Below are 57,671 nucleotides of genomic sequence, written 5' to 3' on the forward strand. Positions count from 1 at the left end.
GCCCGCGTCCGCTGGCGCTTCACTATAGACAGCGCCCGCACCAAGCTCGGGCGAGCATACCCCCAGGCCCAAGCAGCAGTGGCCGCTGCGGCCTGAACCCTTCAAAACCTCTGTGCCGAGGTACTAGCCGACGTACTCTCGGACCCCGAGGCAGGCATGCCGCGAGGCGCACGCAGGAGCTGTTGACGTCCGAGCGGCAGGCGGCCCGCTCCTCTGGACAGGACCGCGCCCGCATCATCCGTTAGTGCCTTCTGAGCCCCGGGGCCTGTCGCGTGTGCAACTTCCCCTGGGAAGTCGTCGAGGGGTCGTGATGCTGGAGCTGGCCGGCTATCAGGACGTGCGAAGAATCTACCGGGGGCACCGCTACGACGTGTTCCGCGCCTGGACGCCCGAGGGCGCCGCGCGGGTGCTCAAGGTCGTCCGCGAAGGGCCGCTGGCGGAGAGCAGCGCCGGCCTGCTGCGTCACGAGCACGCGATGCTCAGCGAGCTTCGAGACCTCACCGGAGTCGCCCGCGTGGTGGCGCTGGAGGTGGTGGCGGGCCAGCCTGCGCTCGCCATCGAGGACGCAGGACCCCATGACTTGCGGGAATGGCTGCGCCGGGGCCCCATCGAGGTAGACCTCTTCCTGGAACTGGCGTGTGACCTCGCCAGCTCGCTGGGCGCGCTGCATCGCCAGCATGTCATCCACCGCGACCTCAACCCCGCCAACCTCGTCGTGGCGCCCGGAGGACGCGGGCTGGTGATGATCGACTTCGACCTGTCCACGCGCGTGCAAGGGCTCGTGCACATGGCGGGAGTCCCCGGTGGCTTCGAGGGCACGCTGCGCTACATCGCCCCCGAGCAGACCGGGAGGATGCGTCGCCGGGTAGACCACCGCGCGGACCTGTATGCGCTGGGCGCGACGTTCTACGAGATGCTCACGGGCGAGGCGCCCTTCGTGTCGACCGACGCAGCGGAGCTGGTCCACGCCCTGCTCGCGCTGCCGCCTGTACCTCCCGTCGACAAGAACCCCCAGCTTCCCGCCATCCTCTCCGACGTGGTGCTGCGCCTGCTCGCGAAGGTGCCCGAGGAGCGCTACCAGAGCGCCGAGGCGCTCGTGGAGGACCTGCGAGAAATCCAGCGACGTTGGCGCGGACCGGGCACGCCCATCGCCTTCGAGCTGGGCCGGTATGACCTCGCGCGCGAGCTGGGGCTGCCCGACAGGCTCTATGGCCGCGACGAAGAGCGCGCCGTGCTCGACGCCGCGCTGGAGCGCGCGCGGTTCGGCGCCCGGGAGTGGGTGCTGTTGTCGGGAGCCTCGGGGAGCGGCAAGACGTCCCTGGTCCACGCACTGCGCGCGCACCTGGGCACGGGGCGCTTCCTCTCCGGAAAGTCCTCGGAGCTGAAGGGCCAGACACCGTACGCCTCGCTGGTGGAGGCCGTCCGGGGGCTCGTCGTCGGTGTCCTGGAGCAACCTCCCGACGAAGTGGCCGAGTGGCGGCAGCGTCTCCAGGAAGCGCTGGGCACCCAGGGGAGGGTGCTCACCGAGCTGGTTCCCGAACTGGAGCGGCTCATCGGCGAGCAGCCTCCCCTCGTCCCCCTGGGCCCTCGGGAGGCGGGCAGCCGCTTCCTCCTGCTGCTCCAGTCCTTCTTTCGCGACCTCGCCACGGACGAGGAGCCGCTGGTGTTGTTCCTCGACGACCTCCAGTGGGCGGACGCCGCCACGCTGGAGCTGCTCACGCGGCTGGTGACGGACCCGGAGCTGCACCATGTGCTTCTCATCGGTGCCTATCGCCCCGGAGAGTGGGGCACGTCGCATCCCCTCCCCCGAGTGCTGTCGTCACTCGCGGGTACCACTGCGGCGCCGCGACTCCTGGAGCTGGGGCCCCTGGACCTGTCCGCCCTGACGACGCTGTGCGCGGACACGCTGCGCTGCGAGCCGGAGCGCGCGCGGGCGCTGGCGCGGCTCGTGCTGGAGAAGACCGCGGGCAACCCCTTCTCCATCAGTCACTTCCTGCGGCACCTGCATCGCACCGGGTTGCTCACGTATGAGCTGGAGGACGGCTCGTGGCACTGGGACCTGGCGCGAATCGAACAGGCGGAGGTCACCGACAACGTGGTGGAGCTGATGCTGGACTCCATCCGTCGGCTCCCCAAGCACACGCAGCGGCTGCTGACGGTGGCCGCGTGCATGCGCGGTCAGGTGGACCTGTGGCTCCTGGCTCGCGTCGTCGATGCCCCCATGGAGGACACGGCGGGAGCGCTGTGGAGCGCGCTGCGTGCGGGCCTGCTCGTCCCGGAGGGGCGGGGACCTCGCTTCCAGCCGCTCCATCCGGAGCAGACGCCGGACGGGCTGACGGAGGGGCAGGCCACGTACCGTTTCGCGCATGACCGTGTGAGACATTCCGCCTACTCGTTGTTGTCGGACGAGGAGCGCCGGGCGCTGCACCGGACCATCGGCCGTCGTCTGTGGGAAGACGCCCCGGGAGTTGAGGCCGAGCCGCGCATCTGCGAGGTGGCGGACCACTTCCACCTGGGCGGCGACGTGGTGGAGACCGCCACCGAGCGCCAGTGGCTCGCCGAGCTCAACCAGCGCGCGGGGCGCAAGGTGCGAGACGCCTCCGCCTTCGAGGCCGCCCTGGCCTACTTCATGCGCGCCCGAGTCCTCCTCCCGGAGGACGCTTGGGAGACGCAGCGCGAGCGCATGCTCCGGCTCCACCAGGACGCGGCGGAGTGCGCGCAGCTCACGGGAGACCGCCTCCTGTCCGAGCGCCTCATCGACCAGGCGATGGCGCATGCCACGTCGCCACTGGAGAAGGTGGACCTCTACGTCCTGCGCATGAACGCCAGCATCCTCGGCCGGAATCACGCGGCGGCGCTCCAGCACGCCCGCGAGGGACTGCGACTCTTTGGCGTGGCGCTGCCGGACGGGGATGCCACCGCCGACTTCCAGGCGGAGCTGCCCCAGGTGGTGGAGATGTGGAAGTCCCGCACCGAGGAGGAGCTGCTGTCGGCGCCGCGCATGGCCGATTCGTTGGAGCGCGGCTGCATGCGCCTCTTGATGAGCGCGGGCATCGCGGCGTGGTTCTCCGACCCGCCGATGTTCTCGTTCATCTACACCCGGATGCTGGGCCTCACGCTGAATCACGGCAACAGCGTGTACTCGGCCTTCGCCTACGTGTGTTTCGGCCTCATCCATGGCGAGTCACGGGGCGACTACGCCGCGGGCCACGCCTTCAGTCACCTGGGCATGGAGCTGAGCCGCCGCTTCGCCAACCCGCGTGAGGAGTGTCGCGTCCTCGCCGCCTTCCTCTTCTACATGCGGCACTGGCGCGAGCCCCTGCGCTCGTCGATGCCGTTGCTGCGTCGGGGACTCGCCGCGGGCCTGGAGAGCGGAGAGCCGCAGTACGTCGCCTACCTCCTGGCCAGCATCAGCTTCACCCGGCTGCGACTGGGCACGGAGCTGGACCGCGTCCACGCGGAAGCCGAAGGGGCCCTGGCCTTCGACCGCAAGAGCGGGCAGGGCGCCATGGCGGACACGCAGCTCGCCTTGCGTCAGGCCATACGGTGTCTCCAGGGGAGGACTCGCGAGCGGGGAGGCTACGACGACGCGACGTTCGACACGGCGACCTTCCTGGAGCAGTCGAAAGGCGACCCGACCATCCTCGGTCAGTTCTTCATCCTCCGGCTCCAGACGTCCTACCTGCTCGGGGACCTCGCGGGTGCGCGGGAGATGTTCCGCGCGGCCGAGCCGAACCTCCGCTTCGTGCAGTCGCTCTTCAACGTCACGGAGCACGCCTTCTTCGGCGCGCTCGTGCTGGCGGCCAGTGTGGACGCTGGGCGCGACGCGGAGCGACAGGCGCGCCGTGCGTATGTCGAGCAGACGTGGCACCGCTTCCAGCACTGGGCGACGAACTGTCCGGAGAACTTCCGCCACCGCCACCTGATGCTGTCGGCGGAGCGGGCCCGGCTGGAGGGGCGCTTCACGGAGGCCGCGGAGCTGTTCGACGAGGCCATCGACCGGGCCCGGGAGGAAGGCTTCCCGCAGGATGAGGCGCTCGCGAACGTGCTCGCGGGACGGCTGTACAGCGCGCTGGGCCGGAAGCGGATCGCCACGCTGTACCTGCGGGCCGCGCGCGAGGGGTATGCGCGCTGGGGGGCGAAGGCCGTGGTCGCCGCGCTCCAGGAGGAGTTTCCGGACGTCCAGATACAGGAGCCCGGCATCTGGGACCAGACCGTCACGCCGACGGGGGACGACTTCCGGGGCGCGTCGCTCGACCTGCTGAGCATTCTCAAGGCGGCGCAGTCGCTGTCCGGTGAGGTGGCGTTGGAGCGGCTCCTGGAGAAGCTGATGGCGGTGTGCCTGGAGGTCGCTGGGGCGCAGCGGGGCGCGCTGGTGCTGGAGGAGCAGGGCACGCCGATGCTGGAGGCGGTGGGGGGCGTGGGTGATCCGATGACGCGGCTCCACGTCCCGCTCGTGGGCGCGGAGCTGGTGCCGGAGTCGCTCCTCGGGCACACCTGGCGCACGGGGGACGCGGTGGTGCTGGGAGACGCCGCGCACCAGGGCCGCTTCGTGACGGATGCGTACGTGGCGCGGCAGCGGGTGAAGTCCGCGCTGGTGGTGCCCATCCGTCGCCACGCGCGGACCATGGGGGTGCTGTACCTGGAGAACAATCTGGCCACGCACGCCTTCACCCCGGACCGGGTGCGGGTGCTCCAATTGCTGTCCTCGCAGATGGCCATCTCCCTGGAGAACAGCCTCCTCTTCGAGGAGCGCAAGCGGGCCGAGGAGGCCGTGCGCTTCCTGGCCGAATCCAGCGTGGTGCTCGCCGAGTCGCTGGATTACGAGGCCACCCTCAAGCGGCTGGCTCGACTGGCGGTGCCCTTCCTGGCCACCGTGTGCGCCATCGACGTGGTGGATGCGTCGGGCTCCATCCGCAGGCTCTCCACCGCGCACGCGGACCCGGCCTCGGAGGGGCTCGCCCGGGAGCTCCAGGCGTCGTACACGCCGGATTGGGATTCGTCGCAGCCCGCCAACGCCGTGCTGCGCACGAAGGAGCCGCTGCTCATCCCGGTGCTCACTGACGAACTCCTGGCGCGACTGTGTCGGGACGCGCGGCATTTCGCGCTCATCCGCGCCCTGAAGGCCCGGACGTTGATGGCGGTGCCCCTCATCGCCCGGGAGCGACTGCTGGGCGTCATGACCCTCGTCTCCTCGGTGCCGGCGAAGCGCTATGGGCCCGTGGACCTGGAGCTGGCACAGGACCTGGCGCGCCGCGCGGCCATCGCCCTGGACAACGCGCGGCTGTACCACGAGTCGCAGGATGCCATCCGCCTGCGCGACGAGTTCCTCTCCATCGCCGCGCACGAGCTCTACACGCCGATCACGGCGTTGCAGCTCTCCGTGCAGGGGCTGGCCCGTAGCGAGGTGCCCACGCGCGACTCCGTCCAGCGCGCCTCCCGCTCCACCCAGGCCCAGACGCGCCGGCTGGCGCACCTGGTGGACGAACTGCTCGATGTCTCCCGCATCCAGACGGGGCGGCTGCACCTGCAACTGGAGACCGTGGACCTGGAGGCCGTGGTGCGTGCCGTGGTGGAGGGGTTGGGCGACGCCATCCAGCGCTCGCAGTCCTCGCTGTCGCTGGACCTGGCCCCGGGCTGCATGGGCCGGTGGGATCGTGTCCGGCTGGAGCAGGTGGTGACGAACCTGCTCGCCAACGCGCTCAAGTTCGGCGCGGGGCAGCCCATCGAGGTCCACCTGGAGGAGACCGGAGGCCGCGTGCGGTTGGAGATTGTCGACCAGGGCATCGGCATTCCCGCCGAGCGACTGCCCCACATCTTCGGCCGCTTCGAGCGCGCCGTCTCCTCGCGGGAGTACGGCGGCCTGGGCCTGGGCCTCTTCATCGTCCGGGAAATCGTCGCGGCGCTGGGCGGGCAGGTGCGCGCGGAGAGCACGCTGGGCGCCGGGGCTCGCTTCACCGTGGAGCTGCCGTGCGAGGGGCCCGTGGAGGAGAGCGTCCCCGTCAGCGCGAGTGGGCCTTGAGGCCGTGCCGCCGCATCAGCTCGAAGAAGGCGCGGCGGTGCTTGCCGCTGGCGCGCGCGGCGGCGGCGATGTTGCCCCCGTGCTCGACGAGCGAGCCCTCCAGCCAGGCCTTCTCGAAAGCCTCCACGACGCGGCGCTTGGCCACCTGGAAGGACTCGCGGGACACCGCGGACATCGGCTCGCGGTGGCCCGTGGGCGCGGGCTCCGCCAGCAGGGGCAGGTCCTCCTCGTCGACACAGGTGCCCGCGCGCGTGCACAGGAGGTAGCGCGCGCAGTTCTCCAGCTCGCGGATGTTGCCGGGCCACGCGTAGGTCATCAGGCGATGCCTCGCGGCCTCCGTGAAGGTGACGGGGGCTTTGCTGTACTCGTCCGCGTAGCGCCGGAGGTAGTACTCGAGCAGGGGCTGGATGTCCTCGGGCCGCTCGCGCAGCGGGGGCACGTCGATGGGCAGCACGCGCAGGCGGAAGAACAAATCGAAGCGGAAGTGCCCCGCCTGGGCCGCCGCCAGCAGGTCCGTGTTGGTGGCGGCGATGATGCGCACGTCGGAGTGATACAGCCGTGAGTCCCCCAGCGGCCGGTATTCCTTCTGCTGGATGAGGCGCAAGAGCTTCACCTGGCTGGAGAGGGGGAGGGCGTCGAGCTCGTCCAGGAAGAGGGTGCCGTGCTCCGCCTCCGCCACCAGCCCCCGGTTGCGAGTCTTCGCGCCGGTGAAGGCGCCGCCCACGTGGCCGAACAGCTCGTTCTCGAAGAGGTCCGGTGGCAGGGCGCCACAGTTGACGGGGATGAACGGATGGGGTGCCCGGGCGCTCTGCTCGTGGACGAGCCGCGCATACAGCTCCTTGCCCACGCCGCTCGGCCCCTGGATGAGCACCTCCGCGTCGTTTGTCGCCGCGGCTGCGACCAGCTCCATCAGCCGGACGTGAATCGGTCCGTGCCCCAGCACCATGGTCATCGACGAATCCCCCGTCAGCCTGCGTCACGCGCGCCCCAGGCTCGGGACGCCGTTGGCTCTGTGCCGCCGACGGTTGAACGTACGCCCGGGATTTTCTTCCCTCACGCCGTCGCTTCAGTCGTGGGTGCCGATGTGCTGGTCCCCGTGTCGCTCACAGACCCAGTGGAATGCACACGAGCACGCCACCGCGCGGGCGCTGGAGCAGCACCGCCCGCCGAAGTGCTCCGGCAAGGGGGCCTCCTCCTCTTCCGGCGGGTCCGGCAACATCAACGGAGCATCCCGCCCCGACTCCGCGGGTAGCGCGTCGCAGCATCCCCGCTTCATGCAGCGGGGGCACAAGGACAGCTCACAGTTGGCGCACCAGTCGAAGATTTCACCGGGGCCACCGCGCCGCTCACATCCACCACAGGTGTCGAACAAGGCCGACCTCCAGGCTTGACGTGAAGGAGGGTAGGGAGGGGGTCTGACAGGTGGAGGGCCCCCGGGGGAGTCACACCCCGCCGCGCGCGCCGTCCTGCAAGTGTCATTTCGGTCTCTGTCCGAGGGTGGATCCTTCCGTCGGTGAACGGCCGACGCCCCCTCTGTGCGGCACTGAACGGTTGCGCCGGGTGCGTCGGACGCACATGGAAGAAGCTTCCGGGAGGGCCGGTCACAGGTCCGGGAAGGAGTGGGCATCCATGCGAAGGGAACGGCGGATCATCGGGGTCTTCGGATCAGGCCAGGAAGAGCACCTGGAGCGTGTCATTCCCCTGGCACGGTGGATCGCCGAAGCGGGGTTCGACCTGCTCACCGGCGCCGGCAGTGGCGTCATGCGGGCCGCCGCGGATGCCTTCGTCCAGGTGGTGGGTCGGCGCGGAATCTCCATTGGCATCGTCCCGGGCACCGTGAAGGACGGCGACTACGTGCCGCGCTCCGGCTACCCCAACCCCGGGGTGGAGCTGGCCATCTACACCCACCTGCCCCTCAGCGGAGAGCAGGGGACGGACCCGCTCAGCCGCAACCACATCAACGTGCTCACCCCCCACGCCCTCGTGGCCCTGCCGGGGGGCGCCGGCACCGCCTCCGAGGCCTCGCTGTGCCTGCGCTACGGCAAGCCCATCATCCTCTTCGGCCCTCCGGAGGCGTTCCGCCGCTTCTCGTCGGAGCTGGAGCGCACCGACTCCCTGGAGCGCGTCGCCGAGTTCATCCGCGCCTCCGTCCGTGAGCCCGCCCGCCCCCTCGCTCCCTGAGCGAGAAAAGCCAGGATTGCTTGGTTTGATCGAGGGCACTCGAAGCCGGGGGAAAAACGACTAGGATGGACGGCTGTCGACATGATCAGCGCCGAATACCCACTCGCCAGCTGGTTCCTCGCCGTCTCGACGACGTTCTTCCTGCTGGTGTTCGCGCTGCCGCTGTTGCTGATGCCGCTGCGCTGGTCCCGGTGGTTCGGCTGGGCGCCGGTGCAGGGGAACACGGACCTGACGGTGTACTTCGGCCGCTGTCTGGGAGGGGTGGCGCTGGCCATCATCCTCACGGTGGTGCGCTACATCCCGGACCCCCGGAGTCAGCCGGCGCTGTTCGAGCTCATCGGCTGGGTGTGCGCGGCGATGGTGGTGGTCCACGCGTGGGGTGCGCTGAGAAGGGCGCAGCCGCTGTCGGAGACCATCGAGACATTCTTCTACGCCGCGGTGGGTGTGGTCGCGATGTGGATTCGCTTCCGGACGTTGGGCTGAGGGCGGCATGTCGTCGGCGGACATCGACCTCGTCCTCTCCTCGCTGCGGCCCTACATCCCCGGCGCGCTGCTGCGCCGCCTGGAGGATACAGAGGCGCACGCGCTGCCTCCGGTGGAGTCGGTGCGCGGCGCCATCCTGGTGCTCGACATCGCGGGCTTCACGCCCATCGTCGTCGGGCTGAGTGGCGAGGGGCCTCGCGGCATCGACGCGCTCCAGCGCCTCCTGGAGAGCTACTACACGGAGATGATCGACGTCGTGAAGGAGCACGGCGGCGACATCTACCAGTTCGCCGGAGACTCCATCCTCGCCTGCTTCGAGCCCGCCGTGAGCGAGGGCGACGCGGAGGCGGTGGGACGCGCGGCGCGGTGCGCGCTGGACGTGCAGCGGCGGCTGGCGCGCTTCTCCCGGCTGGAGCTGTTGGGACAGCGCTTCGCCGTGTCGTCGCGCATTGGCATCGGCGTGGGGGAGTCGCACCGCATCGTCCTGGGCACGACAGGCATGTGGATGCACCCGGCGCTCGTGGGCCACCCGCTGGAGCAGGCGGTGGCCGCGGAGAAGCGGGCCCGCGTGGGAGAGGTCCTCCTGAGCCGCGAGGCGTGGGCGCTCCTGCCGGACCTGGCCCGGGTGGGCGAGGAGCGCGACGGCGCCTTCCGCCTGGAGCCCTCGGTGCCGCTGGAGGCGCGGGCTCCGCCCACGTTCGTCTCCCCTGGTGGCGAGGAACTGGTGGGCCGCTGCGCGCTCCTGCTGCACCCGGTGCTCTTCACTCGCATCACCACCGCGCACCAGGAATTGGGCGGGGACTTCCGAGACCTCACCTGCTTCTTCCTGCGCTTCAAGACGGACCATTCGCCGTCGGAAATCGAGGGCTTCACCCGCGAGCTGAACGCCTTCTACGAGCACGTCCAGCGAGAGAGCGCGCACCACGGTGGCGTGCTGCTGATGACGGACTTCACGGACAAGGGCAACGTCCTCTACGTCCTCTTCGGCGCGCCCACCGCGCAGCAGAACAAGGAAGTGCTCGCCAGCCGGTTGGCGTGCAAGCTGTTGCGTGAGCGCGAGTCCTTCCCGTACGTGCGCGAGCTGCAGATTGGCATCGCCACGGGGCACGCCTACTTCGGCGACATGGGCTCGCCCTGGCGCAAGGGCTACTCGGCGCTGGGCGAGGTGGTGAACCTGGCCGCGCGGCTGATGACGTACGCGGACGGAGTGGGCATCCACATCGACGCGCAGACGGAGCGCAAGCTCCAGGCGGGCGGCTTCACCACGGAGTTCGTGGAGGACGCGACGCTCAAGGGCGTCTCCCGCGCGGTGCCCGTCTACCAGCTCAAGGGCGAGGTGCGCCGCAGCCTCTTCATCAAGGGACGGGGCGGCATCGTCGGGCGCGGGCGCGAGCTGGGGCAGCTCCACGCGGCGGTGGAGGAGTCGCTTTCGGGCAGTGGTCGGCTGTGCGTGGTGTCCGGCGAGGCGGGCATCGGCAAGTCGCGGCTGGGCGCCAAGGTGGTGGAGGAGGCGGAGTCGCGCGGCGCGCGCAGCCTGTACGGCATCTGCTACTCGTACGAGATGTTCACGCCCTTCTTCCCCTGGAAGGAGGTGCTCGTGCAGCTCTTCGGCCTGCACGAGGGCGACGACGTGGACGCGCAGCTCGCGCGGCTGCGGCAGGGGTTCGACGGGCTGGAGGACGCGGGCCCGGAGTGGATTCCGGTGATGGCCGCCCTGCTGGGCCTGAGCGTGGAGGAAGACGCGGCCACGGTGGGGCTGGACGCGCGGCACAAGAACCAGAAGGTCTTTCAAATCATCTTCCAGCTCCTGGAGAAGCACGCGCGCAAGACGCCGCTGCTGTTGTTCTTCGAGGACCTGCACTGGGCGGACAACATCTCCGTCGACCTCATCGAGTACGTGGCGGCCCGGCTCGCGCCGCTGCGGCTGACGCTGCTGGTGACGATGCGGCCCGGTGAGCAGCTGCGCAACGTGCGCGACGACATGCCGGGGTTGTGCCGGTTGGACCTGTCCAGCCTGGAGGACGAGGACACCCGCGCGCTCCTGCGCGTCCACCTGCGCATGGAGCCGCCAGACACGGCGCTGGAGGACGTGCTCCTGTCCAAGGTGCAGGGCAATCCGTTCTTCGCGGAGTCCATCGTCCAGGGGCTCGTCGAGGGCGGCTACCTGGGGCCGGTGTCGCCGGGTGCGTCGCGGCGGGAGCTGAAGCGGAGCCTCCAGACGCTGGTGCTGCCGGACTCCATCCAGGACGTGGTGCTCGCGCGCATCGACCTCTTGAGCGAGACGGAGAAGCTGGTGGTGAAGGTGGCGTCTGTCATCGGCCGCATCTTCACGCTGGACGCGGTGGCGGCGCTCGCGCCGGGCTCGGTGTCCCGCCAGCGCATCCGCGAGGCCATCGACACGCTGACGCACCTGGGCCTCATCCTCCTGGAGGTGGAGGAGCCCTACACCTGCATCTTCAAGCACATCGTCATCCGCGACGCGGCCTACAACACGCTCATGGTGTCGTCGCGGGAGGACCTGCACCGGCGCCTGGCGCGCTTCCTGGAAGCCCGTGCCGGTGAGAACACGGCGGCGTCCGCGGGCATCCTCGCCTTCCACTTCCTCGCCGGGAACGACGAGGTGAAGGGCCTGGAGTACACGCTGATGGCGGCCCGAGGGGCGCGCGGTCAGTACGCCAACGACGACGCCCTCCACCACTACAACCGCGCCATCGAAATCCTCGCCGGCACGGTGGAGTTGGACCCGGACGAGGTGCTGCTCAAGACGCGCCGGGTGATGCAGGAGCTGGCGGAGACGCTGCTGCAGGCGGGCAACTACGCGGGCGCCATCCACATGTTCGAGCAGTGCCTGGCGGACGAGGAGCTGGTGTCACGCCGCGCGGAGCTGCACCTGGGCCTGGGGCGAGCCCATCAGGAGAAGGGCGAGTCCAAGCGGGCCATCCAGGAGCTGGAGCGGGCCATGGAGTTGATGGGGCACCGCACGCCGGGGAGCCTGCCCGCGCTCGTGGTGCGCACGCTCCTGGCCTTCGGGCTGCACCTGCTCTACGCGCTGTTCCCCTGGTTGGCGCGGCCCCTGGGCTCACGGCTGCCGCTGTACCTCAAGCAGCTGACCACGCTCATCTCCCTCATCAAGATCTACTACTTCAAGGACATCGCCAAGCTCACCTGGGCGACCATGGTGGCCACCATCATGGCGGAGCGCTCGCGCGGTGAGCGGGGCCTGAGCCTGGCGAGCAGCTATTACGGCTCGCTCCTGTTCGGCTCGGGCTTCCTCGGGCTGTCGAAGCGCTGGTGTCTGCGCGCGCTGGACTACGCGCGGCGGGCGAGAGATCCCTCGGCGGAGGGCATCGCCCTGAGCCGGCTGGCCACGCTGTCCGTCTTCAGCAACGACCTGGCGCAGGCGACGCAGTACGCCGAGCAGGCCATGTCCCTGCTTCGCCAGGTGCGGGACATGTGGGAGGTGCAGACGGGGCTGATGATGCTGGGCTCCAGCCAGTTCCTCGCCTCGCGCTTCGAGGGGGCCGAGCGGGCCTTTCTGGAGATGGGGAAGATGGGCGAGGAGCTGCACGCGCTCATGCACCAGGGGTGGGCGCACTCGTGGATTCCCATGTGCCGCTACCTGCGGGGCGAGGGCGAAGTCGGCGAGCTGTGCGCGGAGCTGGAGCAGGGCCTGCGCATCAGCATCGAGGTGCAGGACCTGGCCAACCAGTGCGCCAGCCTCAACCACCTGGTCAACGTGACGGTGCGCGAGCATCAGGTGGAGGAAGCGGGGTTGATGGCGGTGCGCGCGGACGAGGCGCTGTGGCGCTACCACGTGCTGGTGCCCTTCCTCCACATTGGCCTGGTCGACGCGGCGGAGGGCGCGCTGTTCGCGCTGGAGCAGGGCGCGGTGGCGGTGCCAAAGGAGACGCTGTGGGCCATCATCCGTCGCTGCCTGTTCAAGGCGCGGCTGTTGGGGCGGCGCTACCCGTACCTGAAGGGGCCCGCGATGCGGGTGACGGCGCGCGCGCTGGCGCTGAAGAAGGGCGGCAAGGCGGCGGAGTCGCTGTTCCTGCGCGCCATCGCCTTCCTGGAGGACACGCCGAACCGGTGGGAGACGGGCGTCGCGTACCATGACGCGGCCGTGGCGCTGCCGCACCGGCGTGTGGAGTTCCTGGCGCGGGCGCGCGACATCTTCCAGTCCATTGGTGCCCAGGCGGAGTTGCGGCGCCTGGACCGGTTGGAGGCGGAGCTGGGCCTGACGCCGCCTGCCCCGGTGGAAGCGCCTCGCGCCGTCGCGCTCAGGTGATGCGCTGGGGCTGAAGTCCGAGCGCCGCCATCTGCTTTGTGTCCCAGTCCTCCAGCGCGTCCATGCCGGCGATGTAGCGGCGGGCCGGGTTCTTCAGCGGGTTGCGGATGCTGAGGATTTCGGGCCCGGCGAAGAGGATGGTCTGCTTGTAGCGGGGCAGGTTGCTCAAGGTCAGCTTGGACCAGTAGTGCCGGGCGATGTTCGGCAGGCTCCCCAGCTGCGCGCAGAGCCGGTGGAAGTGGTCCACGACCTCGGAGGGGTGCAGGTTCTTCGGCCGGTGGCAGAGCGTGTAGCCGTCGTAGTCGCGACTGACGGTGCCGGGCAGGAGCCGGTCCTCGGCCTGCAGTTCTCGGAAGAACGGCGTCTCCGGGTATGGGCTGACGATGCCGAGGAAGGTGACGGAGAAGTACTGCAGGTCCGCGAGGTACTCGGGGATTTTCTCCAGGTACTCATTGGTGTCGCCGTCCGAGCCGACGATGAGGCCGAAGGACAGGAGGATTCCGGCGGAGAAGGTTCGGCGGATGACGGCGTCGACCTCGGAGAGCGTGTTCTGCCCCTTGTTCATCGCCTTGATGGACTCGGGGTTGAGCGACTCCAGACCGGTGTACACGTAGCGGCAGCCAGCCTTGGCCATCAGGTTCACCAGCGACGCGTCCTTGAGGACGTTGAAGGTGAGCGCGCAGCCCCAGGTCTTCTTGAGGGGAATCAGCGCCTCGCACAGCTCGCGCAGGTACTTGGGCGAGCCGCCCAGGTTGTTGTCGAGGAAGATGAAGGCGTCCTTCATCAACCCCAGGTAGTTGGGGTTCCAGCGCATGCGCGTCTGGATTTCGTCGATGACCTGCGCGACGGGGCGGTAGCGGTAGCGCTCGTGGCCGGTGAGGACGCAGAAGTTGCAGCGGAACGGGCAGCCGCGTGACGCCTCGATGCCGGGCAGGCGCACCTTGTTGTTCGTGAAGTCGATGAGCTCGTAGCGATACGGCTGGATGGCGGTGGGGCCGAGCGAGGGCCGCTCGTAGCGCTTCTGGAGCTGGCCCTTGTCGAAGTCCGCGATGAGGGCGGGGACGTTGGACTCGGGCTCACCGGTGATGACGGCGTCGAAGTACAGCGCCACGTCGTCGGGGAAGTGCGTGGCGTGGCGGCCGCCGGCGACGGTGGTCATTCCGCGCTGGCGGAACAGCGTGGAGAGCACCTTGGTGTGCTCGTAGTAGGAGTGCAGGTACGAGAAGAAGACCAGGTCCCAGTGCCGGTCCAACGGGATGTCCACCTCCTTCTCGTTGAAGACCTCCACCTCCGCGTGCTCGGGGCACAGGCCGGCGATCAGCTCCGGCACGGAGGACTGCATGATGGAGGGTTCCTTGATGCGCAGGCGCGTGGGGTGCGTGTACGTGGCGATGACGGCGATCCGCATGCGAGGCTGTGGCTCCAGGATGAAGCGGCGCGAGCGAGGATTCGCCGTCGACAGTCGGAGTCTCCCCCTCGTGAGACCGTGTTCCCAGAATCCTCCGGGTGAGCCGTCTTGGCAAAATGACAGCGGCTGTGTCCCGATGGACCCCCGCGTGTTTCAGGCCCCAGCTGGGGGGCGGGTCCGCAATTTCTCCCGGAGACATTCCGCCAATTCGGAACACAGCTGCTCGGGGAAGCCCGACAGGCCCGGCGTGTCGTTGCACTCCAGCAACACGAAGCGCCCCTCCTGCGTCTCCAGGAAGTCGAGCGCGACGATATCAGCCCCCAGGTGCTCCAGGGCCCGCCGGGTGTAGCCCACCAATTCCTCGGGAGCGTCGATGACCTGGTGTTTTCGCGTCTGGACGTTGGCCTTCCAGCCCGCGCCCGCGCGCGACATGGCCCAGAACTGGTCCCTGATGGCCAGGCAGCGCACGTCCCGCCGGTAGTCGATATAGGGCTCGACAGCCGCGTAGTCATCGGCGGCGAACAGCAGGTCCGCGACCTCGAACCACTCGGACTCTTTCCGCACCAGCGCCTTCCCGTAACCGCCATGGTGGTTGCCCACCTTCACGACGAACGGCGCGGGTCGGGCAATCCGGCGCACCATGTCGTCACCGAGCGCGACGTCGAAGGGGATGACGGGCAGGCCCGCCTCGCGAAGCTCGGCGAGCATGGACAGCCGGTCATGACACCGCACGAGCGTCTTCGCGGGGTTGACACACGGCACGCCGCTCAGCCGCACCAGGTCCAGGACCGTGCGATGGCGCGGGTCCGGACGGATGGCGCCCACGCGCCAGAAGACGCCGTCGACTCGCACCGCCGCCTCTCGGGTGATGCACCACAGGATGCCCTCGCGCAGCACCCAGGCGGAGTCCTGGAGTCGGACCGGGATGACCTCGGCCTCCGGGAACCAGGTCGGCCAGTGCCGCTCGCCGTTGACGACCACGATGTTGGGACGCATCTGTTCTCCGGAAAGCATCCACTGTTCGGAGGCTGGGGAAAAAGCGCCAAGGCGTCCGAGTGTACGGGCCTTGTTTGTTTTACGGCGACACCCCGACGGGGGCTCGCGCAATGTCTGACATCGTCCACGCTCGCCTGCGCGCGCGCCACGTCGGGTAGGCATTCACTTCGCGTCGCAATGTTTGAAGCGTCACTCGAATAGGCCACCTGGGGTGCGTTCTTTCTCTAGGATGACTGTGTCCGCGGTGACCCGCTCGCGACGCTCCCCCTCGACTCCTCACCCAACGAGCCCCCCTCATGCCCGTGACCTCCTGGAACATTGATTCATCCCATTCCTCTGTCCTGTTCATCGCCCGCCACATGGTGGTGGCGCGCGTGCACGGCCGCTTCGAGCGCGTCTCCGGCGTGCTGCGCGTGGACGCCGAGCGGCCGACCCAGGGCGAGGTCGAAGTGAGCGCGGAGACGGCCAGCATCTACACGGGCGCGCCGGACCGCGACACACACCTGCGCTCGCCCGACTTCCTCGACGCGGAAGCCGCGCCCAGGCTCACCTTCCGCAGCACGAACCTGGAGCCCACCGGAGGCTCGGGCTTCCGGCTCCTCGGCGAGCTGACCATCCGCAACGTGACGAAGCCCGTCGTATTCGAGGCGCGCCACACGGCCACGTCGAAGGACCCGTGGGGCAGCACGCGCCTCATCTACACGGCCAAGGGCACCATCAACCGCTCCGACTACGGCATCCGCTGGAACAAGACGCTCGACAACGGCGGGTGGCTCGTCGGCGAGAAGGTGGACATCGAACTGGACATCCAGGCCCTGCCCGCCGCGAGCTGAAGACGCGGCTCAAGGCGAGGGAAGGAAGTCGGCCAGCACGGCGGAGTGGTCCGAGCCGCCAAACCCACCGCCTCCTTCCCGCGCCGCGCGGAACGAGCCCGGCACATAGGTGCCGCCCGCCGCGTTCGCGACGAACAGGTGGTCGATGGCCTGCTTCTGCCCGGAATAGACATAGGTCCAGGTCTGGTCGTCCGGGCGGTCCTTCGCCACGCGCAGCAGCTGTCCATCGCGCTCCATGGCGGTGATGGGCGCCGAGCCGGGCACGTCGTTGAGGTCGCCGCCCATCACCACCAGCGCCTTCGGCGCGCGCGCGGCGGCCTGAGCGACGATGGTCCGCGTGGTGTCCGCCTCCGCGTAGCGACGGCCCGGGTCGTCATCCACCTTCGAGCGGAAGTGCGCGGCGAAGACGATGACCTCCTTGCCGTTCACGTCCAGATGTACCTCCAGCAGCTCGCGCGAGAAGCGCGTCGTCGAGCCATCCGGTCGCGTCAGGACGCGGTCCCGATGGCTTCCCACCGAGGTGATGGGGAAGGCGGACAGCACCGCCACGTCCACGGAGGCCGTCCCACCCGTCTCGCCCAGCACGGCGTGAGGAAACTCCGGCAGCCGCGCCTGGAGCGCGTCGAGCCCCACCTGGGTCTCCACCTCGGAAAGCAGCACGATGTCGGCGTCCAGCGTGGTGAGGGAACTCGCCAGCCGACCCACCTGGGCATCGAAGACGCCCGGCGTGGGCAGGGCTTCATACTCGGAGCCGCCGCACTTCCCTGAGTCGCAGACGGTGTCGAAGAGGCGATGAACGTTGAACGCCGCGATGCGCACGCTCCCCTCGGGCCGGACGACCTGGCCGCCGCCACAGGTGCCGGAGGGACACGGGTTCACCGGGCCTGGATTCTCCGGAGGGGGTCGCCCCTCACAGCCGAGGACGCCGAACAGCAGGCCCATGAGCAGCGGAGCACGGCGAAGAGAAGAGACGCACGCGCCGATGACTGCGGAGCGGTGCGGGCCACGGATGGGGAGCAGAGGCATTCGGGCGGGCACAGTACCACCGCGAAGTGGACCGGCCCCCGACGGCGAAGTGTCTCCGTCCTCGATTGCACTCGGGGCATGAGCTGCTAGGTTGCCGCGCGCCGTTGACGCCACCCGTCATTGTTTCAAGGGCGACCTCTCGTCGGGTCCCCGAGGGAGCGGGCGGTAGGGTGCTCGCGACGGGTGGGCGAGGTGACACTCCCCTTGGGATGTGTCGCCGGTTACGCCTTCATCAGGGATGCTGGGCGTGTACGGATGGTGCTGACTCTGTGGCTGGAGGCGTGGACATGTTCTGGGAGATTCTCATTGGCGCCGCGGTGATGACGCTCGTCACGGTGCTCTTCACGGGGCCCGGGATGTGGAGCTCCAGCTGGGGCTGGAAGAACGACAAGCAGAAGGGGAAGGACCCGTCCAAGCCGGACGTGTAGCCCCAGCGCTCCAGGTGCGGCCGGGCGAGCGTTTGGCCCTACGGCTCCGTGGCCACCATGCCCAGCCGCTGGCGAGCGCGGACCACCCGGGTGTCCAGCTCCGCGCGCTGCTCCTCGCTCAGCTTCGCGCGGCCCTGGCCCACGCCACCCTGGTGGATGAAGGTGCCTCGGCCCTGGAGCGCCGCTTGCGGCCCGCGCATGTCGAACCGCTCGTTGTGCTGCTTCATGTACGCGATGCCGCACCGCTCCAGGATGTTGCCCAGCCGCGACTCGTCGATGGGCAGCTCGCAGAACGCGGCCACACGCCTGACGCCCGCCTCCAGGTTCTCAATCAAGTCCTCGTAGCGCACGTGCAGGACGTTGGCGTCCTTCCGGTGCGGCCACCAGGACTCGAGGTGCCCGAGCCACGGGTTCTCCACATCCATCACCACCCGAAAGTAGCCCTCGAAGGGCAGGGGCGTGGCCTCCATCAGACAGTGGTGGTGGTAGAGCGAGCCCAGCGAGTCCGCCGCGTTGCGCGTGACGTAGATGATGCGGCTGTGCCTGGGCGGCTTGAGCTGCTGGAAGGGCAGGTGCGACTTCAGGATGCGCGGTGAGGGCAGCGAGTCCAGCAGGGGCTCCGTGGTGGCATCGCGGGGCAGGAGCTCCAGGAAGGGTGACACCTGATTGATGTGCTCGAACTCGCCCCGGCCTTGCGTGACGAGCTGGAAGACAATCATCTGCATCCACGTCGTTCCCGCCTTGGGGCTGGTGGCGATGTAGATGTCTCCGCGTCGCGGTTTGAGCCAGACATATCTCAGACGCACCCACCGGAGCCATTCGGCGGTCGCCAGCAGCCGCCCTGACAGCCACGTGAGTCCGATAATGGATTGACGCAGCAGGGAGCGCAGCCAGGGGCGACTGCGCGGCACGGAATGAGCCGGTGACGACATGAACGACGCACTATGCACAATCACGTCGACACAACCAACGCAGGATTGGCGTGGCTCGCCGAGGCGTCCAGGGAATCGGAAATTTTCAGTAATCTAGTCGCAGACGCCAGGGCAATCCGCACCTCCTGTGTTAGGGGAGCAGGAGTCCGTGGGGTCGTCGACGCACCGCGCATCAGGTCCGGAGGCGACGCAGCCGCCGAGAAAACCCCCGCAGCACTCGACGTAGCCGGCGGGAACGTCGCAGGTCGACGGGTAGGCGGAACAGTTCCCCGTCGCGGACCGGGCGAAGACGGTCACCTGCACGCACGCCCCTTCGTCGTCATCGTCGGAACCACAGGCGCTCCACAGCAGCGCGCCCAGCACCCATCCTGCCAGCGTCAGTGTCTTCATGAGGGGCATCTTGGAGACTCCAGTCCCTGCATTGCGCCGGGTTCCTTGGCGGATGTCGAGCGGATGACGTCATTTCACCCGAAGACCCAGCACGGCGCAGCTCTGTACTTCCCGCCGGGTTGCCCAGGAGGACAGGGCGGTGGCGGCCTCGCCGCGCTTTGGCGCTTCGCGACGAATGGGAAGTGGGCCGGCCACGCCGTGCCTGGACCCATACGTCGTGAGAGGTCCCATGTCGTCACTGACCTGTCGAGTCGCGACCACCCGGTGGGAGCTGGTTGACGCGCTGCTGACCCGTTGGACTGTCTTTGAAGAAGGAGCGCCGTCCTCGCGGTCTGGCGCGTCGCTCCTGTTGCGGTGAGCCGCTTCGACATGCTGGAGACCTCCGTGTGCCTGGTCGCCCACGCGGGCGCGGAGCCGGTGGCCACCTCTCGCCTGCTGTTGCCCAACGTCCGGGTGGATCGGGCCATGGGGGCTCGTGCTGGGCGAGGTCCCTCGCGGGTGGGCAACCAACCAGGCACGACACCCATCTTCATCAACACAACCACCCCGTGGGGTCACCCGGGCATGTCAGAGGCGCGGTGTAAGGGTGATACTTCATGGACTTCGCGACGCTCGAAACCCTGCGACTGAAGCATCCCGCATGGCGGCTGCTCGTCGCGGACCACGCCTCCCTCATCGTCAGCTTCCTCCACCGCGTCTTCGTCGAATCCAACGCCCGCGCCACGCCCCAACGGGAACTGGTGCTGCGCCTCGAAGACCATCTGCACGCCCTCCGCGAGCGGCGCGGGGAGGCCGCGTTTCCTCGAAGTGCTGGCGCGTATCTCGACGAGTGGGCCGCCGACAGCGCGGGCTGGCTGCGCAAGTTCTATCCGCCCGACACGGATGAACCGCACTTCGACCTGACGCCCGCGGCGGAGCGCGCCATCCGCTGGTTGAGCCAGCTCACCGAGCAGCCCTTCGTGGGCACCGAGTCCCGACTGCTCACTGTCTTCCATCTCCTCCAGGAGATGACCGAGGGCACCGAGCCCGACCCCGAGGCCCGGCTCGTGGAGCTGGAGCGCCGCAAGGCCGAAGTGGAGGCGGAGATCGCCCGCGTGCGCGCCGGCCACCTGGACCTGATGGATGAGTCCGCCCTCAAGGACCGCTTCCAGCAGATGTCCGACACCGCGCGCGGACTGCTGTCCGACTTCCGCGCGCTGGAGGACGGCTTTCATGCGCTGGACCGGCGCGTGCGTGAGCGCATCGCGACGTGGGAGGGAACGCGCGGCGAACTCCTGGAGACGGTGCTGGGCGAACGAGACGCCATCAATGGCTCCGACCAGGGGCGAAGCTTCCGCGCCTTCTGGGACTTCCTCATGTCCCCCGAGCGCAAGGAGGCGCTCACCCGGAACCTGGAGCGCGTGCTGGCCCATCCCGCCATTCAATCGCTCCAGCCGGACTCGCGCCTGCCGCGCATCCACTTCGACTGGCTGGAGGCGGGCGAGCACACCCAGCGCACCGTGGCGAGGCTGTCCGGTCAGCTCCGCCGCTTCCTGGATGACCGCGTCTGGTTGGAGAACCGCCGCATCCTCCAGGTGCTGCGCGGCATCGAGAAACACGCCCTCGCCGTGCGCACGCGGCCTCCCGCCTTGCCCCTCATGTCGCTCGACGAGCTGGCACCCACGCTCGAGCTTCCGCTGGAGCGTCCCATGTACTCACCGCCCGCGCGCACCCGGATGGCGGACGAGGAGGTGCTGGAGGCGACCGAGGACGTGCCCTCCGAGGCCCTCTTCAACCTCGCATTCATCGACAAGGCGCGGTTGAAGACGCACGTCCGGGAGGCCCTCCAGTCACGCGAGCAGATCTCCCTGGCGGAGCTGGTGCGGGAGCACCCCTTGCAACACGGCCTCGCGGAGCTGGTCGTCTACCTGAGCCTTGCCTCCGAGGACAGGCGCTCCTCGGTCGATGAGGCCCGTACGCAAGAACTCTTCTGGACCGACGCGAGCGGCCACCCGCGCCGCGCCACCCTTCCCCTGGTGCTCTTCCTCCGATGACGACCCCCGCTCCGCGTCCCTCTGAAGGTCCCGATGCCCTGTCACTCGTCGTGGTCTCCCTCTTGAAAGGTGTTGTCTACCGCGAGGACAACTCCGCGCTGTGGCAGTCCCTGCTCCAACTGCAAGCCCGCGTGCGGGACCAGGTGTCCGTGCTGGGCATGCGGTTGATGCTCGACGAGTCGGAGGGCCACGCGTTCTTGCGACAGCGCTCGGAGGGGGAGTGCGCATCCGAGCTGCCTCGGCTCATCGCGCGCAGGCAGCTAGGGTATGGCCTGAGCCTGTTGCTCGCGCTGCTGCGCAAGAAGCTCGCGGATGCGGACGCCGCGGCGGGGGGCGGGCGGTTGGTGCTCCGGCGCCATGAGCTGCAAGAGCTGGTGAGGCTGTTCCTCCCGGATGGCACCAACGAGGTCCGGTGGGTGGAGCGCGTGAATCAGGACATCGAGCGGGCGCTGGAGATGGGGTTCCTCCGAAGGCTGGGGGAGGAGGACACCTTCGAGGTCCGCCGCATCCTGAAGGCATTCGTCGATGCGCAGTGGCTGGAGGACTTCGAGCAGCGGCTCGCGGCCTACCGCGACCAGCTCGTCGAGAAACAACCTGGAGGTGTGGAATGAGCACGGTGCGTCCTCTCACGCAGGCGGACCTGTTGGATATCGGCGCGCCCAACGAGCGCGCGGGGTTTCGACTGCGCCGGTTCGAGGTCTACAACTGGGGCACCTTCCACGACCGCGTGTGGCACCTGGAGCTCCAGGGCGAGAGCGGGCTGCTCACTGGGGATATCGGCTCGGGCAAGTCGACGCTGGTGGACGGCCTGGTGACGCTGTTCGTGCCGCCCCAGAAGCTCGCCTACAACAAGGCAGCGGGCGCGGAGGCCCGGGAGCGCTCACTGCGCTCCTATGTGCGAGGCCAGTACAAGTCCGAGCGCGGCGAGGGAGGGCAGGGCGCCAGGCCCGTCTTCCTCCGCGACGCGCCGACGTACTCGGTGCTGCTCGCCCACTTCCACAACGAGGGTTATGGCCAGGACGTCACGCTCGCCCAGGTCATGTGGATGCGCGAGCCGGAGGGCCAGCCCGCGCGGCTGTACGTGGTCGCGGATGGGAAGCTCTCCATCACCGAGCACTTCTCTCGCTGCGGCTCGGACCTGAACGCGCTGAAGAAGCGCCTCAAGGACCTCTCGCGCGAAGTCCATGAGACGTTCCCTCCATATCAGGCGGCCTTCCGGCGACGCTTCGGGCTGGAGAACGAGCAGGCGTTGGACCTGTTCCTCCAGACGGTGTCGATGAAGTCCGTGGGCAACCTGACGGACTTCGTGCGCCAGCACATGCTGCCTCCCTTCGACGTGGAGACGCGGCTCGCGGCGCTCATGGGCCACTTCGATGACCTCCACCGCGCGCACGAAGCGGTCCTCAAGGCGAAACGGCAGGTGAGCCGATTGGAGCCGCTGGTGGCGGACCATGAGCGCTTCACCGCCCTGTCCACGGAGCTCGACGCGCTGCGAAGCTGCCGCGACGCCCTGCGGCCCTGGTTCTCCGAGCAGAAGGCGCGACTGTTCGAGGCGCGGCTGGCCAGCCTGGAGGCGGAGCGCGAGCAGGTGCGCCTCCAGGCGGAGCAGGTGCGGGAGCAGCGCGAGCGACACGGGGCGGACCGGGACAGGCTGCGTCAGTCCATCTCCGCCAACGGGGGAGACCGCCTGGAGACGGAGAAGGCGGAGCTGGTGCAGCGCAGACATGAGCGGGACGAGCGCCTGCGGAAGGCGGACCGCTACTCGCGGATGGCCCAGGCAGTGGGCCTGCCGGCCGCGACGGAGCTGGAGGTCTTCCTCTCCAATGCGCGCTCGGTCCAGTTCCAGCGCGAGGCGACCGCGAGCGAGCTGGCGGAGGTGCAGAACACCCGCACGGAGGTCGTCATGGACCTGCGTGACATGAAGAAGGCGCACGAGGCCGTGTCCGTGGAACTGGAGGCGCTGCGTCGTCAGCGCTCCAACATCCCGGCGCGATTCCTCCACCTCCGGGCCCGGCTGTGCGCGGACCTCCAGCTGTCCGAGGACGCGCTCCCGTTCGCCGGAGAGCTGCTGCGAATCCGCGACGAGGCGCGCGACTGGACGGGCGCCATCGAGCGCGTGCTGTACTCGCTGGGCGTGTCCCTGCTGGTGCCCGACTCCGACTACGCGCGGGTCAGTCAGTGGGTGGACCGCACCCATCTGAACGAGCGGCTCGTCTACTACCGCGTCCGGGAAGAGGGCCTGACGCGGGTGCCACCGTCACGGCCCGAGTCCCTTCCGCACAAGCTCGCCCTCAAGCCGGGCTCCAGCATGGCGCCGTGGTTGGAGGGGCAGCTCGCCCGGCAGTTCGACTACACCTGCTGCGACACGACGGAGCAGTTCGTTCGCTCACGTCAGGCGCTCTCTCGTTCGGGACAGGTGAAGTCGGGCGGGGAGCGGCACTTGAAGGACGACCGGCGCCGCATCGACGACCGCTCGCAGTGGGTGCTGGGCTGGACGAACGACACCAAGCGTCAGGCGCTGGAGTCGGAGTCCCGCGCCTTGGAAGCGAGAATCCAGGCGGCCACCGCGCGGTGGGAGGCGCTCGAACAGCGCCACGCGCGGCTGCAGACCCAGGGCGAGCAGTTGGGCCAGCTCGCCGTCTTCGACACCTTCCGGGAGCTCGACTGGCGTCTGGTCGCCAGCGACATCCAGCGGAGGGAGGAGCGACTCAAGGCCCTGGAGGGCGAGTCCGACGTGCTCAGGGGCTTCGAGCGGGAGCTCGACGCCGTCGAGAAGGAGCTGGCGGCGACCGAGCAGACCTTGAAGGCCGTGGAGAAGCGCCAGGGACGCCTGGAGGAGAAGGAGGACGCGACGCGGCGGACGCTGACGGCGTGCCAGCGAACGATGGGGGAGACGTCAGAGTCCATCCGGGCCTGCTACCCGCGCGTGGCCACGCTCAGCGCGGAGGGGCAGGGGGGCGCGGCGCTCGAAGCGGACGCGTGCGACGAGCGGGAGCGGCAGGTGCGCGAGCGGCTCCAGACGCGCATCGACAGCGAGGCGCGTAAGCAGGAGCGGGTGCGGGATGCCCTCCTTGCCGCGATGCAGGCGTATCGCACCGAGTTTCCGCTGGAGACCCAGGAGCTGGCGGCGAGCCTGGAGGCCGCGGCGGAGTACGTGGCACTGCTCGGCTCGCTGCGCGCGGACGACCTTCCGCGCTTCGAGGCGCGCTTCAAGAGCCTCTTGAACGAGAACACCATCCGCGAGGTGGCCAACTTCCAGGCGCAGCTCCACCGGGAGCGCCACGGCATCCGCGAGCGGGTGGACACCATCAACCGCTCGTTGCGGGCCATCGACTACAACCCGGACCGCTACATCGTCCTGGAGCTGGTGCCGACGGTGGACGCCGACATCCGCGAGTTCCAGCAGGACCTGCGCGCCTGCACGGAGGGCACGCTCACGGGCTCGGAGGATGACGCGTACTCCGAGCAGAAGTTCCTGGAGGTGAAGCGCATCATCGAGCGCTTCCGGGGGCGAGTGGGCGAGGCCGACGCGGATGCGAAGTGGACGCAGCGGGTGACGGACGTGCGCAACTGGTTCAGCTTCTCCGCCTCGGAGCGCTGGCGCGCGGATGACCAGGAGCACGAGCACTACGCGGACTCGGGCGGCAAGTCGGGCGGACAGAAGGAGAAGCTCGCGTACACGGTGCTGGCCGCGAGCCTGGCCTACCAGTTCGGCCTGCAGTGGGGCGAGACGCGCTCGCGCTCGTTCCGCTTCGTGGTCATCGACGAGGCCTTCGGGCGCGGCTCGGACGAGTCGGCGGCGTATGGGCTGGAGCTGTTCCGCCGCCTGGACCTGCAACTGCTCATCGTGACGCCGCTGCAGAAGATTCGCGTCATCGAGCCGTACGTGGCCAGCGTGGGTTACGTCCACAACGAGGAGGGCCGCCGCTCCCGGGTTCGCAACCTCACCATCGAGCAGTACCACGCCGAGCGAGAGGCCCGGAGCGCATGAGCCGGGTGCTCGCGTGGACCACTCCGGCGAACGTGCGGGAGCAGGTCCGGCGCGTCTGGGACTCGGGCCGCATCCTCTCGTCCCTGCTCTCCGGCGAGGCGCTCTTTCCGTTGACCCTTCGCCTGCGCCGGCCAGAAGGGGCGGAGCTGGCGGCCCGGTTCGACGAGGCCCGTCAGTGGGTCCGTGAGTGGGAGGGCGAGTCCCAGGGCGGCTCGGGTTTGCACGTGGAGTGGTCGGAAGTGCGCCACCGCCAGCTCGGAGCGAACCGGGTGCCCCGGTGCGTCATCGTCCCCACCCGGGAGAGCGCGCTCGTGTTGTTGCGCAAATCGAGCGAGGCCCGGCGCTTCGACGCGCTGGCGAACCAGACGCTTGCTCGCTTCCCGTCGCTGCGCGAGTGGTTGGTTCGGCGCCCCCAGGTGCTCCTGGAGCGCGAGGCCGAGTGGGCGCGGGTGCTCGTGGCGTTGGACTGGTTCCTCACCCACCCGCACTCCGGGCGGTACATGCGACAGGTGGACCTTCCTGGGGTGGACTCGAAGTTCATCGAGAAGCACCAGGGACTCCTGATGGACCTGCAGGAAGAGGTGCAGCCGTCAGTGCGCGAGCGCCTCCCGGTGCGTGACTTCGCGTCCCGTTTCGGCCTGCGCGCGAAGCCACTCCGCGTCCACTTTCGCTTCCTGGATCCGGCCCTCTATCTCAAAGGCCTGTTGTCGGACCTGACCGTGACGGTCTCCGAGCTGGCGGCGCTGCGGCCTCGCGTCGAGCGCGTGTTCATCACCGAGAATGACGTCAACGGCCTCGCGTTCCCCTGTGTCCCGCGGAGCCTGGTCATCCTCGGCCTGGGATACGCGCTGGAGCCGCTCGGCGCGTTGCCCTGGCTGTCCTCGACCTGCGTGTACTACTGGGGCGACATCGACACGCATGGCTTCGCCATCCTCGACCGATTGCGCGCGCACCATCCCCGCGTCCATTCCCTGCTGATGGACCGCGACGTGCTGCTGGCGCACACGGCGCACTGGGTGGAGGAGGACAAGCCTCACCGGGGCACGCTGTCGCGACTCACCGAGTCGGAGGCCGCGCTCTACGAGGACCTTCGCCATCAGCGGCTGGGCGAGCGCGTCCGACTGGAGCAGGAACACATCGGCTTTCGCTGGGTGGAGAACACCCTGGCCCGACTGTCCGCGTGAGTCAGGAGATGCCCCGGTTCGCTCGGGGACTCGTGTCTTGACGCACTGGGACCGCTTCGCTACGAAGGCGCGATGACTACAATCGTCGGTGTCGTAGGCCGTGAGATTCTCGACAGTCGCGGCAATCCCACTGTCGAAGTCGATGTCATCCTGGAGAACGGCATTCGCGGTCGCGCCGCGGTTCCCTCCGGTGCCTCGGTGGGCACGCACGAGGCCGTGGAGCTGAGGGACGGCGACAAGAGTCGCTACCTTGGCAAGGGCGTGCTGAAGGCCGTCTCCGCGGTGAACAACGAGCTGTTCAACGCGGTCCGCGGGATGAACGCGGAGGCGCAGCTCGAAATCGACCAGACGATGATTGCCCTCGACGGCACGCCGAACAAGAAGAAGCTCGGCGCCAATGCCATCCTCGGCGTGTCGCTGGCCGTGGCGAAGGCCGCCGCCGCCGCGCGCGGGTTGCCGCTCTACCGCTACGTGGGGGGCGTCTCCGCCAACCTGCTGCCCGTGCCGATGATGAACATCATCAACGGCGGCGCGCACGCGGACAACCCCATCGACTTCCAGGAGTTCATGATCATGCCCGTGGGAGCCAGGTCGCTCTCCGAGGCGGTGCGCATGGGCGCCGAGGTCTTCCACACCCTGAAGAAGGGCCTGTCCGAGGCCGGCCACGGCACCAACGTGGGCGACGAGGGCGGCTTCGCGCCGAACCTCAAGAACGCCGAAGAGGCGCTCGACTTCATCATGAAGTCCATCGAGAAGGCCGGCTACCGCCCCAACGAGGACATCGCCCTGGCGCTGGACTGCGCCGCCAGCGAGTTCTTCAAGGGCGGCGTCTACGACTACGAGGGCGAGGGCAAGAAGCGCTCCATCGAAGAGCACGTGAAGTACCTGGAGGGGCTGGCGGCGAAGTACCCCATCGTCTCCATCGAGGACGGGCTGGCCGAGGACGACATGGCCGGCTGGAAGCTGCTCACGGACCGCATCGGCAAGAAGATCCAGATTGTCGGCGACGACCTGTTCGTCACCAACGTGACGCGGCTGGCCGACGGCATCAAGAACGGCATCGCCAACTCCATCCTGGTGAAGGTCAACCAGATTGGCACGCTGTCGGAGGTCATGGCCGCCGTGGAGATGGCGCACAAGGCGGGCTACACCGCCGTGATGTCCCACCGCTCCGGTGAGACGGAGGACGCCACCATCGCGGACCTGGCCGTCGCCACCAACTGCGGTCAAATCAAGACGGGCTCGCTGTCCCGCGCGGACCGCACCGCGAAGTACAACCAGCTCATCCGAATCGAGCAGGAGCTGGGCAAGCAGGCCCGCTACGGCGGCCGCTCCGTGCTGCGCGTGGGTGCCTGAGGCGCGCGTCGGCGGCCGGGCGGAGTCGTCCGGCCGTCGTGCCGTCCGTCACGCGGGCGGGGAAGGTCCGCGTGACGGCGGGGCTCACGCCGCGAGCCCCAGGTTGCGCCGCACCGCGGGCTGCCTCACCTTCCAGATGAGGCTGTCGACGATGTAGTGGTGGAAGTTGAGCGTCTGGACGATGAGCAGGCTGGCCGCCGGAATCCACCCGAGTCCCTTGAGGATGAAGGTGTAGAGCAGCGCGGAAATCCCCACGCAGACCACCAGGTAGTGGAGCATCCGGCGGCTCTGGCTGAGCGTGGAGAGGAACGGGTGGGCCTGACTCACCTTGTCCCCGAAGCGGCGGTTGTGGAACAGCCAGACGATGAGGATGTACTGCGCGTTGTGCCACACGTTGAGGCCCAGCCAGCCCGTCTCCAGGCTGGGGATGACGAAGTAGCCCAGCGTGAACATGCCCGCGTGCGTGGCCAGATAGAGCGTCTGCACGGGGCTGCCGGTGCCGGAGCGCAGCGCGCGGACCTGGAATACCGCCCAGGCGGCCACCGCCACCAGCGCGCTGGCCGCGGCCACCCAGGCGACTTCCTGGGGCACCGGCAGCATGCGCACGTCCAGCTTGAGGAACGTGGTGGAGCCCTGCGCGGAGCGGTGGAGCAGGCCCGCCAGGGGCAGGAGGTAGAGCATCCACACGGTGGCCGGATTGTCCGAGGGTGGCCTGCGCGAGGCCCGGTCCAGGATGCGGCTGACGCCGTAGCTCTGCCGCAGGTAGTGCCACCCCTGCCAGTAGAAGTAGATGCTCATCAGCGGCCAGACGCCCGCGAGCTTGTACACGGTGAACGTCCCCGTGAAGACGAGCAGCGGCAGCACCCAGATGTGGAAGCGGTGCTGCTGCCGGCTCTCCCCGTCGAAGCCCAGCCGCGTGAAGGTCGACACCACATGGTGGTAGCCGAGCAGCCACACGTCGATGGTCAGCAGCAGCGGGAATAGCGAGGGTTTCGCCAACGCGGCCAGGGCGAAGACACAGCCCAGTCCCGCGGTTCCCACGATGAAGAGAAGGTCGAAGCGGGGATTGCGAACCCAACCCCACGACAACTCCGCGGTGTCCGTCCGTGCGCTCACGGCGTCGGATGATACGGCTTGTGCCGAGGGCCTGTAAATCATGCAATGTCGGCAAGTGTGGTCATGGGCAATCAGGGATGATAATTCTTCTGGTCTGGTAATGATGTGTCGGATTGTTTTGATTGTCTTCACAGGTCCGACGGCTTGATGCAGAGTGCTCGCATCTCCACCCGAGGGGAGCGCCCGTGAAGACACTTCTCGTCACCCAGGCGGACCTGCGCAGGCTCGTGCAGGAGGTTGGAATCGATGCCCTGATGGACCAGGTCATCGAGGCGGTGGAAGGCGCCTTTCGCGCGTTCGACACGTCCCGGACGGAACTGCGGCAGCGCGACGGTTTCACCCTGCGCAATGCTCGGACAGGCGTGCTGGAATGGATGCCAGTGATGCGCCAGGGGGAAACAATTACAATCAAGGTGGTGGGCTACAATCCGTTGAATCCCAGACGCTATGGGGTTCCCACCATTATCGCGACGAACAGTGTCTATGACTGTGAAACGGGGCATTTGAGGGCGGTGGTGGACGGGGTGCTGGCGACGGCGTTGCGCACGGGGGCGGCGTCCGCCATCGCGAGCCGCCACCTGGCGCATCCGGAGAGCCGGGTGGTGGGGCTGGTGGGGTGCGGGGCGCAGGCCGTCACGCAGCTGCACGCGTTGTCCCGCGTGTGGCCCGTGGAGCGGGTGCTTGCCTTTGACGTGGACGCGGCGGTGCAGCGCTCCTTTCCCAAGCGGGTGGGGTTCCTGGGGTTGGATGTTCGCGCGGCGCCACGGGAGGCGGTGGAGGCGGAGGCGGACATCCTGTGCACGGTGACGTCCGTGGGGGTGGGTGAAGGGCCGGTGCTGGAGGACGGGCGATTGCGGCCGTGGGTGCACGTCAACGCGGTGGGCTCGGACCTGCCGGGGAAGGTGGAGCTGCCTCGCTCGCTGCTGGAGCGCAGCCTGGTGTGCCCGGACTTCCTTCCCCAGGCGCTCGTCGAAGGGGAGTGCCAGCAGCTCCAGCCCGAGCAGATTGGGCCGGGCATCATCGAGGTCGTGCAGCATCCCGAGCGCTACGAGGACTGGCGCAAGCGGTCCACGGTGTTCGACTCCACGGGCTTCTCGCTGGAGGACGAGGCGGTGACGCGTGTCCTCACGGAGCTGGCCCGGCGATATGGGCTGGGCATGGACGTGGAGCTGGAGTGCCTCGCGGGGGATGCGATGGACCCGTATGACCTGCTCCTGCCGGGGCGCGGGGTCGAGCCAGGTCAGGGTGAGCCGGGTGACTCCCGGCACAAGTTCCGCGTGGCCTGACGCACGCATCCGGTCTCTTCCTCTCATTGCCTCTCACGCGGGAGTCCCGCATCCCGGTTGCCGGTGTCACGGGACTTCACGAGGACCCGAGGAGCACCATGTCGCAGAGCGAGCAGTCCACCCGCACGAAGGTGGAGCGAGCGGGGCGTCGGCCTCCGTTGGTGCACCAGCCGCACGGTGGCGTGGTGGAGCAGTCCTTCGCGCAGCAGCGACTGTGGTTCCTCGCGCAGCTCGACCCGGATGGGTCCGCCTACAACGCTCCCTTCGCCGCGAGGCTGAAGGGGCGGCTGGACGTTGGAGCGCTGGAGGACGCGTTCCGCGAGGTGGTGAGGCGGCACGAGTCACTGCGGACGACGTTCGGCGAAGTGGACGGGCGGCCGGTGCAGCGAATCCACGAGGCGGTGGAGTTCAGCCTGCGAGTGGAGAAGGTGGAGGAAGGGGGCGTGCTGGCGCGAGTGGAGGAGGAGACGCGCGGGCCGTTCGACCTGGAGCGAGGGCCGCTGCTGAGGGCGAAGGTGCTGAAGGTGGGGGAGGCGGAGCACGTGTTGGTGTGGGTGGTGCATCACATCGTGTTCGACGGGTGGTCGGTGGGAGTGCTGGAGAGGGAGTTGAGCGAAGCGTACGGGGCGAGGGTGAGAGGGGAGGAGGGGGAGGAGCGGGGCCTGGAGGTGCAGTACGCGGATTACGCGAGGTGGCAGCGGGAGTGGCTGAAGGGGGAGGTGCTGGAGAAGCAGTTGGCGTGGTGGAAGGAGGAGTTGGCGGGAGCGCCGCTGGTGCTGGAGCTGCCGACGGACCGCCCGAGGCCCGCGGTGCAGACGTTCGCCGGAGCCTTGAAGTGGATGGCCCCGCTCGAGGCGTTGGAGGGCCCCCTGCGCGAGCTGAGCCGGAAGGAAGGGGTGACGCTGTACATGACGCTGCTGGCGGGGTTCCAGGCGTTGCTGTCGCGCTACAGCGGGCAGCGGGACATCGTCGTCGGTTCTCCCTTCGCGGGACGCGGCTCCAGGGACCTGGAGGGGATGATCGGCTTCTTCGCCAACATGCTGGCGCTGCGAGCACGCGTCGAGGATGTGTCGTTCCAGGAGTTGCTCAAGCGGGTGCGGCGCACGTGCCTGGGTGCGTTCGCGCACGAGGAACTGCCGCTCGAACAACTGGTGGACGCGCTCCAGCCGGGGAGGGACTTGAGTCGCTCGCCCCTCTTCCAGGTGGCCTTCGTGCTCCAAGGCGAGCCGGCCTCGGCGTTGGCGCTCGAAGGCGCGGACGTCTCGGACCTTCCGCTGGAGCCGGGCGTGTCGAAATTCGACCTCACCCTGTTCGCGCGGGAGACGCCCCGAGGGTTGGTGACGTACTGGGAATACAACACGGACCTCTTCGATGAAGAGACGGTGACGGAACTGGCTGAGCGCTACGTCCGGTTGCTCGAGTCGGTGGTGGCACATCCCGAGCAGCGCGTCTCGGAGCTGCCCCTGCTGAGCGCCAGCGAACGTGAGCAGCTCCTGGTGGCGTGGAATGACACGCGGACGGAGTATCCCCGCGAGGCGAGCATCCACGAGGTGTTCGAGGCGCAGGTGGCGCGCACGCCCGACGCCGTCGCGGTGGAGTTCGAGGGCGCGCACCTGACCTATGCCGAGCTGAATCGGCGGGCCTGGCAGCTCGCGCGGCTGCTGCGGCAGCGGGGTGTGGTGGCCGGAAGTCGCGTGGGGCTGTTCACGCGGCGCTCGCTGGAGATGGTGGTGGCGACGCTTGGCATCCTCAAGGCCGGCGGGGCGTATGTGCCGCTGGACCCGTCGTATCCCGTCGAGCGGCTGGCCTTCATGTGCGAGGACGCGGGGCTCCAGGTGCTGCTGGTCCAGCCCTCGTTGCGTTCGCGGCTCCCCGCCATGGCCATGCACATCCTGCCGCTGGAGTTTTCATCGGAGCCGGCTGACTCGGAGGACGACGAGGCGCCGGGCGTGCCCGTCCCACCGGAGGCGCTGGCGTACGTGATGTACACCTCCGGCTCCACCGGAAGGCCGAAGGGCGTGTGCATTCCACACCGGGCCGTGGTCCGACTGGTGAAGGGCGCTCACTTCGCCGAGCTGGGAGCAGGGGAGGTCTTCCTCCAACTGGCGCCCATCTCCTTCGACGCCGCCACGCTGGAGCTGTGGGGCCCGTTGCTCAACGGAGGCAGGCTGGTCGTCTTCTCCGAGCACTCGCCTTCGGTGGAGGATTTGGAGGGCGCGCTGTCGCGCCATGGCGTCACCGCGCTGTGGCTCACCTCCGCGTTCTTCGAGCAGGTGATGGCCACCCGGCCCGAGGCCCTGGCGAGCGTGCGTCAGGTCCTCACGGGAGGTGACGTGGTGTCGCCGGGAGCCGTCCGCGCGCGGCTGGCGCGGGGTGGAAGCGTGGTCAACGGCTATGGCCCCACGGAGAACACCACCTTCACCACCACCCATCGGCTCACGGACCCGGCGCGAGTCGGCACGTCGGTGTCCATCGGTCGGCCCATCTCCAACACGAACGTCTACGTGCTGGACGCGGCCCTGGAGCTGGTGCCGGTGGGCGTGTGGGGCGAGCTGTACACAGGGGGCGATGGACTGGCGTGGGGCTATCTCCGACGGCCCGAGCTGACCGCGGAGCGCTTCGTGCCGCATCCCTTCAGCGCGGAGCCGGGAGCCCGGCTGTACCGCACGGGAGACCGGGTGCGCTTCCTGCGCGACGGGACGCTCGAGTTCGCCAGCAGGCTGGACGGTCAGGTGAAGCTCCGAGGCTTTCGCATCGAGCTGAGCGAGGTGGAGGCCGCACTTGCCGCGCATCCCGAGGTGCGTGAGGTGGCGGTGCTGGCCCGGGACGATGGGCCCGGAGGTCGGTGGCTCGTCGCGTACTTCGTGCCCTCCGTGGGAGTGGCGCTGACGCCCCAGGCGATGCGCACGCACGCGCAGGCACGGCTGCCCGAGTACATGGTGCCCTCGGCCTTCGTCCCGCTGCCGGCCTTCCCCCTGACCTTGAACGGGAAGCTGGACAGGACGGCGCTGCCATCACCGCGAGCGGAGGACGCGCGAGGTGAGTACGTGGCACCGCGCACGGCGATGGAGCAGGTGGTGGCCGATGTGCTGGCGCCGTTGTTGGGCCTCTCGCGGATGGGCGTGGAGGACCACTTCTTCGAACTGGGGGGACACTCCCTGCTGGCGACACGGGCTGTGTCGCGGTTGCGCGAGGTGCTGGGCCGGGAGCTGCCCGTGCGAGTCCTGTTCGAGTCTCCCACCGTGACGCGGCTCGCGGAGCGACTCGAGGAAAACCATGGCGCGCAGCCGCCACCCCTGACGCACCAGCCGCATGGTGGCGTGGTGGAGCAGTCCTTCGCGCAGCAGCGGCTCTGGCTCACCTCGCAGCTCGACGCGGGAGGGATTTCCTACAACGTCCCCTTCGCGCGGCGGCTGAGCGGCCGGCTGGATGTGCAGGCACTGGAGGACGCGTTCCGCGAGGTGGTGAGGCGACACGAGTCACTGCGGACGACGTTCGGCGAAGTGGACGGCCGGCCGGTGCAGCGAATCCAGGAGGCGGTGGAACTGGAGCTGCGCGTGGAGGAGGTGGAGGAAGGGGACGTGCTGGCGCGAGTGGAAGAGGAGGCGCGCGGGCCGTTCGACCTGGAGCGGGGGCCGCTGCTGAGGGCGAAGGTGCTGAAGGTGGGGGAGGCGGAGCACGTGTTGGTGTGGGTGGTGCATCACATCGTGTTCGACGGATGGTCGGTGGGAGTGTTGGAGCGGGAGCTGAGCGAAGCGTACGGGGCGAGGGTGAGAGGGGAGACGGGGGCGGAGCGAGGCTTGGAGGTGCAGTACGCGGACTACGCGAGGTGGCAGCGGGAGTGGCTGAAGGGGGCGGTACTGGAGAAGCAGTTGGCGTGGTGGAAGGAGGAGCTGGCGGGAGCGCCGCTGGTGCTGGAGCTGCCGACGGACCGCCCGAGGCCCGCGGTGCGGACCTACCAAGGCGCACTGAAGCGGGTCGCGCTGCCAGCGGGGCTGGAAGGGGCGCTGCGCGAGCTGAGCCGGAAGGAGGGGGTGACGCTGTACATGACGCTGCTGGCGGGGTTCCAGGCGTTGCTCTCGCGCTACAGCGGACAGACGGATGTGGTGGTGGGGACGCCGATCTCCGGGAGGAACTGGAGGCAGGTGGAAGCACTGGTGGGGTTCTTCGTGAACACGCTGGTGGTGAGGACGCAGACGCAAGGGGCGAGCTTCCGGGAGCTGTTGAGGAGGGTGAGGCGCGCATGCCTGGGAGCGTTCGCGCATCAGGACCTTCCGTTCGAGCAGTTGGTGGACGCGCTCCAGCCGAGCCGGGACTTGAGTCGCTCGCCACTCTTCCAGGTCATGTTCGTCATGCCTGGGCCCACGGCTCCGCTGGCCCTGTCCGGCCTCGCCGTGGAGGAGCTGAGCTTCGAGCCGGGCATGGCGAAGTTCGACCTGACGTTGTTCGCGTGGGAGACGCCTCGCGGGTTGGTGACGTACTGGGAATACAACACGGACCTCTTCGACGCTGAGACGGTGTCGCGCATGGCGGGCCACTACGGCCGGCTGCTGAGCGCGGCGGTGGAGACCTCGGAACGACAGGTCTCGGAGCTCCCGCTGCTCGGAGACTCCGAGCGACAGCGCTTGCTGGTCGACTGGGGCTCGCGCCAGGACTCCACCTATGTGCCGGGGCTGATGCACCAATGGGTGGAGGCCCAGGTCTCGCGAACGCCTGATGCGGAGGCCGTCACGGACGGCACACGCTCGCTGACCTATGCGGAGCTGGACGCGCGCGCGAACCAGCTCGCGCACCACCTGGTGGCGCTCGGGGTTCCTCCCAATGGCTCGGTGGGTTTGTGTCTGGACCGGAGTGGACTGGAGATGCCTGTGGCGGTGCTCGCCACCTTGAAGGCGGGCGCGGCGTTCCTTCCATTGGACCCGACCTGGCCCGTCGAGCGACTGGCGCTCATGCTGGAGGATACGCGTGCGCCCGTGGTGCTGGCGCAGTCGCACCTCGTCGCCGCGCTGCCGCCGAACACCGGCGCTCGCATTGTCTGCCTGGAAGACGAAGGCCCCGCCATCGCCCGTCGTCCCACGATGGCTCCGCGTGTCGACGTCTCGCCGGAGACACACTGCTACTTCGTCTACACCTCGGGCAGCACGGGGCGACCGAAAGGCATCGTCATGTCCCACCGCGCGGTGGGCAACATGCTCTGGTGGTTGCTGCGGCGCACGGTGAAGCCGGACGCCACCACGCTCCAGTTCGCTTCGCTCAACTTCGATGTCTCCTTCCAGGAGTTGTTCGGCACCTGGTGCCTGGGCGGGCGCGTCCTGCTCATCACCCCCGAGTTGCGCCGGGACCCCAGTGCGATGCTGCGGTACATGGTGCGTCACCGGGTGGAGCGACTGTTCCTGCCCTTCGTCGCGCTCCAGGCTGTGTGTGACGCGGCCGGTGCGGAGGATGTGTTGCCGCCGCTGACGGAGGTGGTGACGGCGGGCGAGCAGCTCCAGGTGACGCCCGCGCTGGTGGCCTTCTTCGAGCGGCTCCCTGGCTGCGTGCTGGAGAATCAGTACGGGCCCTCGGAGGCGCACGTCGTGACTGCCTGGAGGGCATCGGGCCCACCGTCGTCATGGCCCGCGCTGCCTCCCGTGGGGGAGCCCATCACCAACGTGCGGCTCTATGTGCTGGACGCGAAGGGCGAGCCCTGTCCCCTCGGTGTCCCAGGGGAAGTGGGCGTCGCCGGTGCCAGCCTCGCGCATGGCTACCACGGCCGTCCGGACCTGACCGCGGACCGCTTCCTTCCGGACACGCTCGGCGCCGCATCGGGCGAGCGCTATTACCGTACGGGGGACAGGGCCCGCTGGCTCGCGGATGGGAACCTGGAGTTCCTCGGCCGCCTGGACGGCCAGGTGAAGCTGCGCGGGTTCCGCATCGAGCTGGGCGAAGTGGAGGTGGTGTTGCGAGCCCTCCCTGGTGTGCGAGACGCGGTGGCTGTCGTCCGCGAGGACGTGCCGGGAGATCGGCGGCTCGTGGGCTACGTCGTCTTCCAGGAAGGCCAGCGGCTTGAGCCCTCCGAGCTGCGCACGCAACTGCAGGCGAAGCTGCCCGAGTACATGGTGCCGTCGGCCTTCGTGTCGCTGCCCACGCTTCCGTTGGCGCCGACGGGAAAGGTGGACCGCAAGGCCCTGCCCGTGCCGCGTGCGGAGGAGTCTCGGGGTGGCTACGTGGCGCCGCGCACCGCGATGGAGCGTGTGGTCGCGGAGGTCTTCGGCCCGTTGCTCGGACTGGAGCGCGTGGGCGTTGAGGCCCACTTCTTCGAGCTGGGAGGACACTCGCTGCTCGCGACGCAGGCGGTGTCGCGCCTGAAGGAAGTCATCGGTCGCGAACTCCCTGTCCGGGTGCTGTTTGAGTCCCCCACGGTGGCCCAGCTCGCGGAGCATCTGGAAGACGTGCTGGAGGATGCGAGGGGCGCGGCACGGCCGCCATTGGTGCGAGGGCCTCCGAGTGCCGTGGCGGAGCAGTCCTTCGCGCAGCAGCGGTTGTGGTTCCTCTCCCAGCTCGATGCCGAGGGGTTCTCCTACAACATGCCTTTCGCCGTGAGGCTGACGGGGTCTCTGCACGTGAAGGCGCTGGAGGAGGCGTTCCGCGAGGTGGCGAGGCGGCACGAGTCACTGCGGACGACATTCGGCGAAGTGGACGGCCGGCCGGTGCAGCGAATCCAGGAGGCGGTGGAACTGGAGCTGCGCGTGGAGGAGGTGGAGGAAGGGGACGTGCTGGCGCGAGTGGAGGAGGAGGCGCGCGGGCCGTTCGACCTGGAGCGAGGGCCGCTGCTGAGGGCGAAGGTGCTGAAGGTGGGGGAGGCGGAGCACGTGTTGGTGTGGGTGGTGCATCACATCGTGTTCGACGGGTGGTCGGTGGGAGTGCTGGAGCGGGAGCTGAGCGAGGCGTACGAGGCCAGGGTGAGAGGGACGGCCGTCGACGAACGGCGTCCGGAGGTGCGGTACGCGGACTACGCGAGGTGGCAGCGAGAGTGGCTGAAGGGGGAGGTTCTGGAGAAGCAGCTGACGTGGTGGAAGCAGCAGCTCGCCGGCGCACCGCCTGTGTTGGAGCTGCCCACCGACAGGCCACGGCCCGCCATGCAGTCATTCAACGGGGGCCATCTCGCGGTGCGACTGCCTCCGGAGCTGGCGGGGGCGCTGCGCGAGCTGAGCCGGAAGGAGGGGGTGACGCTGTACATGACGCTGCTGGCGGGGTTCCAGGCGTTGCTCTCGCGCTACAGCGGACAGACGGATGTGGTGGTGGGGACGCCGATCTCCGGGAGGAACTGGAGGCAGGTGGAGGCGCTGGTGGGGTTCTTCGTGAACACGCTGGTGCTGAGGACGCAGACGCAAGGGGCGAGCTTCCGGGAGCTGTTGAGGAGGGTGAGGCGCGCATGTCTGGGAGCGTTCGCGCATCAGGACCTTCCGTTCGAGCAGTTGGTGGACGCGCTCCAGCCGAGTCGGGACCTGAGTCGCTCGCCACTCTTCCAGGTCATGTTCGTCATGCCTGGGCCCACGGCTCCGCTGGCCCTGTCCGGCCTCGCCGTGGAGGAGCTGAGCTTCGAGCCGGGCATGGCGAAGTTCGACCTCACGCTCTTCGTGCGCGAGCTCCCTCAGTCGCTCGTGACGTACTGGGAATACAACACGGACCTCTTCGACGAGGAGACGGTGTCTCGGATGGCGGGCCACTACACGCGACTGCTCCAGGCCGCGCTCTCCCAGCCTGGACAGGACGTGGAGGCGCTGCCGTTGCTGGGGGAGGCCGAGCGACGCCGCTTGCTCGTCGATTGGAACGCCACCGAGGCGCCTCGGTCCTCGGCGTCCTGTGTGAATGCGCTCTTCGAGGCGCACGCCGCGCGCACGCCCGATGCGGTCGCTGTCCGCTTTGGCGAACACTCGCTCACCTATGGCGAGCTGAACCGGCAGGCGAACCGACTCGCGCGATTCCTCCGCCGGGGTGGTGTGGGCGCTGACGTTCCGGTGGCCCTGTGTGTCCGACGTTCGCTCGACCTGGCTGTGGGAGTGCTCGGAGTCCTCAAGGCGGGCGGCGCGTATGTCCCGCTGGACCCCTCCTATCCACGGGAGCGCCTGGAGTGGATGCTCCGCTCCTCGGGTGCCACATGGTTGCTCACGCAGTCCACGCTCTCCGACGTGTTGCCGGACGGCGTGGCGCGCAGGCTCGACCTCGACACGGAGGCGGCGCGTTTCGCGGAGGAGCGCTCGGCGGACCTGGAGCCGCTGGCGGGCCCGGAGTCGCTCGCCTACGTCATCTACACCTCGGGCTCCACCGGTACGCCCAAGGGGGTGGCCATGCCTCACGGGCCTCTGCTCAATCTCGTGCAGTGGCAGCTCGGCGCGTCCACGCTTCCCAGGGGGAGGACGCTCCAGTTCTCCCCGCTGAGCTTCGACGTGAGCTTCCAGGAGCTGTTCTCCACCTGGGCGGCGGGAGGGGAGCTGGTGCTCATCACCGAGGACCTGCGCCTGGATGCGCACGCCCTGCTGGAGCTGATGGACCGGTGTGAAGTCGAGCGCCTCTTCCTGCCCTTCGTCGCGCTCCAGAACCTGGCGGAGGTGGCGGACCGCGAAGACTTCGTGCCGCGACGGCTCCGCGAAATCGTGACGGCGGGAGAACAGCTTCGGGTGACGCCGGCCCTGCGTCGCTTCGCGCGGAGATTGCCTGGGTGTGTCCTGCACAACCACTACGGGCCCACGGAGTCGCACGTGGTGACGGCCCACACGCTGGCCGGGGACCCCGAGTCATGGCCCGACCTGCCCTCCATCGGACGCCCCATCGCGAACGCCCGGGTCCATCTGCTGGACGCGCGACAGGCACCTGTTCCCCTCGGTGTTCCCGGGGAGATGTACCTCGGAGGTGACGCGCTGGCGCGTGGCTATCTCCACCGGCCGGACCTGACGCTGGAGCGTTTCGTTCCGGACCCGCTCGACATTTCTCCCGGTGCGCGGCTGTACCGCACGGGTGACTTCGCGCGGTATCGGCAGGACGGGACGCTTGAGTTCCTCGGTCGACGCGACGCGCAGGTGAAGGTGCGTGGCTATCGCATCGAACTGGCCGAAATCGAAGCGGTGCTCGCGCGCCACCCGGCGCTGAAGGACTGCGTGGTGGAGGCGCGCGCGGATGGCTTGGGCCTCACGCGACTGGTGGCCTATGTCGTGGGCGGGGAGGGCGGTCCGCCAGCGGCCCCTGAGCTGCGGAGCTTCCTCAAGCAACGACTGCCCGAGTACATGGTGCCTGGCCACTTCGTGCCGTTGGACAGGTTGCCGCTCACGCCCAGCGGCAAGGTGAACCGGCGCGCGCTGCCTGCTCCGGGGGGCGAGGTGGCTGCCCGCTTGGTGGAGCGAGTCCCGCCGCGAACGTCGCTGGAGCTTCAGCTTGTCCGCGCCTGGGAGGAGACGCTGGGCCTGCATCCCGTGGGCATCCGCGAGGACTTCTTCGAACTGGGTGGGCACTCGTTGTTGGCCGTGCGGCTGCTCGGACGGATTCGCGGGCTGACGGGGCGGTCGCTTCCGGTGGCGACCTTGTTTCAGGGTGCGACGGTGGAGCGCATCGCGGGCCTGTTGCACCAGGACCAGGTGCCGACGTCGTCGCTGGTGGAGCTGCGGAGCGGAAGGACGAAGCGGCCCTTTTTCTGCATCCACCCCGTGGGTGGAACGGTGCTCGCGTACGCGGAGCTCGCGCACCAGGTGGGGCCCGACCAGCCCTTCTACGGCTTGCAGGCACCGGGGCTTGACGGAGAGGCGCCGACCCTCGACAGCGTGGAGTCCCTGGCGGCCCACTACCTGCGCGCCGTTCGCACTGTCCAGCCTCGTGGGCCCTACCTGCTCGGTGGATGGTCCTTGGGCGGCACGCTCGCGTTCGAACTGGCGCAGCAACTTCAGGAGCAGGGCGAACAGGTGGACCTGCTGGTGCTCATCGACACCTATGCGCGAGCCCATCCCGGAGGTGCGGTGGACCGGGAGTGGCTGGAGCCCACGAGGTTGGGCGCGCTCTTCTTCAGGGACCTGCTGCGGGCGGCGGGCGCGGACCTTCCGTGCTCCGAGGACGCGCTCTCACAGCTCGCTCCGGAGGACTCACTGCGTCTCCTGGAAGAGGCCGGTCGCAAGGCGGCGGCCCTGCCCGAGTCGGGCCTCAGCGCGCTGCGCGAGGTGTTCGAGTCCAATCTGCGAGCCGCATGGCGCTATGTGCCCCGGCCGTACACCGGCACGTTGCTCTCCATCGAGTCGGGCGAGTCACCCCATGCTCACGAATGGGAGCTGCTGGCGAGGGGCGGCGTGGAGGTCCACACGCTGCCCGGAGACCACTACGCACTGCTGCGGCTTCCGGGAGTGCAGCAGCTCGCCGCGATTCTGCGCGATGCGCTCGCGCGAGCCCAGGCGAAGACCCAGCCCCGGAGTGTGTCCGCATGAGCCGCGCTCAGCGCGAAGGACGTGGCGAGCGAGGCCTCCCTCGAAGCGAGCCGACCCCAGAGTGTGGCCGCATGCGCCGCGCTCAGCGCAAAGGACGTGGCGAGCGAGACCTCCCTCGAAGCGAGCGGACCTCGGAGCATGGCCGCATGCCCCGCACTCAGGTCGAAGGAGGAGGCAATCGCGCCTCCAGTGACGCGAGTCTCCCGGGCAGCAGCACGCGAACGCCCAGGGCCAGCGCGAAGAAGAGCAGTGCCGCGCATGCGGTGACGGCGCGCAGTCCCAGTCGGTCTCCCAGCGCTCCCTGCAACCACACCCCGCCCGAGTACCCGAGGTTCAGGACCAGATTGAACAGGCCGCTCACGCGCACCTGGAGCTCCGCGCTGGCGCGACCCTGGCACAGCGTCCTCAATCCCCCCACGGCAAGCAGATACAACGCGCCGAGGATGAAGAGCGAGACACCCGCGAAGGCCACGGTCGGCGACAGCCAGTACGTGGCGGCCACGGGCCCCAGCAGGAGCAGCGTCCTTTCCAGCAGAGGACCGCGTCCCCAACGCTCGGCCAGTGTCCCCGCCAGTACGGCGGCGGTGACCGCTCCCACGCCCTGCACGGTCGTGAGCAGCGACGCCGTGGCCGCGTCTCCATGGAGCACCCGCAGCGCGAGCACCGGCACCAGCGCGATGAAGGGAGAGATGAGCGCGGCCACTCCCAGCGTGCCACCCAGCGCCGCGGCGATGCCCACGTCCTCACGCGCCGCGAGCAGCCCGCGCTTCACGCCACTCCACAGGCCCTCACCGGGCCTCGTGCTCCCTCGACTCACCGGCCCCATCCACGCCAGCGCCACCAGCACGGCCACGAAGGAAATCGTGTTGATGAGAAATGCCCACGCCACGCCGCCTCGCGTGAGGACGATGGCCGCGAGCGCCGGGCCGAAGATGCGTCCCAGGTTGGCCTGCGCCAGGTCCAGACTGAGGCCACTGTGAAGCTGCTCGGGCGGGAGAATCACGGCCGTCATCGCCGAGAAGACCGGCAGGGTCAGCGCGCTCATGCAGCCGTGCAGGACGCAGAGGATGGCCAGGGGCGTGAGCGTGAGCTGCCCCATGGCGGCCAGCGCCGCGAGCGCCCCGGCTATCAGCGCCTGACCCAGCGTGCACACCGCCAGATACGCGCGCCGGTCAAACCGGTCCGCCAGTGTTCCCGCGAGCGGAACGAGGACGATGGAGGGCAGGAACGCCAGCGCGGTGATGCGGCCCATCCACTCCGCGCGCCCCGTCGTCTCCGTCACGTAGATGCCGAGCGCGACCAGCTCCATCCACGTCCCCAACGTGGAGATGAGCCCACCCCACCAGACCTTCACGTAGGCTGGGTGGCTGAAGGCTCGAAACGACGGATGACTCGAAAGTCGCCGAATGGACATGGGACGTGGCGACAGTGGAGCACAGAAATCCTTCGTGCCGAGACAGCTGAGAAATGCCACCTTGCTGCACTCGCGCGCCTTTCGTGGCTTGTCTTGACGAGGGCGGAGAAGGCTCCCAGACTGCACGCGCCTGGGACTCAGGGAGGGTGTGAAACATCGCGCCCCATGAACCCGTTGCCGTCAGCGACAGCGACGGCGGTTGAAGAAGGAGCAAGGGCATGCATGCACTGACGAAGCAGTCGGAAGCGACCGGGCAGGCTCTGTGTCCCACGTGTTCTCAGCCCATCGATGGTGAGGGCCGTGTGCAGGGCGAAGTCCTTACGTGCTCGGGGTGTGACGGCGAGCTGGAGGTGGTGGGCCTCAACCCACTGCGGCTCGAAGAGGCGCCCGAGGTAGAGGAGGACTGGGGCGAGTAGGCCCGAGGTCGACATGAGCGCGAACGAGACAGTGGAACAGCCCGTTCTCTCCCCCGGAAAGCTCTTCGCCCAGGCGGTCGTCACGCAGGGCGCGAAGGCCTCGGTGGATTTCTCTCACACCATCACCGAGGCCTTCCCGGGCTTCAAGCGACGGCCGCGCATCGCGGTGCGTGCCCTGTTCAAGGTCGCGAAGGCGGACGGCGCCAAGGTGAAGTACTGGCACGAGACGCCTCCCCAGACAGCGCCGACGGTGGCGGTGGAGGACGTGGGTCTGCGCCCCGAGGCCGCCTTCGAGTTCCACACGGACCTGGCGACGCTCAAGCCGACGACGGCCTGGATTCAAGTGCCCCCGGCGCTGCTCGACGACCCGGAGACGCTGGCGACCTTCATCGACTTCCGGCTGCTGGTGCGGCTGTGCACGGCGGAGAACCAGGCCCTCGCTCGCGGACGCGGAGGAGACCGCGTGCGCGGGCTCCTGGAGACGCCGGGGATTGCCCGCCTCCCCGCACGCTCGGACCCTGTCTCCTCGCTGCTGGCCGCGTGTGACAGGGTCGAGCAGATGGGCGGCAGCGCCGACGGAATCCTCGTCAACCCCGCGGACTACTACCGGTACTTCGTGGGACGCGGCGGACTGCTGGCGGACCTGACGAGCATGGGCGTGCGCATCGCTCGGGCGCGCATGGTGGACCCCGGGCAGGTCATCGTCGGGGACTTCACCGCGGCGGCCACCATCTTCGACAGCGGTCGCTCCTCCATCCGCTTCGCGGAGGCGCCCCCGGGAATCTTCCCGCGAGAGGGCCTGGCGGTATGCGGCGAGATTCACACCGCGCTCGTCGTCCACCTGCCGACGCACTTCTACGTCGCCTCGTTCGTCTGACGGACGTCGGGTCGGAGCGCGGCCACACCGTCCGGAGTCACTCGATTCCGGACGGCGGCGGCCGACATGCTCGGCTCAGGGCTTCTCCGCGTAGACCACCGCGTACTCGTCGCAGTTGAACAGCGTGAGCCATTGGAGTTGCTCGAACTCCATCTGCCGCGCGCGCCGCACGTCCTCGCGGACCTTGGCGACGGTGACACTGCCGGGCTGTCGCTCGGCGGCCGTCATCCCTCGCAGCGCGGCCAGCGCGGTGTTGACCGCCGGGTAGACATCCGACGCGATGGAGTCCAACCGGGCCAGCTGGAAGCCCGCGTGTCGCAGCTCGGAGACATAGCGCTGCGTCGTCCAGACGTTGGCCTCGGGAAAGGCAATCCGGCCCCGCCAGTAGCGGTGACGCAGGCGGCGACGCAGCCCCGCGCCCGACTCGCGGTCCGTCTTCTGACACATGTCCGCCATCACCAGCCGGCCCCCCGGGCGCAGCACCCGGAATGCCTCGCGCAGGAAGTCGCCGCGCGTCCGGAAGTGCATCGCGGACTCCAGGGCGAAGACGACGTCGAACTCGCCCGCGCCGAAGGGCAGCTGCGTCGCCGAGCCCAATTCCAGCTTCACGACGCCGTCCAGCCCGGTGAGCCTGAGGCGCTCCCGTCCGATGTCGACCTGCTTGGGCGTGACGTTGACGCCGACGATGCGCGCGGGGCGATACGTCTCCGCCCAGAGGATGTCCTGGTCCGCATAGCCGAAGCCGCAGTCCAGCACCGAGTCGCGCTCGCCCAGCCGCGCCGTGCGGGCGAGCAGGTGCGCCATCTGCGCCTGGGCCGCCATGAACAGCTCTCCCACGCGCTCGCAGTTCGTCTCGTCCACCCGCTCTACGTCACGCCAGTAGCCCAGGTTGATCCAGAACGGCTCCCGTCCGGTGCTGACGCGAATCTCTTGTGGCGTTGGAAGCCCCGTCACCCAGGCGCCCGTCTCGTTCGTATAGAAGCGCTCAGGGTCCGCCAGCACCGCGCTCTTGAGCTGCCTTGCGACCTGCATGACGTTGAACATCGCGAGCCTCCCCGACAGCGATGTTGGCATCATGGCGCGGAATGCAGGGATTGAGGAGCTGTCAGGACACATAAATGCCAAAGGCAAGCGTGGGGGTAGGTCTGGCAAGGTGGGAGGAATTGACGCCCCGCGTGCTCATGTCGGACCCAGCGGGTCTCCGGACGGGCCGCTCCTGGCGCGCAGGCCAGGGCCCAGCTCGAAGATGAGGCCGAACTGGACCAGGCTCACCGGCTCCAGGAAGAGGATGTTGAGGTAGTCCTGGCCGTGCACGTACCGGACGAACGCGCCGAAGCCCGCGCCCCAGCGGGGGAGGGCGGCGGCTTCCACGTTGAAGGTCCACCGCTGGCCAGGTGTCTCTCCAAAGGGGCCGTTGACGTTGCCCTCCACGCGGAAGCGGTGCTCGAACCACAGCCGCTCCACCAGGAGGCCAAAGCCGACATGGCCATCGCCATACACTTCGCGCATCTCCGGGGTGATGCCGCCGAAGGCGAGTGAGGAATTGCGTTCGATGAAGGCCCCCACGCCGAAGCTCCAGGCGGAGCGACGGGCCAGGTCGATGTTCTCGATGAGCCGGAACTGGGCTTCCAGCCGGATGAAGTTGGTGGAGAAGTCGCCGCTGGTCTCATTGAGTGGCAGCTCGCCCTCGACGGACGCGCAGCCTCCCTCGGCCTCGCTCTGGTTGGCGTAGAAGCACCCCGCCTGGCCATTGGAGTAATGCCCCACCGAGACGTTGATGAACGACAAGGCCATTCGCCTGGGTTTGCCCTGGTCATCCAGCCAGGGCTTCCACAAGTGCGCCGCCTGGAGCGTCAGCTTGGGCATGAAGGACGGCGGAATGACGGGGCTGGACTCCTGCGCCAGCATGCGCAGCCGGATGTTCGGCGTCACCACCGCGCTCAGGATGTACTCACCCAGCGTGGGGGTGGCGTGGCCGATGTGGAGCTGGGGCAGGAAGAGATTGGGTGCGACCTGGGCCTCGAACACCAGGTGCGAGGGCTCCGGGTCTCCCACCCGGCGAATCCGATTGGGCGAGAAGAAGACGTAGGAGCGGTCCAGCCCGACGTTGAACGGCGCGTCCAGTTCGAAGCGTGAGCTCGCCTCCGCTCCCGGCGTCAGGCCCAGCAGGATGAGCAGCCAGACCCAGCGCCGCCACGACGGGATGCTCCCGGTGGAAGGAGGCCTCGCGGCGTCGGCGCTCCGGGAGGACCCGGTTTCCAGCGAGGGGAGGACAGGGGGCGAGGAGCGAGCGTCGAGGTGCACGGAGGTCTTCCCCGGTGAGGGGGCGGTGTGACCTCATTGATACGACGGACTTCAGATATTCCGCAACACGGAATATCTCGCTGGCGGATGATAGCCGCCCCCACCGGGCGTGTGAGGTGGCGTCCTGGTCCCGGCCTCCGAGCCCGGTGACCGTGCGCCGTCCCCGGGGTGGCCCGCAGCACCGCGTGAATGCGGGGACCCGCCCCGCAATCGATTCGGTGGTTGGGATTGACTCTGGAATGGGTCGCGACGAGTCATTGTTTGTCGGTTCATTCTCAATGGACACATGTGTGGCTTTGTTTGTCACTCCTCCTGGAGAATTCGTCATGTCCGAAAATGCAGCGGTGATGAAGGATGGGAAGTCGCCTCGGGCCGAGGCGTCTTCGCGAGACGCGGGGTTGGCTGACTTGTGGGAGGCGCAGGTGCGTGCCCGGCCGATGGCGATGGCCATCCACTGGGGCGTCAAGCGCGTCACGTATGGAGAGTTGGACAGGCGCGCGAACCGTCTGGCGAACGCGCTTCAGGCGCTGGGCGTCGGCGAGGAGACGCCGGTCGCCGTCGGAATGAAGCGGGGCATCGAGGCGCTCGTCGCGCACGTGGCCATCGCCAAGCTGGGCGCGACGTATGTGCCGCTCGACTTGCAACACCCGCCGGAGCGTATCTCCTACATCCTGGAGGACTGTGGCGCCCGCGTGCTGCTCACCGAGACGGTGACGGACGAGGCCCGGTGCGCGAGCGGCCCGGCGGTGCGGCTGTGCCTGGAGCGCGACGGCGCGCGGGTGTCGAGCCAGCCAGAGTCCTTCCAGTCGCTTCGTGGCGGCGCGGAGCGGCGGGTGTATGTCCTCTACACCTCGGGAACGACCGGGCGCCCCAAGGGCATTGAAATCCTGGCGCGTGGCCTCCACCGGCTCGTGCTCGACACCGATTATGTGCGCTTCACGCCGGAGGACCGTGTCGCGCAGGTCACCAACCACGCGTTCGACCTGGCGCTGTTCGAAATCTGGGGCGCGCTGCTCAACGGGGCGGCGCTCGTGGTGCTGTCCAGGGCGAGCGTGCTGGATGCCGCCGCATTCCGCGACGCGGTGCGGGACACCGGAGTGACGGTGCTGGATATCAGCACGGCGTTGTTCAACATGATTGCCCAGGCGTGCCCGGATGCGTTCCGGGGCCTGCGCTACGTGGTGATGGGCGGAGAGCGGGCGAACCCCCGGCTCTGCCGCGCGGTGCTGGAGTGCGCGCCGCCCGACCACCTTGTCAACGGCTATGGCCCCACCGAGTCCACGACGTATGCGACGGCGCATGACATCCGGATGCGGGACGTGCTCGGCGGCGCCATTCCCATCGGTCGTCCCATTCGTGGCACGGACGTCTTCATCCTGGGCGAGGACCTGCGTCCCGTGGCGAAGGGAGAGACGGGGGAGTTGTGCCTCTCCGGGTCAGGCTTGGCCCGGGGTTATGTGAATCGGCCCGAGCTGACGGCCGAGCGCTTTCCGGTCGTCTCGGGACTCGTGCCCGGGGAGGACGTGCGCGTGTACCGCACGGGAGACCTCGCGCGCTGGCGCGAGGACGGCTCGCTCGACTTCCTGGGGCGGGCCGACTTCCAGGTGAAGATTCGCGGGCATCGCATTGAGCTCGAGGAGGTCTCCAGGTCGCTGTTGGAGAGTGGTCTGCTCTGGGACGCGGTGGTGACGCTCCAGGAGCGCGAGGACGGGGAGAAGTCGCTGGCGGCGTTCGTGGTGCCCAAGGAGCCCACGGAGGGGCTGGTCGCGAAGCTCCAGGACTCCATGCGGGCGAAGGTGTCCGAGCCGATGGTGCCCTCGCGCATCGTCGAGCTGGAGCGGCTGCCGGTGACGGTGAACGGCAAGGTGGACCGCTCCGCGTTGCCTCGCGTCGAGCCCGCGGCCCGCGCACGTACCGACACAGCGCGCGTGGATCCTCTCGAGGCGGAGGTGGGAGCCATCTGGGCCGAGCTGCTCGGGGTGGAGGGCGCCTCCAGTGACGACGACTTCCTGCGGCTGGGAGGCAACTCGTTGCTGCTGGGACGCATGGCGATGCGCCTGCGCGAGCGGTTCGGCGTGGGGCTGTCAGCGTATGCGCTGCACGAGGCTCGCACGCTCGGAGGCTTCGTGGACGGCGTGCGCCAGTCGCTCGCGGGAGGAGACCTCCGGCTTCGCGCCGCGGATGGACCCGCGACCTGGCGCGAGGATGCGCGGCTGCCGGAGGACATCCGGCCTTCGTCGGAGCCTCGGCGCCTCAAGCGACCGCGTCCGCTCCGGGTGATGGAGCATGTCTTCCTGACGGGCGCCACGGGGTTCCTGGGCGCCTTCGTGCTCCGGGACCTGCTGCGGGCGAGCCGGGCGCGCGTGGACTGCCTGGTGCGCGCGCGGGACGTGGCGACGGGGCAGGCCCGGCTGCGGCGGAGCCTGGAGAAGTACGGGCTCTGGGAGGAGGGCTTCGCCAGTCGCATCCTCCCGGTGCTCGGAGACCTGGGCATGCCCCGATTCGGAATGGGCGAGCTGGAGTATCGGGCGCTCGCCGAGCGCTCCGAGGTCGTCTTCCACGTGGGGGCCCACGTGAACTACGTGCAGCCCTATGAGGGGCACGTGGCGGCGAACGTGGACGGGACGACGGAGGTGCTGCGGCTCTCCGCGCTCGGTGGCGCGACGCCGGTGCACTACGTGTCCACCATCGCCGTCTTCGGGCCCACCGGCTACTTCAACGGCACCCGGGTGCTGCTCGAGGGAGAGGGACTGGACGCGCACCTGGACTGTCTGCGCTACGACCTGGGCTACGCGGCGAGCAAGTGGGTGACGGAGAAGCGCGTCTGGGAGGCCGTGAAGCGGGGTCTGCCCGTGAATGTCTATCGTTCGGGATTCATCATGGGAGACAGCCGCACGGGGGCGGGCAACGCGGATGACTTCGTGGGACGGCTCATCCGGGGCTGCATCCAGATTGGCTGCTACCCGGACCTGCCGCGTCAGCGAAAGGAGTTCGTCCCGGTGGACTTCGTCAGTCACGCGCTCTTGGGCATCGCCGCCCGTGAGGGAGCGGTGGGCAAGGCCTTCCATCTCGTCCCGCCCACGCCGGAGGACTCGGTGGAGATGAATGACTTCTTCGGCCTGCTGGCTGAGTGCGGTCATCCGCTGAGCCGCGTGCCCTACGACGAGTGGGTGGAGCGGTTGATGCGCGACAGCCGCCTGGCGGACAACGCGCTGTGCGCCCTGGTGCCCATGCTCTACGAGCAGGTGTACGGCGGCGGCGCGACACGCTGGGAGGTCTACGAAGGCATGCCCGTCTACGACGCGCGCAACACCTCCGCCGCCATCGCCGGTGCGGGCATCGAGTTCCGCAAGCTGGACCGTGTGTTGCTTGGGCGATACCTCGACGACTGGAAGCGGCGAGGTCTGCTCTGAAAAACCCACCAAAACCCCCCAATCCCGGATTCGCTGACGCGCTGCGTATTGTGCGCCTTCACTCCGGGGCCTAAGTATCGCGCTGTTGTCAGAGTGCCAATAAGTAGTGGAGGGCTGCGCGCATGCGACTGCACCGAAGTCGTCAGTGGGCTTTTTCGAGTTCCTTGCTCCTGGCCCTGGTCGTCACCCGGGCGGAGGCCGCGGACCCGCCGTTGTTGGATGTGACGGCCAACCGCTCTCCGTTCGGGTCGGCGTGCCAGGGTCAGCCGGATTCCACGCCGTTGCCGGTGGACCCCCGAACCCTCGTTGTCCCGGGCATCAACAAGCCGGGGGCCGCGGTGCAGTTCAACGCGTACTGGGTGGACCTGCACAACCCGCCGCCGCCGTTCGTGACGACGCTGGCGCCAAACCCGACGAACTGTGGAGAGTTCCGCGCGAGCGTCGCCCGCGGAAAGAAGAACATCGAGACGCGGGCGTACTTCCAGCCCTTCTCGACGGCGACCGCGTACTACGGCATGTACACGCTGTGGGGATATCTGTTCCGCCCCTCGGACTTCGACGAGCAGGTCATCAAGCGCTACGGAATGTCGAAGGCCCCCTTCCGCAATCCCTATCCGATGCCCTGGGAGAACCCCAACCTCACCAACGGCGGCAGCGGTCAGCTCCCGCTCGGCCTGGTGCAGGAGCGCGACTCCAACGGCCGCTGGACGGGCGCCATCGCCTCCACCTGCTCGGGCTGCCATGACTCGCGGCTGGGCACCGAGTCGGAAGCGGGCTTCGTGTGGGGCCGCTCCAACGACGCCCTGGACGCGGGCCTCATCCAGTCCGACATGTTCCGCTCCACCGTGGTGGGCAACATCTTCCAGATTGCCCCCGTGCCCTGGAGCGTGGGCCGAGGCATGAGCGACGCCATTGGCATCGTCGACCTGCTGCCCGCGCTCTTCGACATGGACTCGCTGGCGATGGTGCCCAGCCTGCTCGAGTACTTCCCCACCCATGCCGGTGGCATGTCCCGCGCTCCCAACTGGTGGTACCGCGCGTTCAAGACGCGCCAGTTCTGGGATGGCGCGCTGACGTCCGACAACGTCCGCTCGGAGATGGCGTTCGCCGTCGCCAACCTGGGGCGCAACGCGGCCGAGCGCCGCGCGCTGACCGCCGAGTTCGAGGACAACGACAACTTCTTCGTCTCGATGTCGCCCCCCGCCTACCCGAAGGCCATCAACACCGCGCTGGCCGAGCAGGGCGCGGTCCTCTTCCACGAGCGTGACTTGTGGGCCAATGGCGCCAACGCCACCATTCCGAAGACTCCGGGCAATGGCTCCTGTGCGAGCTGCCACGGCGTCTACTCTCCGCGCTACGCGGTCAACCCCGCGTACCTGCCCGACCCGCGCCTCAAGGGCATCTCCGGCGTCATCACCCCCATTGAAACCATCCGCACGGACCCGGCCCGCAAGGATTTGATGGCGGACGAGCGCAAGCGCAGGGCGTGGAACACGTCCTTCCTCGCCTACAACGACGAGCACCCCAACCACGGCCCGTTCTACGACGACCCCATCAGCAGCGCCCTGCGCCGGGTGCCGCGCGCCGCGTATGACAACGGCATGGGGCCCGTGTACTCGCCCGAGGGGCCCAACGCGTGGATCAAGCCGTTCGGCTATGTGGCCACGCCGCTCTACGGTGCGTGGGCCTCCGCCCCGTACTTCCACAACTCCAGCGTGCCCACCCTCTGGGACGTGCTGAAGCCGTCGGACCGTCCCAAGGTGTGGAAGCGCCAGCAGACCTCCACCAACAACCTGGGCACCAACGCGGGCTTCGACCCGAGCCACGCCTCCTACGACTTCAACAAGCTCGGCTGGAAGGTGACGGCGCTGGCCTGTGGAGATCGCCCGGCCAATGACCCCTTCATCCCGTGCAGCCATGAGATGGCCACGCTGGACGTGCTGTTCGCCAACATCGCGAACGTCGTCGCCAACTACAACTCGCTGGCGTACCAGTCGCCGCCGCCCATCACCCAGAAGCAGATTCGCTCCCGCATGATCTTCAACTCGCACCTGTACGGGCTCGGCAACGAGGGTCACGACTTCACCCAGTCGCTCACCGACAGCGAGCGCTGGGCCCTCATCGAGTACATGAAGACGCTCTGAAAACGACTCACCCGTGACGGGCCTTTCAGCCTGTCACGGGTGAGTGGTGAAGCACGGCGGCCCTCCGGGAGGACACCCCCGGGGGGCCGTGGCTACATCAGGCGCTTGAAGAGGCCGAGCTTGCCCACGTACGGCGGGTAGCGCATGGCCAGGTCCAGCAGGAAGGGCCGCTTCACGACGCTTTTCTTGTGGCTGAAGGCATCGAAGCTCGCCTGGCCGTGGTAGCCGCCCAGGCCGGACTCTCCCACGCCTCCGAAGGGCAGGCCCTCCGCCGCGAAGTGGACGCAGACGTCGTTGACCACGGCGCCGCCGCTCGACGTCTCCGTGAGGACCCGCTCGTTGACGGCCGAGTCCTTGGCGAAGCTGTAGAGGGCGAGCGGCTTGGGCCGTGAGCGCACGAAGCGGATGGCCTCGTCGATGCTCGGGCAGTCCACCAGCGGGAGGAGGGGACCAAAAATCTCGTCCTGCATCAGCGGACTGGACAGGGGGACGTCGGTGATGACGGTGGGCGCGAAGAAGCGTGAGGACGCCTCGCGCTCGCCGCCGAAGACCACCTTCCCGTGCCCCGCGAGCGCGGAGACCCGCTCGAAGTGCCGGGGGTTGATGATGCGGCCGTAGTCATTGCTGGTGCGCGCGTCGGCGCCGTAGAAGCCGGTGACGGCCTTCTGGACCAGCGCGGTGAAGCGCTCCTTGAGCTCGGGCGGGATGAGCACGTAGTCCGGAGCGATGCACGTCTGGCCCGCGTTGAGGTACTTGCCCCAGGCGATGCGGCGCGCGGTGACCTCCAGGTCCGCGCTCCGGTCCACGATGCAGGGGCTCTTGCCGCCCAGCTCCAGGACGGTGGGCGTCAGGTGTTTGGCCGCGGCTTCGGCCACCACGCGGCCCACCTGGGTGCCGCCGGTGAAGAAGATGAGGTCCCACCGCTCCGCGAGCAGGGCGCGGCTGGTCTCCGCGTCCCCCTCCACGACGGCGACGACTTCTTCCGGAAACGCCTCCGACAGCAGCCGGGAGAGCACGCTCGACGTGGCAGGGGCCAGCTCGCTGGGCTTGAGCACGGCGGTGCAGCCCGCGGCGAGCGCCCCGATGAGCGGCGCTATCGACAGTTGATAGGGGTAGTTCCAGGGCGCGATGACCAGCGTCACGCCGAGCGGGTCCGAGTACTGATAGGCCCGCGCCGGCTGGATGACGATGGGTGCCGAGCCCCTGCGGGGCTTCATCCACGACTTCACGTGCTTGAGCGCGCTCTTGATCTCCCCGTAGATGCTGCCGACCTCGGTGAGATACGCCTCCTCCGCGCTCTTGTTCAGGTCCGACTTGAGGGCGGAGAGAATCTCCGCCTCGTACTTGCGCACCGTCTGGCCCAGGGTCTCCAACTGCGCCCGCCGCCACGCGAGCGGGAGCGTGACGCGGGATTCAAAGTGGGCACGCTGCTTTTCGACGAGCGCCTTCGCATCGAACGAAGACGGGACAGCGGCGAGGCGGGTGGAACCCTGGGCCATGGGACTTCTCCTTGCGTGAGATTCGCGCGGCTACTTCAGGAACTCGCCCCGCTCGGCCTTTTCGACCAGCGACGCGGGCGGCAGGAAGTGCTTCCCGTAGCGCTGCGCGAGCTCGCGAGCGCGGGTGATGAAGCCACGCGGACCCGTGCCAGCGGGGCCCTCGTAGCCGTTGATGAACTGGGCCACGCCGCCCGTCCAGGCCGGGAAGCCGATGCCCAGGATGGAGCCGATGTTGGCGTCCGCCGCCGAGCGCAGCACGCCTTCATCGAAGCAGCGCACCGTGTCGATGGCCTCCGCGAACAGCATGCGCTCCTTCATGTCCTCGAAGGGGATGGTGTGGCCCGGCTTCGTGTAGTGCTGGGCGAGCCCCGGCCACAGGTTCGCGCGCTTGCCATCCACGTAGTCGTAGAAGCCCGACCCGGTGGAGCGGCCCTTGCGCCCGTGCTTGTCGATGAGCGCGTCCACCACGGCGTAGCTGCCGTGCTCCACCCACGTCTGGCCCGCGGCCTCCGCGGCCGCCTTCGTCTCCAGGCGGATCTTGCGCGGCAGGGTCAGCGTGAGCTCGTCCATCAGCGCCAGGGGCGCCGCGGGGTAGCCCGCCTGCAGGCCCGCCTGTTCAATCGACGCCGGGGAGATGCCCTCGCCCACCATGGCGATGGCCTCGTTGAGGAACGTGCCGATGACGCGGCTGGTGAAGAAGCCCCGGCTGTCGTTGACGACGATGGGCGTCTTGCCAATCTGCACCGCGATGTCGATGGCCTTCGCCAGCGTCGCGTCGCTCGTCTTCTTGCCGGCGATGAGCTCCAGCAGCGGCATCTTGTCCACGGGGGAGAAGAAGTGCATGCCCACGAAGTCCTCCGTGCGCTTCACGCCCTCCGCCAGCAGGGTGATGGGGAGCGTGGACGTGTTGGACGCCAGCACCGCGTCGGGGGCTACGACGTCCTGCACCTCCTGGAAGACCTTGTGCTTGAGCTCCACGCCCTCGAACACGGCCTCGATGACCAGGTCGCAGCCCTTGAGCGCGGCGGGGTCCGCCGTCGGGGTGATTCGCGCCAGGAGCGCGTCGCCCTTCTCCTTGGTGGACTTGCCCTTCTGGACGGCCTTCTCCACGAGCTTCACGGAGTACTGCTTGCCCTTCTCCGCGGACTCCTGGCTCACGTCCTTGAGCACCACGTCGATGCCCGCCTTGGCGCAGACGTAGGCGATGCCCGCGCCCATCATCCCGGCGCCGAGGATGCCGACCTTCTTCGCCGTGTGCTGCGGGTAGCCCTTGGGCCGGCCGCCACCGGAGTTGATGTGCTGCATGTCGAAGAAGAACGCCTGAATCATGTTCTTCGCGACCTGGCCGGTGGCCAGCTCGGTGAAGTAGCGCGACTCGATGGTGAACGCGGTGTCGATGTCCACCTGCGTGCCTTCGACGGCCACCGCCATGATGGCGCGCGGCGCGGGCATGTTCGCGCCCTTGATCTGCTTGCGCAGGTTGGCGGGGAAGGCGGGCAGGTTCGCCGCGAGGCCGGGGTTGGACGGCGTGCCGCCCGGAATCTTGTAGCCCTTCGCGTCCCACGGCTGCTGCGCCGTCGGGTTTGCCTTGATCCACGCCTTGGCCGCGGGCAGCAGCGCCTCCACGGAGTCCACCACCTCGTGCACCAGGCCCACCTCCTTGGCCTCCTGCGGGCGGTAGCGCTGGCCCTGGAGCAGCACCTTCATCAGCGCGTCCACGATGCCCAGCATGCGCACCGTGCGCACCACGCCGCCGCCACCGGGCAACAGGCCCAGCGTGACTTCCGGCAGGCCCACCTGCGCGCCCTTCACGTCCGCGACGATGCGGCGGTGACAGGCCAGGGCAATCTCCAGCCCTCCGCCCAGCGCCGCGCCGTTGATGGCGGCGACCACGGGCTTGCCCAGGGTCTCCAGCGTGCGCAGGTGCGCCTTGATTTCCTGGCCGAACTCGAACGCCTGCTTCGCGTCCTCCTTGCGGATGCGCTGCAAGTCGTTCAGGTCGCCGCCGGCGAAGAAGGTCTTTTTGGCGGAGGTGAGGATGACGCCGGTGATGTCGGCCTTCTCCCTGGCCAGCCGGTCCACCGTCGCGCGCATGGACTTCATGTACGCGGCGTTCATGGTGTTGGCGGACTGGTTGGGGTCATCCAGCGTCAAGATGACGATGCCGTCGGCATCCTTGTCCCAGCGGATGGTGTTCTGCTCGCTCATGGGGTTCGCTCGAATCTTGTCGAAAGGTGAGTCAAAGGGGGTTCAGACGCGCTCGATGAGGGTGGCCACGCCCATGCCACCGCCGACGCACAGGGTGATGACGGCGCGGCGCGCCTTGCGGCGCTCCAGCTCGTCCACCATGGTGCCGAGGATCATCGCGCCCGTGGCGCCCAGCGGGTGGCCCATGGCGATGGAGCCACCGTTGACGTTGAGCTTGTCGCTCGGGATGCCCAAATCCTTCTGATACTTGAGCACGACGGAGGCGAACGCCTCGTTGAGCTCGAACAGGTCGATGTCCTTCACGGACAGGCCCGCCAGGTCGAGCAGCTTGCGCGTGGCCGGCAGGGGGCCGGTGAGCATGATGGTCGGGTCCGCGCCGGACGTCGCCACGGAGGCGATGCGCGCGCGCGGCGTCAGGCCCAGCTCCTTGCCCACCTTCTCCGAGCCGATGAGCACCAGGGCCGCGCCGTCCACGATGCCGGAGGAGTTGCCCGGGGTGTGCACGTGCTCGATGCGCTCCACCTCGTGGTACTTCTGCAGCGCCACCGCGTCGAAGCCGCCCATCTCACCGATGCCGACGAAGGACGCGTTGAGCTGGCCGAGCGAGGCCACCGTGGACTCCGGCCGCATGTGCTCGTCGCGGTCCAGGATGGTGAGGCCGTTCTGGTCCGTGACGGGGATGACGGAGTTCTTGAAGTAGCCGCCGGCCCAGGCCTTGGCGGCGCGCTCCTGCGACTGTGCGGCGTAGCGGTCCACGTCCTCGCGGGTGAAGCCTTCAATCGTCGCGATGAGGTCCGCGGAGATGCCCTGCGGCACGAAGTACGTGTCGTAGTTGGTGGCCGGGTCCATGGCCCAGGCGCCGCCGTCGGAGCCCATGGGCACGCGCGACATGCTCTCCACGCCGCCCGCGATGACCAGCTGCTCCCAGCCCGAGCGCACCTGCTGCGCGGCCATGTTCACCGCCGTCAGGCCGGAGGCACAGAAGCGGTTGAGCTGCACGCCGCCCACCGTCTCCGGCAGCCCCGCCGCGAGCACCAGCGTGCGGGCGATGTCCGCGCCCTGGTCTCCAACGGGCGAGACGATGCCGAGCACCACGTCGTCGATGCGCTTGGGGTCCAGGTTCGGGTGGCGCTTCTTGAGCGCGTCCACCAGCCCGACGAGCAGCGACAGCGGCTTGGTGCCGTGCAGCGCGCCTTTCTTGCCCTTGCCGCGAGGAGTACGGACCGCGTCGAAGATGAATGCTTCCTGGCTCACCGGGAGCCTCCTTGGGATTTGGTGTGGGAGTGGGCTACAGCGAACGGGCGACGAGCTCTTTCATGACCTCGTTGGCGCCGGCGAAGATGCGCATGACGCGAGTATCCGCGAACAGGTGGGCGATGGGGTATTCCTTCATGTACCCATACCCTCCGAAAAGCTGAAGGCAACGGTCCGCGACGATACACGCCTGGTCCGTGAGCCAGTACTTGGCCATCGCCGCGGACGCCACGTCCAGTTCGCCCGCCAGGTGCCGCTCGATGCACTCGTCGAGGAACGCCCGGCCAACCCTCCGCAACGTCGCGCATTCCGCCAGTTCGAAGCGCGTGTTCTGCAGAGCGAAAAGCGGCTTACCGAACACCTGGCGCTGCTTGGTGTACTCGACGGTGAGGTCCACGGCCCGGTCGATGCTCGCCTGCGCGAGGATGGCGGTGCTCAGCCGCTCCTGGGGAAGCTGCGACATGAGCTGCGCGAAGCCCTTGCCCTCCTCGTCTCCGAGCAGGTTGACGGCGGGTACGCGCAGGTCGTCGAAGAACAGCTCCGTGGTGTCCTGGCCATGGCCGCCGAGCTTCTCGAGGATGCGGCCGCGCCCGAAGCCGGGCGTGGTGTCGGAGACCTCGGCGCACACCAGGGAGATGCCCGCATGGCCCTTCACGTCGCTGGTGCGCACCGCGATGATGAGGAAGTCACACACGCGGCCGTTGGAGATGAACGTCTTGGAGCCGCTCACGCGGTAGAAGTCTCCCTCACGCACGGCGCGGGTGGAGATGGCCTGCAAGTCGGAACCGGCGCCGGGCTCCGTCATCGCGATGGCGCCCACCCACTCGCCGCTGGCGAGCCGGGGCAGCCACTTCTGCTTCTGGGCTTCGGACGCGTAGGCGAGCACGTAGTGCGCGACGATGGAGCAGTGCACGGCGAAGCCCATGGTCGGGTCTCCTGCGCGCACCTGCTCCTCGGTGAGCACCGCCTCGTGGGCGAACGTGCCACCGCCGCCGCCGTACGCCTCGGGGATGGACATGCACAAAAGGCCCAGCTCGCCCGCCCGGCGGTAGAGCGCCTTGTCCGGGTGGCCCTGGGCCACGTGCTTGGGGACGTTGGGGAGGACTTCCTTGGTGAAATAGGTGGCCGCCAGGCCACGCACCTGCTCGAGCTCGTCAGAGCTCCATCGAGGACGTGCCGTCATTGTCTGTCTCGCTCCGTCGTGAGTCGCTCTTACAGTCCGAACGTCTTGCCGATGATGTCGCGCTGGATTTCGCTGGTGCCGCCGAAGACGGTGGAGATGACCGTGGCGCGCAGGTGCGACTCCATGTCGTACTCGGTCGCGTAGCCGTAGCCGCCCATCATCTGAACACCCTCGATGGCCACGCGCTTGGCCGTCTCCGTCGTCTTCAGCTTGGCCATGGACGCCTCGCGGGGAAGCATCCGGTCGGGCGCTTCGTCCGCCATCTGCGCCACGCGGTAGATGAGCAGCTCGCAGCACTCCAGCTCCGTGGCCAGGTCGGCGATGCGGTGCTTGAGCGCTTGAAAAGAGCCGATGGGCTTGCCGAACTGCTTGCGCTCCTTGACGTACGTGACGGCGTCGTCGAACGCGCGCCGGCCCCGGCCCAGCATGGACGCGGCGAGCAGGAGCCGCTCGCTGTTGAGGCCCGACATGAGCTGGGGCCAGGCCTGGTCCAGCCTGCCCACGACGGAGTCCTCCGGCAGGAAGCAGTCGGTGAAGAAGACGTCGTTGACCTCCTTGCCG

At 68.6% G+C, this 57,671-nt stretch carries 32 protein-coding genes (1 of these 32 running past the window's edge); 17 read left to right on the plus strand and 15 right to left on the minus strand.

Annotated elements, in window-relative coordinates:
- The first annotated feature begins 310 nt into the window (after nt 1–310).
- Nucleotides 311–6,022 (plus strand): AAA family ATPase, encoded by a 5,712-nt coding sequence (locus HUA78_RS29685; protein ID WP_254623971.1) that lies wholly within the window; start codon nt 311–313, stop codon nt 6,020–6,022.
- Here the strand turns inward: HUA78_RS29685 and HUA78_RS29690 are convergent.
- Both HUA78_RS29690 and HUA78_RS29695 read right to left on the minus strand, forming a co-directional pair.
- Nucleotides 6,003–6,974, minus strand: a complete 972-nt coding sequence (locus HUA78_RS29690) for a sigma 54-interacting transcriptional regulator (protein WP_174477687.1) — start codon at nt 6,972–6,974, stop codon at nt 6,003–6,005. The genes HUA78_RS29685 and HUA78_RS29690 overlap by 20 nt on opposite strands.
- A 114-nt stretch (nt 6,975–7,088) precedes the next feature.
- Nucleotides 7,089–7,394: a hypothetical protein gene (locus HUA78_RS29695; RefSeq protein ID WP_141644761.1), complete on the minus strand. Its 306-nt coding sequence runs from the start codon at nt 7,392–7,394 to the stop codon at nt 7,089–7,091.
- 257 nt (nt 7,395–7,651) lie between these two features.
- Between HUA78_RS29695 and HUA78_RS29700 the strand changes: the two genes are divergently transcribed.
- The 3 genes from HUA78_RS29700 (at nt 7,652) to HUA78_RS29710 (ending at nt 12,974) form a co-directional block, all read left to right on the plus strand.
- A complete protein-coding gene (locus HUA78_RS29700; RefSeq protein WP_174455672.1) occupies nt 7,652–8,203 on the plus strand; it encodes a molybdenum cofactor carrier protein in 552 nt (183 codons plus the stop codon).
- An 81-nt stretch (nt 8,204–8,284) separates the two neighbouring features.
- Nucleotides 8,285–8,686 carry a hypothetical protein gene (locus tag HUA78_RS29705; RefSeq protein WP_174455671.1) on the plus strand — a complete coding sequence of 134 codons (402 nt, stop codon included), beginning with the start codon at nt 8,285–8,287 and terminating at the stop codon, nt 8,684–8,686.
- 7 nt (nt 8,687–8,693) lie between these two features.
- Nucleotides 8,694–12,974, plus strand: coding sequence for an AAA family ATPase (locus tag HUA78_RS29710; RefSeq protein ID WP_174477688.1), 4,281 nt, complete (start codon nt 8,694–8,696; stop codon nt 12,972–12,974).
- Here HUA78_RS29710 and HUA78_RS29715 read toward each other — a convergent pair.
- The gene (locus HUA78_RS29715; RefSeq protein WP_174464883.1) at nt 12,967–14,382 is read right to left on the minus strand and encodes a radical SAM protein; all 1,416 of its coding nucleotides are present in this window, start codon (nt 14,380–14,382) and stop codon (nt 12,967–12,969) included. The genes HUA78_RS29710 and HUA78_RS29715 overlap by 8 nt on opposite strands.
- 153 nt (nt 14,383–14,535) lie before the next feature.
- Nucleotides 14,536–15,378, minus strand: a complete 843-nt coding sequence (locus tag HUA78_RS29720) for a RimK family alpha-L-glutamate ligase (protein WP_141644756.1) — start codon at nt 15,376–15,378, stop codon at nt 14,536–14,538.
- A gap of 296 nt (nt 15,379–15,674) precedes the next feature.
- On the opposite strand from HUA78_RS29720, the gene HUA78_RS29725 reads away from it, so the two are divergent.
- Nucleotides 15,675–16,211, plus strand: a complete 537-nt coding sequence (locus HUA78_RS29725; protein ID WP_141644755.1) for a YceI family protein — start codon at nt 15,675–15,677, stop codon at nt 16,209–16,211.
- A 9-nt stretch (nt 16,212–16,220) separates the two neighbouring features.
- Here the strand turns inward: HUA78_RS29725 and HUA78_RS29730 are convergent, their stop codons facing one another.
- Nucleotides 16,221–17,237, minus strand: coding sequence for an endonuclease/exonuclease/phosphatase family protein (locus HUA78_RS29730; RefSeq protein ID WP_141644754.1), 1,017 nt, complete (start codon nt 17,235–17,237; stop codon nt 16,221–16,223).
- 287 nt (nt 17,238–17,524) lie between these two features.
- Between HUA78_RS29730 and HUA78_RS29735 the strand changes: the two genes are divergently transcribed.
- The gene (locus HUA78_RS29735; RefSeq protein WP_174455667.1) at nt 17,525–17,665 is read left to right on the plus strand and encodes a hypothetical protein; all 141 of its coding nucleotides are present in this window, start codon (nt 17,525–17,527) and stop codon (nt 17,663–17,665) included.
- 38 nt (nt 17,666–17,703) lie between these two features.
- Here the strand turns inward: HUA78_RS29735 and HUA78_RS29740 are convergent, their stop codons facing one another.
- On the minus strand, nt 17,704–18,597 hold the full coding sequence (locus tag HUA78_RS29740; protein WP_217442647.1) for a sulfotransferase domain-containing protein: 894 nt from the start codon (nt 18,595–18,597) through the stop codon (nt 17,704–17,706).
- 986 nt (nt 18,598–19,583) lie between these two features.
- Here HUA78_RS29740 and HUA78_RS29745 point away from each other — a divergent pair.
- The 5 genes from HUA78_RS29745 (at nt 19,584) to eno (ending at nt 27,551) form a co-directional block, all read left to right on the plus strand.
- Complete coding sequence (locus HUA78_RS29745; protein WP_174477690.1) at nt 19,584–21,020, plus strand: DUF3375 domain-containing protein; 1,437 nt, start codon at nt 19,584–19,586, stop codon at nt 21,018–21,020.
- A complete protein-coding gene (locus tag HUA78_RS29750; RefSeq protein ID WP_174455664.1) occupies nt 21,017–21,631 on the plus strand; it encodes a DUF4194 domain-containing protein in 615 nt (204 codons plus the stop codon). The genes HUA78_RS29745 and HUA78_RS29750 overlap by 4 nt, the downstream gene beginning before the upstream one ends.
- Nucleotides 21,628–25,011, plus strand: a complete 3,384-nt coding sequence (locus HUA78_RS29755) for an ATP-binding protein (protein ID WP_174455663.1) — start codon at nt 21,628–21,630, stop codon at nt 25,009–25,011. The genes HUA78_RS29750 and HUA78_RS29755 overlap by 4 nt, the downstream gene beginning before the upstream one ends.
- Entirely contained in the window at nt 25,008–26,195 is a 1,188-nt protein-coding gene (locus HUA78_RS29760) for a DUF3322 domain-containing protein (RefSeq protein WP_174477691.1), read from the plus strand. The genes HUA78_RS29755 and HUA78_RS29760 overlap by 4 nt, the downstream gene beginning before the upstream one ends.
- Before the next feature lie 72 nt (nt 26,196–26,267).
- Nucleotides 26,268–27,551 (plus strand): phosphopyruvate hydratase, encoded by a 1,284-nt coding sequence (gene eno, locus HUA78_RS29765; RefSeq protein ID WP_174455661.1) that lies wholly within the window; start codon nt 26,268–26,270, stop codon nt 27,549–27,551.
- Between the two features lie 84 nt (nt 27,552–27,635).
- Here the strand turns inward: eno and HUA78_RS29770 are convergent, their stop codons facing one another.
- Entirely contained in the window at nt 27,636–28,667 is a 1,032-nt protein-coding gene (locus tag HUA78_RS29770) for a hypothetical protein (protein ID WP_174477692.1), read from the minus strand.
- Between the two features lie 185 nt (nt 28,668–28,852).
- On the opposite strand from HUA78_RS29770, the gene HUA78_RS29775 reads away from it, so the two are divergent.
- Nucleotides 28,853–29,953 (plus strand): ornithine cyclodeaminase family protein, encoded by a 1,101-nt coding sequence (locus HUA78_RS29775; RefSeq protein ID WP_371745688.1) that lies wholly within the window; start codon nt 28,853–28,855, stop codon nt 29,951–29,953.
- Nucleotides 29,954–30,051: 98 nt separating this feature from the next.
- Nucleotides 30,052–40,398, plus strand: a complete 10,347-nt coding sequence (locus tag HUA78_RS29780) for a non-ribosomal peptide synthetase (RefSeq protein ID WP_174477693.1) — start codon at nt 30,052–30,054, stop codon at nt 40,396–40,398.
- 157 nt (nt 40,399–40,555) lie between these two features.
- On the opposite strand, the gene HUA78_RS29785 is transcribed toward HUA78_RS29780, so the two are convergent.
- Nucleotides 40,556–41,812, minus strand: coding sequence for an MFS transporter (locus HUA78_RS29785; protein WP_174466024.1), 1,257 nt, complete (start codon nt 41,810–41,812; stop codon nt 40,556–40,558).
- A gap of 218 nt (nt 41,813–42,030) precedes the next feature.
- Here HUA78_RS29785 and lysW point away from each other — a divergent pair, with 218 nt between their 5' ends.
- Both lysW and HUA78_RS29795 read left to right on the plus strand, forming a co-directional pair.
- Nucleotides 42,031–42,228 carry a lysine biosynthesis protein LysW gene (lysW, locus tag HUA78_RS29790; protein ID WP_141644957.1) on the plus strand — a complete coding sequence of 66 codons (198 nt, stop codon included), beginning with the start codon at nt 42,031–42,033 and terminating at the stop codon, nt 42,226–42,228.
- Nucleotides 42,229–42,241: 13 nt separating this feature from the next.
- A complete protein-coding gene (locus HUA78_RS29795) occupies nt 42,242–43,105 on the plus strand; it encodes a family 3 encapsulin nanocompartment shell protein (RefSeq protein ID WP_174463595.1) in 864 nt (287 codons plus the stop codon).
- Between the two features lie 75 nt (nt 43,106–43,180).
- Here HUA78_RS29795 and HUA78_RS29800 read toward each other — a convergent pair whose 3' ends face one another.
- Nucleotides 43,181–44,182 carry a cyclopropane-fatty-acyl-phospholipid synthase family protein gene (locus HUA78_RS29800; protein WP_254614740.1) on the minus strand — a complete coding sequence of 334 codons (1,002 nt, stop codon included), beginning with the start codon at nt 44,180–44,182 and terminating at the stop codon, nt 43,181–43,183.
- 102 nt (nt 44,183–44,284) lie between these two features.
- On the minus strand, nt 44,285–45,409 hold the full coding sequence (locus HUA78_RS29805) for a hypothetical protein (RefSeq protein ID WP_371745689.1): 1,125 nt from the start codon (nt 45,407–45,409) through the stop codon (nt 44,285–44,287).
- Between the two features lie 326 nt (nt 45,410–45,735).
- On the opposite strand from HUA78_RS29805, the gene HUA78_RS29810 reads away from it, so the two are divergent.
- On the plus strand, nt 45,736–48,822 hold the full coding sequence (locus HUA78_RS29810; protein ID WP_174477694.1) for an amino acid adenylation domain-containing protein: 3,087 nt from the start codon (nt 45,736–45,738) through the stop codon (nt 48,820–48,822).
- 122 nt (nt 48,823–48,944) lie between these two features.
- On the plus strand, nt 48,945–50,966 hold the full coding sequence (locus tag HUA78_RS29815) for a hypothetical protein (RefSeq protein ID WP_174463596.1): 2,022 nt from the start codon (nt 48,945–48,947) through the stop codon (nt 50,964–50,966).
- A gap of 92 nt (nt 50,967–51,058) precedes the next feature.
- On the opposite strand, the gene HUA78_RS29820 is transcribed toward HUA78_RS29815, so the two are convergent.
- The 5 genes in view from HUA78_RS29820 to HUA78_RS29840 are tightly spaced (at most 42 nt apart) and all read right to left on the minus strand, a layout consistent with a single transcriptional unit that may run on beyond the window.
- A complete protein-coding gene (locus HUA78_RS29820; protein ID WP_174477695.1) occupies nt 51,059–52,465 on the minus strand; it encodes an aldehyde dehydrogenase family protein in 1,407 nt (468 codons plus the stop codon).
- Between the two features lie 30 nt (nt 52,466–52,495).
- Nucleotides 52,496–54,673, minus strand: coding sequence for a 3-hydroxyacyl-CoA dehydrogenase NAD-binding domain-containing protein (locus HUA78_RS29825; protein WP_174455654.1), 2,178 nt, complete (start codon nt 54,671–54,673; stop codon nt 52,496–52,498).
- A gap of 42 nt (nt 54,674–54,715) precedes the next feature.
- Nucleotides 54,716–55,927 (minus strand): acetyl-CoA C-acetyltransferase, encoded by a 1,212-nt coding sequence (locus HUA78_RS29830; RefSeq protein WP_141644963.1) that lies wholly within the window; start codon nt 55,925–55,927, stop codon nt 54,716–54,718.
- Nucleotides 55,928–55,961: 34 nt separating this feature from the next.
- Complete coding sequence (locus HUA78_RS29835; protein WP_174455653.1) at nt 55,962–57,110, minus strand: acyl-CoA dehydrogenase family protein; 1,149 nt, start codon at nt 57,108–57,110, stop codon at nt 55,962–55,964.
- A gap of 29 nt (nt 57,111–57,139) precedes the next feature.
- Nucleotides 57,140–57,671, minus strand: the final stretch of a protein-coding gene (locus HUA78_RS29840; RefSeq protein WP_174477696.1) for an acyl-CoA dehydrogenase family protein. 608 nt of this gene lie beyond the right edge of the window; only the last 532 of its 1,140 coding nucleotides appear in the window; its start codon lies beyond the right edge, outside the window; the stop codon is at nt 57,140–57,142.

The organism is Myxococcus sp. CA033 (assembly GCF_013336625.1).
In the GTDB taxonomy this organism is placed as follows: Bacteria; Myxococcota; Myxococcia; order Myxococcales; family Myxococcaceae; genus Myxococcus; species Myxococcus llanfairpwllgwyngyllgogerychwyrndrobwllllantysiliogogogochensis.

Coding starts and splice junctions, on each gene's coding strand:
- HUA78_RS29815 (WP_174463596.1), top strand. CDS start 48,945: ATGCGACTGCACCGAAGTCGTCAGTGGGCTTTTTCGAGTTCCTTGCTC.
- HUA78_RS29825 (WP_174455654.1), bottom strand. CDS start 54,673: ATGAGCGAGCAGAACACCATCCGCTGGGACAAGGATGCCGACGGCATC.
- HUA78_RS29745 (WP_174477690.1), top strand. CDS start 19,584: ATGGACTTCGCGACGCTCGAAACCCTGCGACTGAAGCATCCCGCATGG.
- HUA78_RS29705 (WP_174455671.1), top strand. CDS start 8,285: ATGATCAGCGCCGAATACCCACTCGCCAGCTGGTTCCTCGCCGTCTCG.
- HUA78_RS29785 (WP_174466024.1), bottom strand. CDS start 41,812: ATGTCCATTCGGCGACTTTCGAGTCATCCGTCGTTTCGAGCCTTCAGC.
- HUA78_RS29740 (WP_217442647.1), bottom strand. CDS start 18,597: ATGTCGTCACCGGCTCATTCCGTGCCGCGCAGTCGCCCCTGGCTGCGC.
- HUA78_RS29755 (WP_174455663.1), top strand. CDS start 21,628: ATGAGCACGGTGCGTCCTCTCACGCAGGCGGACCTGTTGGATATCGGC.
- HUA78_RS29800 (WP_254614740.1), bottom strand. CDS start 44,182: ATGATGCCAACATCGCTGTCGGGGAGGCTCGCGATGTTCAACGTCATG.
- HUA78_RS29715 (WP_174464883.1), bottom strand. CDS start 14,382: ATGCGGATCGCCGTCATCGCCACGTACACGCACCCCACGCGCCTGCGC.
- HUA78_RS29750 (WP_174455664.1), top strand. CDS start 21,017: ATGACGACCCCCGCTCCGCGTCCCTCTGAAGGTCCCGATGCCCTGTCA.
- HUA78_RS29835 (WP_174455653.1), bottom strand. CDS start 57,110: ATGACGGCACGTCCTCGATGGAGCTCTGACGAGCTCGAGCAGGTGCGT.
- HUA78_RS29735 (WP_174455667.1), top strand. CDS start 17,525: ATGTTCTGGGAGATTCTCATTGGCGCCGCGGTGATGACGCTCGTCACG.
- HUA78_RS29690 (WP_174477687.1), bottom strand. CDS start 6,974: ATGACCATGGTGCTGGGGCACGGACCGATTCACGTCCGGCTGATGGAG.
- HUA78_RS29700 (WP_174455672.1), top strand. CDS start 7,652: ATGCGAAGGGAACGGCGGATCATCGGGGTCTTCGGATCAGGCCAGGAA.
- HUA78_RS29730 (WP_141644754.1), bottom strand. CDS start 17,237: ATGCCTCTGCTCCCCATCCGTGGCCCGCACCGCTCCGCAGTCATCGGC.
- HUA78_RS29685 (WP_254623971.1), top strand. CDS start 311: ATGCTGGAGCTGGCCGGCTATCAGGACGTGCGAAGAATCTACCGGGGG.
- HUA78_RS29795 (WP_174463595.1), top strand. CDS start 42,242: ATGAGCGCGAACGAGACAGTGGAACAGCCCGTTCTCTCCCCCGGAAAG.
- HUA78_RS29820 (WP_174477695.1), bottom strand. CDS start 52,465: ATGGCCCAGGGTTCCACCCGCCTCGCCGCTGTCCCGTCTTCGTTCGAT.
- HUA78_RS29780 (WP_174477693.1), top strand. CDS start 30,052: ATGTCGCAGAGCGAGCAGTCCACCCGCACGAAGGTGGAGCGAGCGGGG.
- HUA78_RS29810 (WP_174477694.1), top strand. CDS start 45,736: ATGTCCGAAAATGCAGCGGTGATGAAGGATGGGAAGTCGCCTCGGGCC.
- lysW (WP_141644957.1), top strand. CDS start 42,031: ATGCATGCACTGACGAAGCAGTCGGAAGCGACCGGGCAGGCTCTGTGT.
- eno (WP_174455661.1), top strand. CDS start 26,268: ATGACTACAATCGTCGGTGTCGTAGGCCGTGAGATTCTCGACAGTCGC.
- HUA78_RS29725 (WP_141644755.1), top strand. CDS start 15,675: ATGCCCGTGACCTCCTGGAACATTGATTCATCCCATTCCTCTGTCCTG.
- HUA78_RS29760 (WP_174477691.1), top strand. CDS start 25,008: ATGAGCCGGGTGCTCGCGTGGACCACTCCGGCGAACGTGCGGGAGCAG.
- HUA78_RS29710 (WP_174477688.1), top strand. CDS start 8,694: ATGTCGTCGGCGGACATCGACCTCGTCCTCTCCTCGCTGCGGCCCTAC.
- HUA78_RS29720 (WP_141644756.1), bottom strand. CDS start 15,378: ATGCGTCCCAACATCGTGGTCGTCAACGGCGAGCGGCACTGGCCGACC.